Origin of the sequence: Arthrobacter sp. RT-1 (assembly GCF_003367205.1) — a bacterium.
GTDB lineage: Bacteria > Actinomycetota > Actinomycetes > Actinomycetales > Micrococcaceae > Arthrobacter.
Genome location: NZ_QRGQ01000010.1, coordinates 1 through 56,460, shown reverse-complemented (window position 1 = coordinate 56,460; position 56,460 = coordinate 1). Strand labels below are relative to the sequence as shown.

The window sequence follows — 56,460 nt, the reverse complement described above, 5'->3', positions numbered from 1 at the left end:
GAAAAATTTGTCGGCACAGTCGCCGTCACGCACCCGTCCTTTACCCCCGATTTCTCGGGCATCAACGAACACGCGATCCGTCACGACATCCTCCTGCTTAAGGAACGCGGGTACAAGGGTTCCCTGCTGATCGCCGAAGCCAACATCACCCCGGAGGAGAACGCCCGGATCACGGAGGTGGCCCGTGAGGCAGCCGGGGATGACTTCGGGCTGTTTTTCCACGCCATTTTCGGCACCCTGGAAGAAAACATCCATGCCGCGAACCTGGCCACGAAGGCCGGTGCGGACCGCGCCCTGCTGGCCTACCCTTCATCGTTCTGGCCAACCTCGTACGACGAGGTGTTCGACTACACCAAGCGCTTCACCGACGAAACCGACCTGGCGACCATGCTGTTCCCGCTGCCGGCCTGGGGGTTCGAACGCATTCACCCCGCGGGCATGAGCGTTGACTTCGTGCGCCGCGTCCTTGACGCGATGCCGAGCATCGTCGCCATTAAGGCCGAACAGGGCTACCCGGGCATCCCCGGCGTCATGGAGATGTATCACCACTTCCGGGATGAAGTAGTGATCTCCTGCCCTATCGAGGCTGAGATTATTCCCTTGATGTCGGTGCTGGATGTCCAGTTTTCCGGTACCGCGAACACGAACTGGCTGGGTGACTACTACCCGAAGGCCTTCGAGCTCGCGCGCAACGGTAAGTGGGAGGAGGCCATGGAGCGCTACTGGGAGGTCCAGCCGGCACGCGCTGCCAACATTGCCGTGTCCTCAACCTCCACCCCAGGCACAAGCTCCATCAACCGCACCCAGTGGAAGTACCAGGAGTGGCTCTCCGGCTTCAATGGGGGCGCGCTGCGCCCGCCGGCAGTCAGGCTTCCGGACCGCTTCATGAAGCAGCTGCGCGGAAGCCTGGAAGCCTCGGGCCTGCCGGTCACCGACACGCCGGACTCCGAGTTCCTGCGCGGACGCGTCAGCGCCTAAAGCGTAGCCGGCCGTTCAGCTGGCGTGGAAAAGCCCCTTGGAACACTGAAGCCTCATACCGGGCCCGGTGGTCCAAGGGGTTTCCCTTATGTATGACCAGGGGCAGAACTGAGCCCGGACGAAGCGGGGAACACCAGTCCGGCTGAGCGCCTGGCAAACAGCGGTCGAACAGCAACGCTCCCCCGGGAGGTCCCTGCAGTGGACCCCGCCCCGCAACGTGAAGCCCCTTCCCCTGGTTGGATGCTGATTTCAGATCCAACCAAAGGAAGGGGCCCGCGGAGCCCAGCCATGATCCAAGGACGAGGGCTCTTCCGCCGCTATGCGCCGGGGGTTGAGAAGAACAGGTTGAGTCGGTCGGTGGGGAGGTAGTCTTTCGGGTCGCCGGCCAGGTCGGACAGGTCGTTATGGTCCCATGAAGGGTCCGCCACCTCGGCGAGGTTTTCCCGGGACACGATCACCGATGGTTCCACGATCTGATTGATCTTCGGTCCCTCGCCTTTCAGGATGCGCAAGGCGACATCAACCACCGCCTCACCGGTTCGCACGGATGGTGTCGTGGTACCGAAGTACGGGTAGTCAGGCTTCGACAGCGCCCAGGAGGAGAACCCCTGGCTGGAACCGTCGTCCGCGATGGGCGGAGCCTCCAGACCGGACTCCTCGAAGGCGTTGCGGATGCCCACGCCCATCGTGCCGGCCTGCAGCACCGCATCAACCCCGGCCGGATGGGTCGCCAGGAACTTCTGGACCTCTGCCTGGGCGGTGGCCGGCTGGAAGAAACCGGTGACCGAGCCGGCCACCTTGATCTCGGGGCAGTTTTTCAGGACCGCGTCGATGCCCAGGGCAGCGAAGGTCGAAACCGGGATGCCCGGGATGCCGTCGACGCGCAGAATGTTACCCTTGCCGCCAATAGCCCTCACGGTGCCGGAAGTGACCTGGGCGATAGCCAGGGGGACGTTCCTCGTGACGCTCACGGCGTACGCGGAATCGATGGGCACCTGGGCGGCAACAAGGGGGATGCCCGCGTCATGGGCGGCCTCCGCAAGGGCGATGGACGGCTCAGGAGCGATCGCGGTGTAAATGATTACGTCCGGCTTAAGCGACAGCGCCTCGTTGAACTGCTGAAGCTGCAGGGGCACATTCGACGGGTCGTCCGGGGCGAAGTCGCCGACGATCCTGACTCCCTTGGCCTTCAGGCTGGTGCGGATCGCCTCAGACATGGAGGCGATAAAGGGGCTGGCAGGTGGCATGCCCACGATCGCGGCGGTAAAGCCGTCGTTTTTCGTCGACTTGTAGCCGGCCCATGCCGACTTCCGGATCTCGTAGGGGTGGAGGTTGTAGCCCTCCGCGATCTCCTTGGGAAAAGTCGCCAGCAGCCCGTTCGGGTCGTTCGCAGCATCCGTCGGCAACGCCCCACAAGTCCCGGGGGCCGCTGGCGAGGCGAGGTCCACCGCAGCTCCCTTCGAGGAATCCGTGGTTGCCGGCGCCGGTGCCGAACAACCTGTCAGGACGAGGGCGCCGACCCCCAGGATCGCGGCAGCCCGTGGTGAAAGCCAGGGGAAAGAAGTGGTTTTCATGGTTGATCTCCTTGCGGAATGAACGGTTCGTACCGTATGGCATCAGGGTGCCACATGCGGTACGATTCGTCTAGTTTCGAATATGAGTTGCACCACATTTTTCGGCCATCAAAGGAGATCTGCCGTGAATAATCCTTCCTCCGGCCTGACGCTCACTAAAGTGAGCAAACGGTTCGGCGCCACCTGCGCGCTGAGCGATGCGCATCTAAATCTCCGGCCGGGAGAGATCCATACGCTCCTGGGTGAAAACGGCTCGGGGAAGAGCACCCTGGTAAAAATCCTGGGAGGGGTTCACTCTCCTGACACCGGGTCTGTCACTTTGGATAGCGTCCCCGTGAACAGCCGGTCGCCTCGAGAGGCTACGGACCTGGGTATTGCAGTGGTGTTCCAGGAAGTGCTCACCGCGGGAAGCCAATCAGTCCTCGAGAACGTCTGGCTCGGGTCCCACGGGACGTTCCGCCGCCGGCTGGGCCGCTCCAGGCAGCGATCCATTGCCCAGGATGTACTGTCGCGGATCGCCGGCGGGATACCCCTCGATCTTCCGGCCGGGCAACTCTCGCTCTCCCAACGGCAGTCCGTATGCATCGCCCGGGCGCTCGTCCGCGAGCCCAAAGTGCTCATCCTTGACGAGTCCACAGCTTCCCTGGACGTTGAATCCCGGGATCTGCTCTTCGTCGAACTTCGCCGGCTCAAAACCCAGGGAACTGCCATCCTGTTTATCTCGCACCGGATGGACGAGGTTGAGGAGATTTCGGACCGGGTCACGGTGCTGCGGTCCGGGCGCAGCGTAGCCACCGTTGAACGTGCCGACCTGTCCATCGGCCGGTTGATCTCGGACATGACGGGAAACACCGGCCACGACGAGACCCGGCGCAAACCGCACGATCCCGGGGACGTCGTCCTTCAGGTATCGAACGTCCGTCTGTCATCGGCCTCGGCACCCATCAACTTCGAGCTGCGCGCCGGTGAAGTCGTGGGCCTGGCGGGCCTTGAAGGCCACGGCCAAGACCAGTTCCTCAAACGACTGGCCGGCACGGCTGCCGGACCCGGCAACGTTGTTCACATCCTGCCCGAGGGCGGCCTCAAACTAACCGAGCGGAACGGGGACGCTCTCGGGGTCGCCTACCTGCCCCGCGAACGCCGGGGCGAGTCACTCTTTGAGTCCATGTCGATCCGGGAGAATTTCGCACTTCCAACCCTGGAAAAGGACCGCCGCGGCGGCTTGTTGGACACCGTCAAATCCACCCGGCGGTTTGAGGCCTTCGCGCAGTCCTTGTCAATGCGCCTCGGTGCCCCCCAGGACCCGATTTCGACCCTGTCCGGCGGCAACCAGCAAAAGGTACTGCTGGCCCGCTGGCTGGCCACAGACCCAAAGGTCCTACTGCTCAACGACCCCACACGGGGGGTCGACATCGGAACCAAGCAGGAGATTTACGAAATCCTCAACGGGCTCAGTGCCCAGGGCATGAGCATCGTGGTCCTCTCCAGCGAGGTCGACGAGCTCGTCGGCCTCGCGGACCGGGTCCTTGTCTTCCGCGACCAGGAAGTGTTCGCGCACATCCCCCACTCCCAGCTCTCCACCGACTCCATCGTCGCCGCCTACTTCGGCCAGAAATCAGAGGTCCACACATGAACCGCGTCCTGACCTTGTTCCAGCGCTGGCCCTTCGCCTTTGCCCTATTGCTCGCACTGGTACTGCTGGTGCTGAACCTGATCGTCTCACCGTCCTTCCTCTCCCCCGCGCGCCTGCCCGGAACCCTGGCTACACTTGCGCCGTTCGTGCTGGTGGGATTCGCCTCCACACCCTCGATACTCGCGGGCGGCATCGACATTTCGGTCGGCCCCTTGGCCACCTTCATCAACTGTCTGTTCGTTGCCATCCTTATTCCCGCGGGACTGGGCGACTGGCATCTGGCGGCGCCCATCATCCTCGCTGTTGCCGCCGGGGCTGGAGCGTTAAACGGAATCCTGGTCGCGGTGGTGCGCCTGCACCCGGTGGTCGCAACTACCGGGATGCTGTTCCTGCTCGTGGGCCTGTCGCTGAGCATCGCCCAGAACCCCGTGGCCGCACCGAACAATTGGACGGAAGTCTTCGCCGGGGGCATCGGCATCGTCCCGGGTGCACTTATGACGATCGGCGTCGCCGGGCTGATCTGGTTCGCCCTGCGCCGCACGGCCTTTGTCAGCAATCTCCTTGCCACCGGTGACAGCGATGTATCCGCCTACGGTTCCGGTGCGAACATCACGTCGATCCGGATCCTGGCCTACACCCTGGGCGGACTGTTTGCCGGAATCGCCGGAATTGCGTTAACCGCCCTCGTGCAGTCGTCGCAGTCTTCGCTCGCCTCCACCTATGCCCTGCTGGGGCTCGCCGCAGCAATCCTGGGCGGAACCAGCCTGGCCGGCGGCCGCGGTGGCCTGTTGGGTGCACTCTTCGGAGCGGTCGCCATCTATCTCCTGCAGCAACTGCTCACCGCCTCCGGTGTTGCTCCCAGCCTCATCCAATTCGCCTATGGCGCCGTCCTCGTCGTCGGCGTCGTGCTGGGTGCGACGCTTCTGGCCCCCCGCATGAAGAGGAACCCATCATGACCAGTGACACCCTGTCCCCCGCACAAACAACCCATGCGCCCCCGGCGCGGCAAATGACCTGGACCAGGTTCAGGGCCTGGGTCTTGGAAGTACCGGCCCTGCAGGTCCTCGTCGTCCTGGCACTGGCGGCCTGGCTGCTGACCACCATGCCCGCCATGGCAAACCCCCGGTCAATTACCTCGATCCTTGTCATCACGTCCCTGCTCGCCCTCGCCGCCATGGGTCAAACACTTGTGGTGATCCTGGGGGGACTCGACCTTGCTGCCCCGGGCTACATCCTTTTCGGTGCCTTCATGGCGGCGAACGTTGCGGGCAAGCTCGCGCTCCCGGCCGTCGTCGCGCTGCTGATCACCGCCTTGGTCTGCGGTGGCATCGGCGCCCTGATCGGCTGGATCTGCCACCGCTTCGCGGTCCAGCCACTTATCGTCACGCTGGGAACAGGCGCCGCCATTACCGGCGCGACGCTGTTCTTCGCAGACGGCGACTATTCCTCCGCCCCGCCGGTCGAGCTCCGCTCCCTGGCAAGCTTGCGGGGCGCCACCTTCGGCCTGCCGTTCCCCCCGATCATCCTGATTGTGCTCCTGTGCGGGGCAGGAATGTGGATCTTCCTCAACCGCACCGCGGCGGGGCGCCGCTTCCGAGCGACAGGAATCAACTTCCGGGCCGCAGGACTGACAAGGATCCGGACATCAGCCGTGTGGACCGCGGTCTTTGCCGCCTCCGGTGCCCTGGCCGGTGTCGCCGGCGTCTTTATCGCATCCTTCGGCTCGGGATGGTCCCAGACCATCGGGGAACCCTATCTGTTCTCCGGCCTTGCCGCCGTCCTCGTCGGCGGCACAATCTTCGGCTCGATCCGCGGCAGCTACACCCGGACGCTGCTGGGCGCACTCATCCTCACCCTCCTGTCCACGATCATCGTCAGCAACGGGCTGACCGAAGCCCAGAGCCGCATTGTCTTCGGGATCATCATCCTTGCTGTGGTCTCGCTTTACGGCCGGGAACGCCACGTGCGCGACAGATTCTGAGGCTGGTCCGATCTCCGGCAATTTCCGGGAATCCATGCAGAGCGTCAAACCAATACGGCGATTCCGAGCCCAGATCCAACCACCATCAGTGATTCTGCTTCAACTGACAATCAAGGAGACACATGTCCGCTGAGACCGCCACCGCTGCCGAGGTCCTCTCCACACCTTGGAGAATCGACGGCCTGACCATCAAGAACCGCTACATCCTCAGCCCCATGGCCGTCCTCCAGCCGACGAAGGACGGACACCCCAGCGACCAGACCATCGCGTTTCTCACCACGCGGGCACGCGGCGGTGCAGGACTGATCATCATCGGCGGCGGTGTGGCCACCGAGCGTGGGAACCAAGAGGCTCCGTTCCGGCCCCTCATGCGCCTGGACACCGATGAATTCATTCCCGGTCTGCGCCGCATGGTCGATGCCGTGCACGAATATGGTGTCCCCATTTTCGCGCAGATCTTCCCCAGCTTCGGCGCCATGGGCGTGCCCGGCGAGGGTCGGCCCACAAGGGCTGCGAGCCCAAAGCCGGTTCGCATGGCCGCGCCCCGCCTGCCGCACGGTTTCTACATTCCCGGCGGCAGGACAAACCCGACTCCGGAAGAAATCACCAAGGAAGACATCCTTGAGGTCCAGGAACAAACCGTCGCCGCGGTACTTCGTGCCAGGGCGGCCGGCTTCGACGGGGTCGAACTGGGGGCGCACATGCGCTACCTCTATTCCTCATTCCTGTCGCCGCGCACCAACTGGAGGACCGACGAATACGGCGGCAGCACAGAAAACCGCGCCCGCATCCTGGTGGACACGGTTCGCGCCATCCGCTCAGAAGTCGGCCCCGACTACCCCGTAGGCCTGAGGATGAGCACCAACGACCATCTTCCCGACGGCCAGGGGCCTGAAGGGTTCGCAGAAGTCGCCGCGGTCATTGAGAAGGAAGGTCTGGGCTACATCGCCTTGAGTGATGCCAACTATGAGTCAATGGACGACAACCTCACCTCCCGTTCAGGCGCAATCCTGGACCACGGAGAACCGCAAGCATTCCGCGCCGCCATGCCAACAGTCCCCTTGCTCCTCAGCAGCACCTACGACCCCCAACAGTGTGCAGACGCAATCAGCGCCGGCGTCGCTGACGGGATCATGCTGGCCCGCCAACTGCTGGCCGATCCGGAATTCCCCAACAAGACCCTCCAAGGCCGAGAGGAAGAGATCGTGTGGTGCGACCACGACAATTCCTGCCTGCGCCGCCTGATCTTCAACGTCCCCGTCCGGTGCCACAAAAACCCGGCCATGGGACGCGAAAGCATCCTCGCCGGTGCCAGGGAACCAATCTCGGTAAAACTACAGAACCCGGCCCAGAACCTGCTCATTGCCGCAACCGGATCACCGGTCCTCATGGGCCTGGCTGACAAGCTTGCCACCGCCGGCCAGAAGGCCTCCAAAAGCTGACACGGCACTGCGCCGGGCGTCCTTTCGAAGGCAAGCCCGGCGCAGCAGCGGTGCGGACCCAAAAAAGATGTGCACCCCGACTCCTGCAGGAGACGGGGCGCACACGGATCTAACCTTGACCGCGGAAGGACTCGCCGTCGTTCAGTCCGCCGAACGCAGGGCCCTGCCCGTGCCGCGGTAAATCGCTACCGCCCGTTCCCCCGCCCGCACCACAACATCGACAATCATCCGGCGGCCCTCGTGAAAGGTCACCTCAGCGCAGGCCACCAGATCCTCGGAAATGCGGGCCGGGGAAATATAAGAGATCGAAGCCTCGGCGGTCGCGATTCCGGTGCCGAACGTGTTCGCAGCCATGGCGAACGCGGTGTCCGCCAACGCGAACACAAATCCACCATGAGCAATCCCGTGCCCGTTAGCCATCTGGGGCGTGACAGTCAGGACGGCACGGGCACGCCCCTCGCTGGCGCTCAGCACCTGAATGCCAAGGCCTTCCAAAGCCCGGTCGGCGGCGAGCATCGAGCGGGCCGGGTCAGCAATAAGGGTTGACTGCTTCACGAGAGCCTCTCCACTACCATCGCCATGCCCTGGCCACCGCCCACGCAAAGCGTGGCCAGTCCGAGGGATCCATCAGTCATCTGCAATCCGTTGATGAGCGTTCCCACCAACCGCACACCCGTCGCACCGAAGGGGTGGCCCAGGGCAATTGCCCCACCAAACGGGTTGACCCGCTCGGGATCGGCCCCGAGCTTGCGGACCACGGGCACCACCTGGGCGGCGAAGGCCTCGTTCAGCTCCACGATGTTAATGTCACCGATCGACAGTCCCAACCGATCAAGGAGGCGACGGGACGCGTCCACCGGCCCCAGTCCCATAATCTCCGGCGAAAGGCCACTCGCGGCACTGCCCAAAATGCGAACTAATGGCCGCAACCCGAGTTCACCAGCGCGGCGGGCACTCATCACCACCAAGGCCGACGCACCATCGTTGAGCGGACTGGCGTTACCCGCAGTGACTGTTCCGGAATCGCGAAACACCGGGCTGAGGCCTGAAAGGCCTTCCATCGTGGTTCCCGGGCGCGGGCCGTCATCGGCCCCGATGCTGCCGGCGGCCGTGGCCACCGGCACGATCTCGCGGGCAAAGTACCCGGACTCGACACCCCGTTCCGCCCTGCGCTGGGACTCCAGGGCCCATTCGTCCTGGTCACGCCGGGAGGTCCCGGTGTGACGGGCCACGAACTCGGCGGTCTTGCCCATCGAAAGATACACATCGGGCAGTTCCCCGCGGTCCCGGGGGTCAGACCATGGCTGGCCGGCTTCGAAGACGCCATTGGCACGTCGTGCTGCGTCCGAGAAGGCGGGATGAGGGTTTTCAGTCACTGGAGGCGTCGAACTGGTCGATTCGACGCCCGCAACCAGGAAGGCATCGCCATCGCCCGCCCTCACGGCTTGGGCAGCCATTGCAGTGGCTTGCAACGAGGAGGCGCAGAAGCGGTTCACTGTGACCGCAGGGACAGTGTCCATTCCTGCAAGCACCATGATTCGGCGCCCAACGTTATCTCCCTGGGCGCCCTGCGGGACAGCGCAACCGACGTAGGCATCCTCGAACTCGACAGGCTCGAGCTGTGGAACAGCAGCTAGCGCTCCCCGAATAGCTGCCAGCGCGAGGTCTTCGGGGCGCTCAGCAGCCAATGAACCCTTACGGGCCCGGCCGATCGGCGTCCTGCGGTAGGCAACGACAACAGCGTCGCGCGGCTCCAGAGCAGACTTCACGATCATGCTTTCCCTTCATTGTGGTCCGCCCGCACGCGGCGACTGCCCTGGCACGAGGTGGATTGGAAAGATTGCGAACGCAAAGTCCACGCTCCCAAAGTGAGGGGGCCGTAATCCATGCACTCCATATCTGCAAAGATATACGGTTCGTATCGTATTGCACAAGGGCTGAGGTTCAGGACCACCATCGGGCGCAAGTCAAGATGAAGTAGACACGACATGGCGGCCTTTGCCAATGCTTCTGCCGGGCAGCACGTTGCCTGACGATCCGTTACTTCCCATCAGGTCACGCTGGCCCGGATGTAAGCAAACGCTACCTGGAGCTATTACTTGGCCGTGAGCCCTTCAAGAACCGTCTGCAGGACCGCATCAGTGGCTTTAGCATCAAGGGGGCCGGACTGGAACAACAGGCGGAAGTACAAGGGAGCATAAAGCAGCTCCGTAACCACCTGCACGTCGAGATCCTTGCGTATCGAACCCTCACTTATGGCTCTCTCTACCAGCGACGAAACGGCCTCCGCCCGCGGAAGCCAGAAATGTTTCTTGAATTCCGCCATGGCCAACTCGTCCTGCTGGCACTCGCCGATGAGCTGCGCGACAAGCCGACCCTCGATGCCCGCATAGACCTCCGCCAAGGAGGCCATGTGCTCACGAAGTGCATCGATCGCAGGGACATCCTGGCGCACCGGAGTGCGGGCAACATGGTTGTCCAAGAAAGTATCGATCACCACCGCCACCTTGCTCGACCACCACCTATAGATGGTGGTCTTGCTGACGCCGGCCTCGCGGGCAATCCGCTCGATCGAGAGCTTTTGCACCGTAAACCCGGTAGACCCCGAATCTTCGAGCAACTTCATCGTTGCTTCCAAAATGGAGCGACGACTTTCTTCACTTCTGACTGCCATGAACCAACCCTACGACGATAGTCATTCAATACGAAACGTACACGACCGGGGTTAGTGAAACGGGTTGGATGCAGGCCGCCCATGCCAGCTCAAAATGCTGCCCAAGGGCCAGAGGCGCTCGGAAGCCGTAATCCCGCCCGACTAATTATTGGGGTTTCTATGCGGTCCCACTCCCCCACCGCTTACGGTGTGTTCGCCAGTTAGGGCACACCCAAAGCTGACACACCGTTCCTTGCCTGGCCCTCCAAGCAAACCGGAATTGATCCAGGTTGAACGAGGAGGCCGGTCCGTCCGCCCACGGCCGGGGACAATTGTTATAGGTTATCCACCGCTACTGCTGCCAGGGAGGTACCCCAACGGCTCCCACTTCCAGCCGTGGATAACCTGAATTGATCCCAGCCATGGACGGATCGGAGCGCCATTACGTCGGGCTGCGTGATCGGCAAGCACGGTTTGCCCTGCCGAAGCAGGTCAACGGAATATCCGTCCTCGGCGTTTTGACAGGGATGCGAGAGTGCCTGCGAAGGGAGCTGTTCCATCCTCGTTTCGAGGCATCTTCTTCCCACTTTCCGGTGCCCGCGCTGCACCTCTGTGCAGCAAAAGGCCCAGGAGGTGCAGTCTGAAGTGTCGTCCGTTCGGGTTAGATGGTTTGTCCTGCGTCGGCGAGAAGTGTGCTTCCGGTCATGATGGTGGACAGGTCGCTTGCACAGAATAGGACGACGCGGGCGATGTCGTCCGGGGTTCCGATGCGGCCGATGAGGCTGTTTGTCATGACGGCCATTGCTTCGTCTGTCCCGCTGGGTGGATGCGCGGCGGCTGCGGCCATGTTGCCCTCGGTGGGTACGAACGTGGGTGCGACTCCGAGGACGCGGATTCCGAGGGGCGCGAATTCCAGTGCCATTTGCTTGGTCATGCCGCGGACTGCGTGTTTGGATCCGACGTAGGCGGAGAGCCCCGGGGCTGTTCCGGTGAATCCGGCGGTGGAGACGATGTTGATGATGACTCCCCCGCCGTTGCCGCTGCTCATGTGGCGTGCGGCTTCACGGGAGCCGTTGAAGACCCCGCGGGTGTTCACAGCGAATACCTGCTCCCAGGTGTCATCGGGTGTCTGGAGGACCGGGACGCTGGGGAAAATGCCCGCGTTGTTCACCCAGATGTCGATGCCGCCGAGTTCTTCGACCGCTGATGACGCGCCTGCGCGCACTGATGCGGAGTCGGCGACATCCATGGCGACACCGAGTGATCGCACGGAAAAGCGTTTGGTGATTTCGTCGGCCACTGCCTGCGCCTTTTCCGCATTGATATCGCCGATGAGGACGTTGGCGCCTGCTTCTGCAAGCCGGAAGGCGATGGCTTTGCCTAGGCCTTGCGCCCCGCCGGTGACGACAGCCTGTCGCCCGGTCAGGGACAGTAGGTCTGCGAGAGGTGCCGCGGAGACGTCGGCGAAAGCGGTTGTCATGACAGAACTCCTGTGTCGAGTTCGTTATGCTGGGCGACGCGGCCGAGCCAGGCGAGGCTTGGCTTGGGAGCACGGGCGAAGGTTTCCCGGTCGATGGCGATCAGACCAAAGGTCGGTTCCCAGTGTCCCCACTCGAAGTTGTCCAGGAGCGACCAGTGGAGGTAACCGAGCACGTCAATGCCCTCCGTCATTGTCTCGTGAAGGCCGTGCAGCGCTTCGGTGGTGTAACGGATCCGTTGGTTGTCATCGGCAGTTGCGATCCCGTTTTCCGTGATGAGCACGGGCACGCCTCCGGTGATGTCCCAGGCATGACGGACGGCCATGCTGAGGGCGTCCGGACGGTATGCAGTGCCCACGAGGGTGTTGTCGGGATGTGGCGGGTGCGGGACGAGGCCATTGGCGTCGACTTCCTGGCTGGAATATGCCTGCACGCCGACGAAGTCGTCCCCGCGGCTGCCTTCCCAGTAGACGTCTTCTTTGCCGTAACGGATCTCCAGCAGTTTCTCCTCACCTCCAGGAGCGGCTGTGAGCGCGCCGGCCGCGATGGTCCATCCGATCTTGGCGTTGGTGCGTGAGCGCAGGATGTCACGGGCTGCATGGTGGATGGCGGTGAAGGTGCGCCCGATTTCCGGATCGGCGTAGGTGAGGAAGTCGCTGTGTGTCTGCTTCTTCTCCCCCTCGGTTTCAACGGTGGGGCTCTGCCATTGGGCGCCCTGGGTCTGCTGCATCCGGCGCATGGCGGTCATGATGGCCGCCTGCATGTTAGGTTCGTTCATGGTGACGACCCATTCGACGCCGTCCAGGATGTCGGTGGTGGCGGTGACGTAGCGCTGGAACTTTTCGGATGCATCCGGAGCCAGCCAGCCGCCGTCGTTCGCGAACCACTGCGGGGTGGTGAAGTGCTGCAGGGTGACGACGGGAGTGACGTTCCGCTCGAAGCAGTACTCGATCATGCGGCGGTAGTGTGCGAGCTCGGCCTTGGAGAAGTGCCCTTGGACGGGTTCGATCCGGGACCACTCGAGGCTGAACCGGTAGGAAGTCAGGCCTGCGTCAGCGAGGAGTGCGATGTCTTCCCGGTAGCGGTGGTAGCTGTCGCAGGCGTCGCCGGAGAGTTCCATGCCGGGCATGGTCAGTTCGCGGGCCCACCAGTCGCTGTTGACGTTGTTGCCTTCAATCTGGTGGCCGGCAGTCGCGGCACCCCATAGGAAGCCGTTGGGGAAAATTGTCATGTCATCCTCTTCTGTGAGTCTTGGTGTCTTGGTGCCTTGGGCCCGGCAAGGTTTTCTAAACTGTTACCGTTGACCGGAATGGGCCTGCGGTGGTCGTGTGCGCGAAGGCGCTGGCCACACGGAACCGGCCCGGGCCGGCGGTGTGCTCGGTACCATCGGGGAAGATGATGCGGGCGGTGGTGTCGACTGGGATGTCGGCGTCTATACGCAGTTCTTCACCGTCGAGCTGCCAGTGCACCTTGATCGTCCCGTTGGGGGTTTCGTGTGAGCCGCGCGCCCAGGTAAGTCCCGGGCCGGGGGTTGGAGCGATGACAACGGAGCGCCAGGCTACCGTGTCCTGGTCCTGTCGCAGGCCGAGGGTGTATTCGTGGAGGAACCGGAGCACGGTTCCTTTGCTGTAGTGGTTCAGGGATTCGTGGGCGTTGCCTTCCTCGTCGATCCCTTCCCAGGCTTCCCAGATCGTTGTGGCGCCCTTATCCACCATGTACAGCCATGACGGCGCGGTGCGCTGCAGGAGCAGCTCGTACGCGACATCCTCCCGGCCGGCCTCGACGAGGACGGGCAGGAGGTCTCCGGTGGAGAGGAACCCTGTGCCCACATGTGTATCCGCGGAGCGGATGAGCTCAACGAGCCGGTCGACCGCCAGCCCGCGGGTGTGTTCGGGCAGGAGCCCGAATGCCAGGGCGCGGACGTAGCTTGCCTGGCTGTCGGTGGCTGTAGTGCCATCCGTACGAAGGTAGGCTGCCTGCCACGCTTCACGGACGGAGTCGGAGATTGCCGCGTACTGTGCCGCCTCTCCGGCCCGGTTAAGAACGTGTGCGATACGGGCGAGCGTGGTGGTGGACCGGTAAAGGTACGCGGTTCCGACTTCGCCTTTGTCTTCCATGAACCAGGCCATGGGGTTGTCCTGGACGGGGTCGATCAGTTTCCCGTCGGCGTCGCGTTTCTTCGGTTCTGTCCATTCGCCCCAGTGGAACGTGCCGTCCCACAGATACTGCTCAAAGGGCTCCGGGTCGGGTGAGAGCTGGGCGCGGCTGTGGTGGCGGGTGGTCTGTGCCTTCTCGAGAGCCCACTGCACCCAACGGGTCATGGCGTCCCAGTTCTCGGCGAGTACTGCGTCGTCGCCGTAGGCCTTGTACAGCTCCCAGGGCACGGCCACGATGGCGTCTCCCCAGCCTGCGGAACCGGTCATCATCGCGAACTGGTCCGTCAGGTTGTTCTTAATGCGGCGGCCGTCGGGCGAGAAGTTGGCGATGCGGCCGTCTTCGAGTTGGTCGTCGCGCACTGACCGTAGCCATTTACGGCTGAACCCGAGCACGTCCCGCAGCCTTGTGGCCGTGGAGATAAACACCTGGTAGTCCCCCGTCCAGGCCAGACGCTCCCGGGTGGGGCAGTCCGTGGGGACATCGACGGCGTTTCCAAGGAAGCTCCACGCGCCGATGCTGTGCAGGTGGTTGAGGTCTTCGTTGCTGCAGGAGAATTCACCGGTTCGGCGGAGGTCGGTGTGAACGACCTCCATGGCCAGCGTCGACGGATCCAGAGTCGCACCGTCGCGGCTGATACGGGCGTACTGGAATCCATGGACCGTGTGGCGCGGCTCGAACACCGCGGGGACCGCTCCTGCAATCACTTCATCACGCTGAGAGAAGATCCTTGCGGGCTCTCCCGGCCGGTGCGAATCCAGATGGGAGGTCGACAGGTCCCCGTCCGGACCAAGATGCTCGCCGTACTCAATCAGCGTGCGCGTGCCCTCAGGGCCGAGGTCCTCCAGCCGGATCCAGCCTGAGGCGTTCTGGCCGAAGTCAGCCACCCACACTCCCGGCCGGACCTCGAGGAGGCGCTCAGGTTTACGCGATTCGGTGACCCGCACCGGCGGTGCCGGCGACCAGTCAATGGGCGGTGCTTCGACTGCTCCTGCGAGGGCTTTCACGGGCACTACTGCGGGCAAGGTTAAGTCGAGTGTTTGCCCGTCCATAAGGTCTGCCCGCGTGGTGTGCGACGGCGTGCTGGTCCAGGTGTCGTCTGTGACGACAACGTGGTGGGATCCGTCGGCCAGTTCGATGTGCAGTTCGGCGAGTACTCCGAGGGTGGTGCCCCAGCCGGCGGGGAGGCGGAATGCCCCGACTTGTCCGCGGTACCAGCCGTCAGAGACTTCGACGTCAATGCGGTTCCGCCCCGGCTTGAGCGCGGATGTCACGTCTGATGCTTGGGCGTAGAGCGTGCGGTCGTACGACGTCGATCCGGGGGCAAGTTCGGTAGTCCCCGCCCGTTCACCATTAATGGCGGCGGTGTAGATACCGAGGGCGGTCGAGTACAGCCGGGCAGACTTCACACCGGCCGAAAGTTCGAACTCGGCAGACAGGACGTTTGCGGGCCGTTGGCCGTAGCCAGGGTCCTCGTTTTCGACCGGCGAGATCCATGAGGCGGTCCAGTCCGGGTTGAGGAGTCCGACTTCGAATGGGGACCAGTCAGACCACTCGGCATTGATACCGGCGGCCCGCACACGCCACTGCACCCGTTGGCGGCTGCGCAGTGGCGCCCAAGGCCAGGCAACATACAGGTGCCCGGTAGCTGTTGCCGCTTGCTCCGGTCCACCGTCGATGAGCGCTTCGAGCTCAAAGTCCTGGCCGGCGGCATCAAGAGCGGGTTTCCAGGACAGCCGTGGCGCAGATCCCGTCACCGGGAACTCATCGCCACCGCTGTCAACGGTCAGGTCGTAGGGCGCTCCGCCCATTCGTGGTCCTTCTTCCTTGAGTACGGGAACAGCGTCTAGCGGACGGTCTTGACCTTGACCGCGATCACCAAACCGCCCAGCAGGGCAAGGACAGCGCCGGCAAGATACAGGAGTGTGTAGTTCTTCTCCGCGCCCACGGCACCTAAGGTGATGACAAGGGAGGCGATGAGCGGGGCGACGGCGCTGGGTATTTTCTGCGCGAAGGCCACGACGGCCATGTAGCGTCCGGTTTCGGTGCGGTTGGGCAGGATGGCAAAGATGATGGCCTGGTCGACGGTAGCGAACACGGCGATCGCCATCTGCATCAGGACTGCCCCGACGATCAGCTGCGGCAAGGACCAGGCAAAGGCCTCAGCCACCGCACCGGCGACGAAGAGAACCGCAGCGATCAGGACGAACAGGCGCCGGCGCTTGAGCTTGTCTGACAGGAACCCGCCCAGCAGTGCGCCCCCCGCAGCAGCGACGACGCCCAGCATGCCGATGGTGGCGACGACACCAGCCACCTCGCGGACCGGGAGCTCGAGGCGCTGCGCGTAGAAGAAGGTGCCGAAAGTGGTGTTGAAGTACAGGCCCATGAAGAACACGAACCGTCCGAGCCAGTTCCACGCAAAGTCGGGGTACTTGCGCACGTTGAAGCCGTAGCTGGCAACCAGCGACTTCGCGGTGACCTCCGAGTGGACGGCGATATTCTTGGAACTTCCCTCGGGCTTGATCAGCGGAAACAACGCCAGGAGCACTGCCCCGACAACCCCCGGAACGACGAAGACCAGCAGAGTGTTGGACGAGACCGCGTAGGCGATTCCAATGCCGAGCACGGGGGCGATCTGTGTCATCAGCCCGGTCAGTGCGGACACCTTGCCGCGTTGCTGCTCGGGGAGCTTGTCGGCCATCAGGTTCTGGATCGCACCCCCGGAAATAGACCACCCCGACATGCCCAACACCCAGCCTGCACCCACGATCAGCAGGTTCGGCGCCGACCCCATCACGATCAGGCCGGCAAGACCGATCGCCGTGCCGAGGAAGATGAACGGTGTCCGGCGCCCGAACCGGGACCGAGTGCGGTCGCTCCAGATCCCGACCATTGGACTGATGAGAAGGTAGATCAGCTGAGCCGTGCCGGTGATGTAGCCGAGGACTTCCTCCTGGCCAGGAGCGAGTTCAGTAATCCGCACCGCGATACCGTACGAGAGCGGAACCATCATGGCCATTGATGCCCCGAAGCTGGCCAGCATTAGCCAGAAGATATAGCCCCGGCTCACTGGCGACTGGGGCTCTTCAGCGACGGTCTCCACACCGCCGGAAGGTTCGCCGGGATTCTGGTTTCCAGGCACTGGCTGGGCAGCCGCAATGCCGCCAACGAAACCAGAAGCCTCGTGTTCGTTCGTAGTCACCTATGACTCCTTAATCGGATGGCTCCCCGCCCGCGGCACCGCAAACAACGGACGACAACTGTGTCGAAAGCCAAGTAAATAGTAACCATCGTGGTTACTCTTCGAAGAATAGTAGCCATAGTGGTTACAATTGGCAACAGTCCCGGAAAGAAAACCAGCCGGAGAAAAGAGACGAACTCGTGACCACAACTGCCGAGCAAGAGACCGGGAAGAAGGCCGGCCCGCGACGCCGCGGCCCCTACGCATCAACTCCCGCCCGCCGAGCGGAAATCGTCCGGGCAGCTTCCGCCAGCTTTGCCGAGCACGGCTACGAAAGGGCATCCCTGAGGGATATTGCCGCGCGAGCAAACGTGACGCACGCGGCCTTGCTCCGCCACTTCGCCACAAAGGATGATCTCCTCCTGGCCGCCCTCGCGCAGCGTGATGCCGACGATGCCGAACTAGCCCGCCGCATCATCGAATCGAGGGTGCCCAGAGAGCAGGTGCTGACCAGCGTTCTGCGGGATGAGTTTGCCCATCCCGACCAACAGCGAAACTGGCTCGCGATCACCATCGCGGCGACGAATCCGAGCCATCCCGCCCACGACTTTTTTATTGCCCGTCGGGAAAAAATGCGCGATCACTTCACCAGCACTCGACTCGCCACCACACAGGACAGCGAGGAACTCACCGCCGACGACAAAGTAACCATGGTGATGGCGATGATCGACGGGCTCCGGATCCAGTCGCTCCTCGATCCCGAACGGCCCCTGCTCCATCTCATGGAAACACTCATGCGGTTCATCGCTTCCCCCAAAAATGGAGGAACCTCGCCCAGCTAGAGCACACCCCGACCTGACGTCAGGAAACCCCCAAAAACCCGTCAGAATAGGGCCGGAACCACCATTTCCCGACACCCCCGATGGAAGGTCCTAGCCCCAACCTGACAGAGCCAGGGAGCAACAACCCCTAGTCGAACCGCACAGCGTCCCACTCCAGCACCCGCGGCTGGGCCAGGCCCTCCACCACAAACGGATCCCCGCCAATAAACCGCTCCGCTTCCGCCCGCGAAGAAAAGATCCCCATCGAGGCGCCGGCCGGATCGTCCGCCTGGAACGGGCCCAGTGCGATCAGCCCGCCGCCGTCGGCATGGAACGCTTCGAAGTAGGCCTGATGGCGCGGGTACGTCTCGAAAACGCGCGAGCGGTCAATGCCCTCGGCCAGGCTGTACAGGACAACGCACTCCATCCGCCGGTCCTAGGAGCCTGTCTTCCGGCCGGTGAGCTTGTCCAGCAGCCGGTCCACCATGCCCACACCCGCTCCCACCGTCTTGTGGAAAAGCTCCGAATGCGGCGCGCTGGGGTGCGGCCGGGTGGGCGCCAGCTTTTTCGCCTTCTCCACCTTCTCGCCCATCTCCACGAGCTTCTCCCGGGGAATGTGCTGGCGCAGCTTCGGGAACTGTTCGGACTCCTCGTCACCCGCGTGATGCGTCAGCTGTCCCTCGAGCTCACGCACCAGGTCCATAAAAGAGGAATCCGAAGGCTCGGCTTTCTCCAGCTGCTTCATCAGCTTGACGATGTCGTCGTGCTCTTTCTTGTCGTGCTCCACTTCCTCTTTACCGTTGGGCACGTGGTCCTCGATGGCGGGGTACACGAACATCTCCTCCGCCACGGCATGGCGCATCACTTCCGCGATCAGGGTGTCCGCCAGGTCCCGGCGCTGGGTTCCATCCGGGGCAGCATGGATCTGCGCGATCAGTCCGATCATCTCCCGGTGATCAGCGGTCAGGATGTCCACGACGTCCACGTTCGCACCGGCAGAATGGGTATCACTCATGACTTGGCCTCCTCCTTGGATCGCTTCCTTATAAGCGGGGTGAGACGGTCAAATTACCACGCGGAAACAGCCGGATAAAGAGGCCAACAGCGCCCTGCATCTGGACATCTCCCCGGCCAGGTAGCACGATCTGAGGTGTGACCCCCACAGACCCCTACCTGCGCGAACTGATCCAGCTCCGCCGCGTCAAGGACAGGATGGACCGGGAGTACGCGCAGCCCCTGGACGTCGAATCCCTCGCCAAGGACATCCCCATGTCCGCCGGCCACTTCAGCCGCCGCTTCAAGCTCGCCTACGGCGAATCGCCCTACAGCTACCTCATGACCCGGCGGATCGAGCGGGCCATGGCACTGCTCCGCAAAGGCGACCTTTCCGTCACGGAGGTGTGCTTCGCCGTCGGCTGTTCCTCGCTGGGAACCTTCAGCACCCGCTTCAGCGAACTGGTCGGCATGCCGCCCAGCGCCTATAAACAGGAGGCGGAACGCGCGACGGCGGGAATCCCCGCGTGCGTCGAAAAGCAGGTGTCAAGACCGGTCAGGAATCGAGAAGCGCCCGCCCCGGAGCCGCACCTAGCATGACTGCCATGGACATCACCATCAGCTCAAGTTTCCTTCCGCACACCGATCCGGACGCCTCCATGGCGTTCTACCGCGACGCCCTCGGCTTCGAAGTCCGCAATGACGTGGGGCGCGGCACCATGCGCTGGATCACCGTGGGCCCGGCCGGCCAGAAGGACGTCTCCATCGTCCTGTACCCGCCGGCCGCGGACCCCGGCGTCACCGATGACGAACGCCGCACCATCGCCGAAATGATGGCCAAAGGCACCTACGCAACGGTGGTCCTCTCCTCCCCCGACGTCGACGCCGCCTTCACCCAGGTTGAGGCGAGCGGGGCCGACGTCGTCCAGGAACCCATCGACCAGCCCTACGGAATCCGGGACTGCGCCTTCCGGGACCCCGCCGGCAACACCGTCCGCATCAACCAGCAGCCGTAGGCTGATAACCAGCGACGCCGAAGGAGGCTGCGAGCGCAGCCTCCCCTTCGCGCCGCACGACAGATGGAGACCCGATGAGCACGGACACGGATACGGCCACCAGCGCCAGCAGGCCCTCGGACGGCACGCATGCCGCCGACAGCCACGACCTGATCCGCGTGCAGGGCGCGCGGGAAAACAACCTCAAGGACATCAGCGTCGAACTGCCCAAACGCCGGCTGACCGTGTTTACGGGCGTCTCCGGGTCCGGGAAGAGTTCCCTGGTGTTCGCCACCATCGCCGCCGAATCGCAGCGGATGATCAACGAAACCTACAGCGCGTTCGTGCAGGGCTTCATGCCGAGCCTCGCCCGGCCGGAGGTGGACTTCCTTGAAGGCCTGACGACGGCCATCATCGTTGACCAGGAACGGATGGGCGCGAACCCGCGCTCCACCGTGGGCACCGCCACCGACGCCAACGCCATGCTGCGCATCCTCTTCAGCCGCCTCGGCACCCCCTACGTCGGCCCGCCCACGGCCTACTCCTTCAACGTCCCCACCCGCAAAGCCAGCGGCGTGATGTCCACGGACAAGGGCGGCCGGGTGGAAAAGGCCGTGGTCAGCCAGGCGGTCTACCTCGGCGGCATGTGCCCGCGGTGCGAGGGCATGGGCAACGTCAGCGACATCGACCGCACGGCACTGTACGACGACGGCAAGTCACTGAGCGAGGGCGCGCTGACAGTTCCGGGCTACTCCATGGACGGCTGGTACGGCCGGCTGTTCGAGGGGATGGGCCTGCCGATGGACAAGCCGATCGCCAAATTCACCGCGAAGCAGCTGGACACGATGCTCTACGCGGAGCCCACCAAGATCAAGGTGGAGGGCGTCAACCTCACCTTCGAGGGCATCATCCCGAAGATCCAGAAGTCCATGCTGTCCAAGGACGTGGAGGCGATGCAGCCGCACGTCCGCCGCTTCGTGGAGCGGGCCGTGACGTTCCAGCTTTGCCCGGAATGCGAGGGGACGCGGCTGACCAAGGAAGCACTGTCCTCGAAAATCAACGGCAAGAACATCGCCGAGCTGTGCCAGATGCAGATCAGCGACCTCGCCGAGTGGGTCCGCGGGCTGAAGGACGCCTCGGTGGCTCCCCTGCTCAAAGGACTCCAGCACCTGCTCGACTCGTTCTCCGACATCGGCCTGGGCTACCTCAGCCTGGACCGGCCGGCCGGCACCCTCTCCGGCGGCGAGGCCCAGCGCACCAAGATGATCCGGCACCTCGGATCCTCGCTCACGGACGTCACGTACGTCTTCGACGAACCCACCATCGGGCTCCACCCGCACGACATCGAGCGGATGAACCAGCTGCTGCTGCAGCTGCGGGACAAGGGCAACACCGTCCTGGTAGTGGAGCACAAGCCGGAGACCATCGCCATCGCCGACCACGTCGTCGACCTTGGGCCGGGGGCCGGCAGCGCCGGCGGCACGGTCTGCTTCGAGGGCACCGTGGAGGACCTCCGGGCCAGCGACACCATCACCGGCCGGCACCTCGGGGACCGCGCCTCCCTCAAAGAAACCGTCCGGAAGGCGACCGGGGCACTCGAGGTGCGCGGGGCCTCCATGCACAACCTCCAGGGCGTCGACGTCGACATCCCCCTGGGCGTCCTTTGCGTGGTGACGGGCGTGGCCGGCTCGGGAAAGAGCTCGCTGATCCACGGCTCAGTGGCCAAGCGCGAGGGCGTGGTGGTGATCGACCAGGGCGCCATCAAGGGGTCCCGGCGCAGCAACCCTGCGACTTACACCGGCCTGCTTGAGCCTATCCGCAAGGCGTTTGCCAAGGCCAACGGCGTGAAGCCGGCCCTGTTCAGCTCCAACTCCGAGGGCGCCTGCCCCACCTGCAACGGCGCCGGCGTCATCTTCACCGAGTTGGGCGTAATGGCGACAGTGGAGTCGCCGTGCGAGGACTGCGAGGGCCGCCGCTTCCAGGCCGCCGTGTTGGAATACACGCTCGGCGGACGCAACATCGCCGAGGTGCTGGACATGTCCGTGACGGAGGCCGCCGGTTTCTTCGCCGAGGGCGAGGCCAAGACCCCTCCGGCGCGGACCATCCTCAAGCGGCTGGACGACGTCGGCCTGGGCTACCTGAGCCTGGGCCAACCGCTGACCACTCTGTCCGGCGGCGAGCGCCAGCGGCTCAAGCTCGCCACCCAGATGGCCGAAAAGGGCGACGTCTACGTCCTGGATGAGCCCACCACCGGCCTGCACCTGGCCGACGTGGAGAACCTGCTCGGCCTGCTGGACCGGCTGGTGGAGTCCGGGAAGTCGGTGATCGTCATCGAGCACCACCAGGCGGTCATGGCCCATGCCGACTGGCTGATCGATCTGGGGCCGGGAGCAGGGCACGACGGCGGCCGGATCGTTTTCGAGGGAACGCCGGCTGAGCTTGTGGCGGCACGGCCCACACTGACCGGCGAGCATCTGGCGGCCTACGTCGGTGGTTGAGCCAGGGCAAACCTACCGGTACGGCGTCGAGATCCTGCACCTGCTGGTGTCCCCCTCGCACGCCTACTTCGGCCGGGCGAAGGACGGGCCTGCGGATGTTCCCACCATTGACGCCGCCGAGGCTGAGGTGGTGGCGGGCAAGGGGATCGTGGGCGACCGCTTCTTCGGCAAGGCCGCCCACATGGACGCGGCGGTGACCCTGTTCGCCGTCGAATCCCTCGAGGCCATCGCCGCTGAACTCGGGGCCGGGCCGTTTGACCCGCTGGCCACCCGGCGGAACGTCATACTCCGTGGCGCGCAGCTGGCCCCGCTGGTGGGTGCGGACTTTGCGCTGGAGTCCGGCGGGTCGGTGGTCCATTTCCACGGCGGCCGGCCCGCGCACCCGTGCGCCTGGATGAATGAGGTGCTGGCCCCGGGCGCCCATGCATCGATGCGGGGACGGGGCGGCATCCGCTGCCGGGCACTGTCCGGCGGCCTGCTGCACCGGGGACCGGCCGTGCTGGTCAGCCCCGTTCCTCTGGACCCCGGGCAGGCCGGCGTTCCGAGCCTCCTGCGGCCTACCCGGCTGCCGTAGCGGCGCCGTTCAGGGGACAGGTTCAGGCAATCATCACATCAGGGCTGTGGCATTGGCGGGCGATCCGGTCCCGCCGGTGATGTTCAGCGGTTTGATGGTGATGAACGCGTCCCACTGGCCGGCGCCGCGCATGTGCCGGGCCAGCGGTCCGAGCCGCCACAGCTCCCCCAGCGGCATGCCCAGCTTCGCGAGCAGCTGCTGGTGCATCATGCCATGGTCATTCGGGGCCGAGTCCCGGTACGGGCTGGAAGGAACTGCGGGCAGGCATTCGAAGGCGAAGTTGTCGGCCGCGAGGAGCGCCAGCCGGTGGTCCCAGGCCCACGCGACAAACTCCTCCGACTGGGCAACGCCGGTGGCCCGCCGGCCCTCCCGCATCCGCTGCTTGTCTTCCTGCGGCAGGCCCAGGAACCACTCGCACCAGCCGATGTGGAGCATCAGGATGTCGCCCTGCTGGAGAGTCACGGACTGCGCATCCAGCACCGCCTCAATCAGGTCAAGGCCCAGTGGTTCGCCCGCGGCATGGTCAATGGGAGCACCCTGCCCGGCCCGGTACCCGGCAAGGTCCAGCAGCACTCCCCTGCCCGCGATGGGGGTGTCCGCCCATTCCTGGATGCCAAGGTCCGGCGTGCCCTCGCTGATGCGGTGGTCCGGCGTGCCGTTGTAGAAGCCCACGTCGTCGGCCCGGCGGTGCCGCAGCCCGTCGATTTGCGTGGACCCCTGAAGGTAGTACCCGTCCAGGAAGTCGTCGCGGTGGGCAGGGTGCGAGGAGTAGATGGTGTGCCGGGGAGCGCCGCGCTTGAGGGACATTCCGGGATCGAAGGCATCGGCCGGATAGTCCAGGCCAAAGGCGCGGCCGGTGCGGATGCAGTTCCGCGCTTCCAGCACCGCCTGCGGAGTAATGAACGACGGCGTCCCGCGCGTTGCGTCCGGAAAAAGCCCCCAGGAGGTGCCCGCCAGGGCCCCCTCCCGCTCCAGCAGCCCGGCGAACGTTGGGTAGTGTCCGTCTTCGGCGGCAGGACTCACCGCGCCCCTGCTTCCTGTGGCTGTTCCTGGTTCTGGTGGCGCTTGTAGCTGAGCAGGAACCCTGCGATGGCGCAAATGGACGCCGCGATGCACATGGGCGCCTTGATGGTGTCGTTGAGCAGTGTGAGCCAGTGCCCCTGGCCGGCCACCAGCGCGATGGCCTGCCCGGCCACGAGCACAATGCCGCCAAGCAGCAGCGCTGCGAGGGTGAGGACGAAGAGGACTTCGATGGCCCTTCGGATGGTGTGCATGGTGGTAGTCCTTAGATGGGCAGGATGCCGAGGATGATCAGGACGCCGATACCGAGCAGCGGCAGGGCGTAGTGGGTGAGCAGCCGAAGGAACGTTTTGATGGGGTCCACATCCGCGATTCCGCACGCCACGTACAGCGGGGCGCCTCCGGGCGGGACCGCCGCTTCGCAGGATGAGAAGACCAAGACGGCCACCGCGGCTGTGGTTGCCGGGACGCCTGCTGCCACCAGCGCGGCAACGCCGACTGTTCCAACGGCGGCCATGGTGGCCGTTGCGGACAGCGGTGCGGCCACGGCGATGACGATCAGCCCGATCAGGATGGCCAGGAGCCACAGCGGCAGGTTCATCCCGTTCAGCAGTTCCGTCATCTGCTGCGGCAGCCCGGTGGCTGCCAGCGCGTTGGCGCCGGCGAAGGCGAACACCACGGTCACTCCCACAATCCCGAAGCGCGGCGCCGAGTCCTGCAGCAGCGCCCACCACGCCCGCCCATCCCCGGGCAGCTTCTTCCGGCCCAGCAGGAGGCCTGTGATGATGAGGACCACGGGAATCCACACAATGACGCTGACAGCCTTGGTGACATCTCCCCCGGTCCAGTCCGAGAGACCCTTGGCGATGGCGCCGGAGGTGATCACCAGCGGGATTGCCACCACAACGAACAGCAGCAGCGTGGCCCAGCCGCGGCCGAACGCCGCCGGGACGGACAGCCGGTGCGCTGCATCAAGCGGTGCCATCCCGCTTTTGCGGATCAGGAGCCAGGTGACGATCAGCCGGTGCAGGAAGCACCACAGGCCGCCGAACAGCAGCGGCAGGACCAGCGCGTTGATGTCCAGGAGGGGCCCGACGGTGGCGGACCCGACCAGGACGAACATGGAGGCGCTGAACGGAAACGTGATGCCCATCCCCGCGTTGCCGGCCACCAGGGTTGCTGCCGCGGGCTTGTCCAGCCTGGATTTCTCCATCCATGGGATTGTGACCGAGCCAACCGTGGCGGCGATGGCGGCCTGGTTGTGCACCACGCTGCCCAATCCGGCCGACGCCACCGTGGACACCCAGGCCGGCCCGCCTTTGACTCCGCCGATCAGTGAGTTCAGCAGGTCGATCAGCCGGTCCAGCACTCCCGTCCTGTCCAGCAGGTACCCCATGAAAACGAATGCCATGGTGGCGTAGACAATCTCGTCGGTGATGGCGGAGTACAGCGCATCCCAGCCGATCCGGGCCGCTGCCGTTCCGGTGAACGGCAGCACCGCGAGGAAGCCGAGGATCATGGCCTCGCCCACGCTGCGCTTCAGCACGGTGGTCCACAGCAGGATCACGGCAAGGTAGGCGCCGAGTGCCCAGATGCCGATCATGCTGCTGCTCCTGACGGCGGGACGCCGGTTAGGTGGTGGTTCACGTAATACCCGTTCCTGATTCTGCCCGACTCTGCGGTCAGCGCAAGGCTGGTGCCGTTTCCTGGGCTATCCGTGCCAGCGCAGCGGCGGAGGCCGCGGTCATCTCTGCCGGCACTCCCAGGTCCGCCAGGTAGCTGGCGGTGTCCTGCATTTCCTTGGACCGGCGCACCGCGTGCTTGGCAGTGCCGGTGAGGAACCTGTCGATGACGGCCTGGCCGTCGCCAGCCAGCTGGCTGGCGATCTGGGCACGGATCCACTCTTCCAGTCCTGCGGCGCGGCCGGCGGTCACGGCCTCCACCACAACCGACGCAAGGCCCTTCATCAGGACGCTGCGCAGGAGCTTGTGCGCCATGGCCGCGCCCGGCTCACCCTCGGCAATTTCGACGGCGACACCCAGCGGGGAGAGGAGGTCCGCCACGGCCTGGGCTCCGGGCCCGCTGACCATGAGGGGCGTCTTCTCCCCCAGCGCGGAGACGGGACCCAGGATGGCCACGTCGGCAAAGTCGGCTTTGCCGGGCAGCTGTCCGAGCTCCTGCATGACGCCGGGCGAGGACGAGGTGAAGTCCGCGTAGCAGCTGCCTGCATCCAGGACCGGAAGGCACTCCTCGGCCACGCTGCGCGCCGCGGCGGCGCCGGTCATCACCAGGACGATGCCGGCCCCGGTGCAGGCTTCGGCTGCTGTTGCTGCGCGGGCGACGCCGGCAGGGGTGGTGGGCGCAACAGGGTCAAAGCCCGTGACGTCATGGCCTGCGGCGTGGAGTGCCGCGGCGTAGGTGGCACCGGCTTCGCCGAGCCCAATAACGGTTACCGCTGTCATGGTTCTCTCTGTCTTTCTTGCTCTAGGAACGGGCTGCCACGATGGCTTGCCGGCGGTTGGTTTCGTCGGCGAAGACTGCTTCGGCAGCCTCTGCGACGGCGGCGGCCTGGTCCCGGGGAACCACTACGACGCCGTCGGAGTCGCCGACAATCACGTCGCCCGGCAGCACGGGGACACCGCCGAAGGCGAGGGGTGTCCCCAGGCGGAAGGGGCCGTTCTTGTACGGGCCGGCGGGGGAAGTAGCCCGGGCGAAGACGGGCATGCCGATCTCACCCAGCGCCTCGGCGTCGCGCGCTGCTCCGTCCAGGGCGAAGCCGGCGATACCGAGGTTGATGGCACGCTCGCCAATGAGCTCGCCGAGCAGGGCGCGGGACGGGTCGCCGCCGCCGGCGACCACAATAACGTCTCCGGGCCGGGCCAGCTCCAATGCCTTGTGGATGCCCTGGTTGTCCCCGGGCCGGGTCCACACCGTGAAGGCGGGACCGGCGAGGACGGCACCCGGCCAGATGGCCTGGATGCCGGAGTCCGCAACGCCGAGCCGGTCCATGGCGTCACCAATGTTGGCGGCCGGAAGCTTGGCAAGGCGGCCAACCACGTCCCTGTCCGGGCGGGGGAAGTCGGCGTCGATGGTGTCAAGGGCTGGGGTTGTCATGATGGTTTCTTCCGTCCGGTGATTGTGGGAGGGTCAGTCGGTCTTCTGGACCAGCGGCAGGACCTTCTTGAAGTCCTCTTCCTGTCCGGCCCAGAACTGCTTGTAGTCCTCGCCGGAGAGGTAGCTGGTCTGCAGGCCCAGGTCGTTCATCTTCTGCACCACGGCAGGGTCTTCGATGGCCTTCTGGATTGCCGTTTCAAGCTTCTCCGCCACCTCGTCAGGCAGTCCGGCGGGTGCTGAGTAGCCGCGGGCGGTGCCTGCAATGAGGTCGTAGCCGGCTTCCTTGAACGTGGGAACGTCCGGCAGCGAGGGTGCTTTTTCGGCGGACATGACGCCCAGGACGCGGGCCTTGCCCTGCTTGGTCAGGTCAACCACGTCGCTGACGTTGGCCACGAGGATGTCCACGTGCTTGCCCAGGAATGCAGTGGTGGCCTGGGAAGCGCCTTCGGAGAAGTGCACGGGAGCGAACTCAGAGCCGGTAGCTTCCTGGATCTGCGCCATGGCGAAGTGTTCGCCGGTCTGGAGCCCGGTGGTGCTGGCGGTCATGGATTTGGGGTTTGCCTTGGCGGCGTCCAGGAGTTCCTTCAGCGTTGTGTAGGGGCTGTCCGGCTGGACTGCGATGACGGTGGGGTCGATGACCTGGCGGGCGAGGGGCTGGAAGCTGTCGCGGGTGTACTTGGCGCCGCGGGCAGGGTCCAGGGGCGAAACGACCACGGACGGGGAACCGGTGGCACCAATGGTGTAGCCATCGGGTGCGGCGCTGGTGAGCTGGGTGTAGCCGATCTGGCCGCCGGCACCGGGCTTGTTGATGACCTCGACGTTCGTGCCGAGTTCCTTTTCCAGGATCGGCTGGATGAGCCTGGCGGCCGTGTCCACTGCACCGCCGGAGGAGAAGGCCACGACGAGCTCGACCGTCTTGCCCTTCCGGGGGAAGTCGTTGGCGGAAGCGTTGGTGGCTCCGGCATTGGCGCCGCAGCCGGTCAGGGCGATCAGGGATGCAGCCGCGATGGCGGCGGCGATACGCGGACGGGTTTTCATGGTGCTTCTCCTTTGAAGGGGTGTTGGGGGTAAGTGCGGGGTGGTTTAGGTTTCGGGGTCTTCGTTGAGCGCCTTCGGCTTCCGGAGCTTGAGGAGCGGGCTGAAGATGATCAGCAGTCCCAGGCCGATCAGGACCGCGGAGATGGGACGACTGGTGAAGATGCTGAAGTCGCCCTGGGAGATTTCGAGGGATTCGCGCAGCGAGCGTTCCATCAGGGGGCCGAGCACCAGGGTCAGCACCATGGGCGCCAGCGGGATGTCCAGATGCCGGAGGGCCAGGCCCAGGAGTCCGAACCCGATCATGACGAAGACATCGAAGACGCTGAAGTTGATGGTGTACGCGCCGATGACCATAAAGAGCAGGATCAGGGCGGTGAGGATGGTGGTGGGAACCCGGAGGATGGAGGTCCACAGTCCCACCAGGGGAACGTTCAGGACCAGCAGGAGCAGGTTGCCGATGAAGAGGCTGGCGATGATGGCCCACGCAATTTCGGAGTGTTCGGTGAAGAGGGTGGGTCCCGGGGTGAGGCCCTGCTGGAGGAAGGCTCCCATCAGCACCGCGATGGTAGGTGACGCCGGGATGCCCAGGGTGAACAGCGGGATCAGGGCGGCGTTGGCGTGGGAGTTGTTGGCCGTTTCCGGACCGGCGACGCCTTCGATGGCGCCCTTGCCGAGTTCGTTGCGGTAGCGGGAAAACTTCTTCTCGGCACCGTAGGAGAGCAGGGATGACACGGAGCCGGTCATGCCCGGGATGAGTCCCAGGCCAAACCCGATGCCGGTGCCGCGGGCCATGGCCGGGGCACTGCGGCGCCATTCCTTGCCTGTGGGAAGCAGGGAACGCAGGTTGGGGGCGTGCACGTTGGGGGTGGCGCTGCCTTTGCGGTAGGACAGCAGTTCGGACAGGCCGAAGACACCCACGATCACGGCGACGAAGCTGACGCCGTCCAGGAGCCGGTCCATGCCGAAGGTGAACCGGGGTGCGCCCGCTACGGGGTCGATTCCCACCATGGCGATCAGCAGGCCGAGGGCGCCGGAAATGACTGCCTTGACCATGGATTTGCCGGCGAGGGCCACGAGCAGGGAGATGCCCACCACCATCAGCGCGAAGAACTCGGGCGGGCCTACAAGCAAACCCAGTTCGCCCAGCGGTTTGGCGGCCGCCACCAGGCCCAGGGTGGCGATGGTGCCGCCCACGAAGGATCCGACGGCGGCGATGGTCAGTGCGGCGCCGGCCTTGCCGATCCTGGTCATGGCGTAGCCGTCAATGGTGGTGATGGCAGAGGCAGCCTCACCGGGGGTGTTCAGCAGGACGCTGGTGATGGTTCCCCCGTAGGCCGTGCCGTAGAAGATGGCGCAGAGCATGATGATCGCTCCGGTGGCGTCCAGGTTCAGGGTGAGGGGGATGAGCAGCGCGACACCGGCTACCGGACCGATGCCGGGCAGGACGCCGATGATCGTGCCCAGGAGGCAGCCGAGGAAGGCGAAGAGCAGGTTCTGCCAGGTCATGGCGGCGGCAAAGCCGCCCATAAGTTCGTTGAAGATATCCACGTTCAGAGTCCGATCGTGTTCAGCAGGGGGAAGGCTGAGACGGGCAGGGCCACGTTAAGGCCGTAGTTGAAGGCGTAGAACGCGCCTACGCTGCCGGCGAGTGAGGTGATCAGGGAGGAAGGCCAGGCCCTGCCGCCGCGCAGCTTCAGGTGGTACATCAGGAAGAGGAACATGCTCAACTGGAAGCCGAGCAGGTCCATCACGGCCGCGAGGACCACCAGGCTCACGACGACGGCAATGACCAGTCCGCGGTCCACGCCTTCGGCCGTTTCGCTCGGCCGCCGGAGCTCCTGGAGCAGCCAGACGACGGACATCGCGGCAAGGACGGCGCCCATGGCGAAGGGGAACAGGCCCGGGCCGGGGCCCAGCGACGTCCACAGGCCGAGCTCAATCGAACTGACCAGGACGTAGACGCCGACGGCGGCGAACGCGCCGATGCCGGCCAGCACAGACGGTGCCACCCGGGCAGGGCTTTCGGGTTTGGCTGTGACTGACTCCGTTGTCATGGATTCCTTCTCACTGTGCGTGCTTTCACTCCGCGTTGGTGTATTTCACAGAATGAAACTATATTGCGTACAGAGAAATAGTGACAGCAGACACACCTACTGTCAAGCGCAAGGAACTTACATAGAATGAAAGAATGGCGATGACGACATCAACGGAACCCGCGGCTGAGGAGGGCCCCAAGGCCTCCAACATGCGTTCCCTTTCAAGGGCCTTGGAGGTTTTCGCGGAACTCCAGCGGGCCGAGCGCCCGCAGCGCCTCAGTGATCTTGCCAAGACCTGCGGCATGAGCCTCCCGACAACCCTGAGAATCCTGCGCGTGCTTCAGGATTTCGGCATGGTCAGCCAGACGGACAAGTCCTACCGGATTGGGCCGGCCGTCCTGCCGGCCGCGAGGAGTTTCCTGGAAAACGATCCACTCGTGGTCGCGGCCCGTCCCATCCTGCAGCAGGTTGCCTCCCAGACCGGACTGACGGCGTCGCTGTACACGCGGCTGGGCTTCGAGCGCATCCTGGTGGCACGCGTGGATGGCGAAGCGCCCCTGCGTTATGACCTTCCGCTGGGCAAGCGCCTGCCCCTCACACTGGGGGCCGCGGGCAAGATCCTGCTGGCTTCATGGTCCGATGACGAGCTTCAGCAGGTGGTACGGGCGGCTGTTGCGGCAGGCCAGGAGGACCCGGACCTCACGGCAGCCGAGCTTCGCTCAAGGCTGCCGGAGCCCGGGGCCGAGTACGCGTACTCCGCTGATGAGCGCGCCACGGGAGTACTCTCGGTGGCGGTTGCCGTGCCCAACAGGACAGGGCGGCCCCCGAGCGAGTCGATTTCGCTGACCAGTCCCGTCGAGGCAGCCAGCGAAGCAACACTGAAGGCCGGAGTTCCGGAACTGCGGCGTGCCGCAAGCCGGCTTTCCGAGCTGCTCGAGGGCTCGGTGTACTGAGTGGCAAGATCATGGGCACCGAACGCCTGCTCAAAGCGTCTCGACGGTGGTTTCCGCGCAGCCGGGCGTTCAAACTGTCGGAGGCCCAGCCTAGACTTTCTGGCATGAGCGAAAACAAGGAAACCATCGGCAGCTCTACGCCTGAACCGGACGCAGGCCTCAACCGGGACCCGGAAGATTGGGTGACGGGAGATGAACCCATGACCGCGGCGCAGCGGAGCTACCTGGACACGCTGGCGCGGGAGGCAGGGGAAGAGCTCCCGGCGGACCTCAGCAAAGCGGAAGCGTCCAAGCACATCGACAGGCTGCAGCAGCGCAGCGGCCGTGTAACCGGAAACGGGCCCGGCAGCTAGCAGCGCCGGACCCGTCTCAACAGGAAAAGGTGGCTACCAGGCCTGGTGTTCGCGCGTCAGGCCGAAGGGGACCGTCTCGCTCAGGGCCACCGTGAACTTGTCCGCGCCGTGCCGCGTTACAAGGATGCCGTGGCGCTTCTCAGCGAGGGCGTGGGCCTTGGCAGCGGTGACAGCGGCGTCGAGCTCGCTGTCCATGCTTGCGCGGTCTGCGACGGTCAAGGTCAGAGGAAAATTGGCGGTCATGGGTCTAGCCTTAGTGTTTTAGGGGTGGGACAAACGCCGTTCCGCTCCCCCAAGCTACCGACGCGGCAGGGCATCTTACTGCCCAGTTCATAATGCCCTAGCATGGCCCCGCCAGCAACTTGAAAAATCAAGTAATAAAGAAGCGCAGGTCAGCGGCGTGCGCTCCTGTCAGCAGGCACAGCAATTACGGGCCCCGAGGGGTGGTCACTTAGAGTTGATGGGGAGTGGAAGCTGTTTTTAAACGCCTCCAATGCCCCGGAGAAGCCTCCCGGCATGACCCGTGCACCACTGCGCAACGACCTGTCTGTGCAACGACCTGACAAGGATTCCGCCATTTCCACCGACGCTTTCTTCGGCAATCTCACCCGGATCCGCAACGTCATCCTCCCGGCACCGGTCCGCGACCGGCTGAACACCGGCCGCGGCCTCCTGGGCGGGTTCATCGTGGTGCACCTTGTTTTCCTGGTCTTCGCCGCCTCGCACTCCCTCCGCGGTGAGGCGTTCAGCGACACCTTCATCTACCGCGACTGGGCCATGGCCGGCTTCGACGACGCCAACCTCACCGGCGGCCCCAGCCCCTGGGTCTACCCCATCCTCGCGCTCATCCCCATGGCCATCGCCGGCATCGCCGGGCCCGGACCATTCTTCTTCCTCTGGGTCCTGATGACCACCCTCCTCAACGGCTGGGCCTTGCTCAAACTGACCGAACGCGGCCGCACCAAAGAGGCCATCCCCGCCGGCTGGTGGTGGCTTGTCTTCACCTTCATGATGGGCTGGCTGGGCTTCGCCCGGGTGGACGGCCTCACCGCCCCGCTGGTGCTGGTGGCCCTCGCCTACGGCGTGCACCGTCCCTTCATCGCGTCCGTCCTGCTGGCCATCGGCACCTGGGTGAAGGTCTGGCCGGCCGCCGTGATGCTGGCCCTGTTCGCCGTGCTGAAGAACAGGCTCCAGGTGGTGCTGGCAGGAATCGCGACGACGGCGGGCGTCGTTGCGCTTGCCGCCGCGGTTGGCAGTGTCCCCAAGCTGCTGAACTTCCTTACCCAGCAGGGTGACCGCGGCATGCAGCTCGAAGCCACCTTCACCACCCCGTGGCTTTGGCTGTCCGTCCTGAACATCGGTGATTCGCGGATGTACATGAACACGGACATCAACTCCATGCAGGTGGACGGCCCCGGTACCGCCGTGATGTCCGTCCTCATGCAGCCCCTCCTGATCCTCGCCGCACTCCTGGTGGCCGGCCTGACGTTCTGGGCCTTGCATAACGGAAAAGCCAGCGGGGGCGTGGACCGCACCGAACTCCTCCTGGCCGGCGCCCTCACGCTTGCCACGGCATTTGTGGTCTTCAACAAGGTGGGCTCCCCGCAGTTCATGGTGTGGCTCGCCCCCGCCGTCGCGGTCGGACTGGCGCACAGCTGGCGTGAGTGGCGCGTCCCGGCCGCCATGCTGATCGTCATCGCCGTCGCAACGTACTTCATCTACCCGCTGTTCTACGACGCCCTCAGCCACAACAACCCGTTGATGGCCCTGGTGCTGACCATCAGGAACGTCCTCCTGGTGGTCCTGTTCCTCTGGAGCGTCCGCCGGCTGTATTCGCTGGGCAAGAAGACACCGGCGGCAACCCCCGCGCTCAAGGAGTCCTGACATTTCCACGAGGTTCTTTGACCGCCTGGTCAGCATCCGCAGCAGGGTCCTTCCCGCAAAGGTGGTGGACTGGTTCGCCCGCCCCTCCAGCGTGTGGTGGGGCTTCGCCGTCGTCCATCTCTACTTCCTGGGCTGGATGGCGTCCTTCTTCCTGCACGGCGATACCTTCAGCGACACCGAGCAGTACCGCCAGTGGGCCATGGACGGCTACAACCCCGCGGACCTCGACGGCAAAATCAGCCCCTGGGTCTATCCGGTCCTGGCACAGATTCCCATCTTCCTCGCGAACATCGCGGGGCCAGGCCTCTACCTCCTGGTCTGGTTCCTGCTCATCGCAGCCCTCAACGCCGTCGGGCTTTTCTACCTCACCCGCGGACGGCGGAAGGCCAGCGGAATAGCTCCGGCCTGGTGGTGGCTCTTTTTCACCGTCTTCATGGGCTACCTCAGCTTCGCCCGGGTGGAAGGCATCACCGCCCCCATTGTCCTGATCGCGCTGCTCTACGCCGCCGAGCGGCCGGTGGTGGCGGGCATCCTGCTCAGCATCGCCACGTGGATCAAGGTCTGGCCGGCGGCCGTGCTGGCACCCATCGTGATCGCCAGCCACAAGCGCATCCAGGTTGTCCTGTCCGGCGTCGCCGTCACCGCCGTCGTAGCCTTGGGCACCTGGCTTTCCGGCGGCCTGCCGCACATCATGGACTTCCTCACCAACCAGGGCGAGCGCGGCATGCAGCTGGAGGCCACCTTCTCTACGCCGTGGGTCTGGCTGAGCGTCTTCAACATCGCCAGCTCCAAAATGGCGGACAACACAGCCATCAACTCCACCGAGGTCTACGGCCCGGGAGCCGGCACGGCGGCGTTCCTGATGCAGCCGCTGCTCATCCTCGCCGCAGTGGGGGCCGCCATCCTGCTGGTCCGCGCAATGAAGCGCGGCGCCGAGCGCGAGGAACTGTTCCTTGAAGGTTCCCTCATGATGGTCACCGCGTTCATCGTCTTCAACAAGGTGGGCTCGCCGCAGTTCATCATCTGGCTGGCGCCGGTGATCATCGCGGGCCTTACGCACGACTGGGAGCGCTGGAAGGTGCCGGCAGCCCTGCTGATGGGCATCGCCATGACCACCTTCGTGATCTATCCGCTGTTCTACACGCCGCTCATCCATGCGCACCCCGTGATGGCGGCCATCCTCACCACCCGCAACGTGCTCCTGGTGGTGCTGCTCTGGTGGTCCGTGAAGCGGACGGCCGAGCTCGGCCGGAAGACGCCGTCGCCGGTGACCGCGGGTGCGTAGCTAGCGGTTGCCCGCGTTCTGCAGGCCGTGCCGCCGCTCCAGGACCCAGCGCCAGCCGCGCTTCGCCAGGTCCAGCGGCCTGCCCTCGATCAGCAGCTTGCGTGTATGCACATCGAGGAATAGAAGGTAGAACGTGAAGGCAAGGGCCGTCACGAACGCCAGGGACGACGCATCAATGGGCAGCTCCACGAAGGACCACACGGAGAGCTGGTCCTGCGCGCCGAACACCACAAAGAACGTGACGCCCACGTACAGGGACCGGATCTGCCAGTCGTCCCGGATCCCGGTAACGGCCAGGAACGGCAGGAACCACAGGATGTACCAGGGCTGGATGATGGGCGAGAGCATCACGACGGCGGTGAACGCCAGCGCCATCCGGCGCACCGCCCGTGAATAGTCGCCGCGGAACATCAGCAGCAGCACCAGCGCGATGGCGGCCCACTTCATGCCGGTCCGCAGCCAGGTGGCGAGTGTTCCGCCCGGGAGGCCCAGCGCGTTCGCGAGCATTTCCACCTGCTGGCCGAGGAAGCCCGAGGGCGAATAACCGGTGTAGCCGGGGGTGGGGTCCATGATGGCCCAAGTCCAGCCGATCCCCAGGTTGTAGGGGATACCGCTCAGGAGCAGCACGCCGAAGCTGATGCCCGCCGTCGCGCCCCACATCAGGAACTTGCGCGGCCACGACGCGGAGGCACCTGCCCACATCACCCCGATGAACGGCAGCAGCAGCACGGTGATCGGCTTGATGCCGATGGACGCGGTGACCAGGAGGATGCCCAGCAGGTAGCGGCGCGTGGCGGCGAAGTAGGCGCCGGCCACGGCGAGGCCCACCATCAGGGCATCGTTGTGGGCGCTGGCGATGAAGCTGATCAGGAACAACGGATTGGCAACGGCGATCCACAGCGCCCGCGCGCCATTGATGCCGTGCAGCTCCGCAAGCTTGGGCACGTAGATAACGCACAGCAGCACGCCGACGCCGGCCAGCAGGCGGAAGAGCAGGACGGACACGTCCGGCTGGGCTCCGGTCAGCCCCACCACGCCGCGTGCCAGCCACAGGAAGTACGGGCCGTACGGCGTCCGGTTTTCCGCCCAGGCCGGATCGGCACCGAGGGCAAACCAGTTGTTGAGCGTGGAGATGCCCACCTCGTAGGGATTCTGGCCCTCCATCACCAGCCGGCCCTGGCCCGTGTACGCGTACACGTCCCGGGAGAACACCGGCACGCAGAAGAGCAGTGGCAGGGACCAGGCAGAGATGGCGATCACCACGGAACGCAGCGAATTTTTTCCCCAGTCCGCAAGCCGCTGCCCCAGCCGCAGCCAGGACCGCATCAGCACCATGGCGCCAACGGTCAGCAGGATGGTGGAGACGGTGACGCCCCAGCCTTCGGTGCGGAGCGCGATGACCAGCGGCTGGCGGATCATGGGTGAACCGTTGGCTATCCAGCCGGTCCCGATCGAACCGACAAACATCATGAGGGAGCCAACAAAACCTTCAATGGTGGCGAGGTAGGCGTGGCCTTTTGCCGGGCCGGAGGCCTTGACGGGCGCGCCAGGCCTGCTCTCCGAAGTCCCGAGGTGTGACCCGCCTGCCGTCATGATGTCGTCTGGTCCCCTACTTCGAATACGGCGCTGGTTGGACCAGCATGAAGGCCGCCCTGCAACCCGGCCATTTTATCAGCCGCCTTCCGTGCCGCCCCGGTCCATGTCCCCCCTTGCAGGCCACAGTTTGACAACGGGGTCCGGCAGGCTGCGGGAGGGTGGTGGCCGGTTACGTCATCCGGTCGCTGCGGGCAGTCCGGTTCCTGCCCAGTGACTTGGCCCTGTACAGGGCGGCGTCGGCCGAGGCGATGAGCTCCTCCACGTCGGGGGTCCGGGAATCGTAGAGGGAGATCCCGTAACTGGCGGTGGGCATCTCCATTCCGTTCACCGTGGGGGCCGACGCCAGGCGCCGGCTGATTTCCTCGGCGATCAATTCCGCCCGTTCCGCGCTGGCCCCCGGAACAAGGAGGACGAACTCTTCCCCGCCGTACCGCCCCACCAGGTCCGTGGACCGGACGGTGGCGGTGCAGGCGTCCGCGAAGGACTGCAGGGCAAAGTCCCCGGCGGCATGCCCGTAGGTATCGTTGACCACTTTGAAGTGGTCAAGGTCGGCCAGGATCAGCGCCCCGGAGCCCTTGGTGATGTCATGGTCCGTCAGCTGCTCGGCAGCGAGGTCCAGGAAGGCTTTCCGGTTGAGCAGCCCGGTCAGGTCGTCACGGGACGCCACCACCCGGAGGGCACGGGTCTGCTGTTCGCTGCTCAGGGCGGCCATGCTGAAGGAAACCACCACCAGCAGGACCATGGTCACCAGGGTGGTCACCGCGGAACCGAAAACTGTCACGAAGGTGGGCCCGTGCTGGCCTTCCGCCAGGAAAACCAGCCAGCGGAAGAAGTAAAAGACAGCCAACCCACCAGCCGCCACCGCCATGGGAACCCTGACGCGTGAATATCCGGGTTCCAGGCGCCACAGCTCGCGCGACGCGAGCCCGATGGAAAGGCTCATGGCGGCCAGGAACACCGGACCGCCGGACCATGTGTTGGTGGCCGGGTTGTCCAGGACGGAGGCAATCAGCGTGACCAGGGGGATGCCCGTAAACGCCCACTTCGGCGGCGGCACCGTGCGCAGGGAGCGGGCGCCTGCCCAGACCGCCACACCGCCGTGCACCAGCATCACGTTCCCGAGCGGGTTGGCCCAGATCTGGTGGGGAGTGCCGTCGAGCAGGAAAAATCCTGAACCGGCCAGGAAAAACACCAGCGCCAGGCACCACCAGCCGCTGTACGGCGACCGCGTGACCCGGTAGGCGGAAAAGTAGAAAAGGACAACCAGCACCAGCGCCATCAGGCCGAATGCGATCCGGAGGGTCGCCGTGTCCAGAGCCATGTTTCCGAAGTCCCCCAAACGCCCGAAATGCTGCCTGCCCCCAGTATCGCACCGCACTCCCCCAGGCAGCAGCAGAACCCGCACCATGAGAAATACGCGACGGACCACCTAGGGTGGTTCATAAGCATACGTACCATCAGCATACGGACTACCCGAAAGGCCGGCCATGTTCCTCCTCTTTGGCTTCAAGACGGTACAGAAAGCACTTCAGGGCAAGGCGGCGAGCTGCCAGTACTGCCGCTCGTTTGTCCACCACCACCTTGAAGAGCGGGCCACCAAGTTCACCCTGTTCTTCATTCCGGTGTTCACGACGTCCCGGAAGTACCTCATCACCTGCAGCAACTGCGGGTACGTCTCATCCATTTCTGCACGCGAGAAGAGGGCACTGGAGCTGCAGGGCTGACAACCGCGCGCACTGGATCCGGCTTTTCCTGCCGGGGGTCTGGCCCCCGGCGGAGGCCGCGACTAGAGTGGGTCCCGTCCCCTGCCGTGGCTTGGCAGACCAGGGGATCCCCGAGGGAATGGAGGTGGTTTTGATGACTGCGATTGCCGCGCGCCGCGAGCGCCCTGCACCCATCAACCAGACCATTTCCCTCGACTGCACCGGCCCCGCCTGATACTTTTTCCGGCGGCGTTCCTCAGCCTGGCTCCGCCAGAGCTTCCTGGTGCATCGGGGACCTTCCCGAGGTAACCACAGTGAATACTTCTTCAGGCAACGCCCTGGACAGCACCACAACCAACAATCCTTTACGCACTGACGGACCGTCCGGCTACGGGTACACAGCCGCGGTGGCCCACCATTTTGATGCCCACCCCATGCCGGAAGCGAGCGGCCGGGGGCGCGTGGTCCGGGTAGACCGGAACCTGCTGCTGGTGGCCGTGGACGGCGAACTCCTGCACCTGCCCTACCCGCTGACCGGCGAGGCTGCCGTGACCGGCGACTGGGTGTGGATCGGGCCCAACCGCGCCGGGGAGCGCCAGGTCCTGGGCGTCCTGCCCCGCCGGTCTGAGCTCAGCCGCAAGCGGGCGTTTGAGGACTCCTCCGCCGCGCAAGTACTGGCCGCCAACATGGACATGGTGGGCGTGGTGGTGCCGGTGGACCGGCCGCTCACGCACAACCGGCTGGAGCGGACCCTCGTTGCCGCGTGGGACTCCGGCGCCACTCCCCTGGTGATCATCACCAAGGCGGACCTCGCCGAGGTGGCGGACGACGTCGTCGGGAAAGTCATCCTGCAGGCCGCCGGCGTGGAGGTGGTCACCACCTCGGCGGAAAGCGGCGACGGCATCGACGAACTGCTGGGCCGCATCCCGCCCGGCGGGACCATCGTGCTCCTGGGACCTTCGGGGGCGGGCAAGTCGACACTCATCAACGCGATGGTGGGGCACGAGGTCCAGCACACGGGTGCGGTGCGCTCCGGTGACTTCAAGGGCAAGCACACCACCACGTCCCGGGAACTGGTGCCGCTGCCCAACGGCACGGTCCTCATGGACACCCCGGGGGTGCGGGGCTTCGGGCTGTTCGACGCCGAGGACGGCCTGGGCGAGATGTTCGCGGATGTGGAGGACCTGGCCGCGAACTGCCGGTTCGCGGACTGCTCCCACCAGGGCGAACCGGGCTGCGCAGTCCAGGACGCCATCGCGGACGGGACGCTTACCGATCGGCGCTGGCACAGCTACCTGAAGCTGCAACGCGAGCTGGCAGCCCTCGCCCGGCGGAGCGATGTGGCAGCCCAGCGCGCCTACCAGCGGGAGTGGCACCAGAAGGTGGTGGCGGCCGGGAAGTCGCAGCGCTGGGCCGAGCGCGGCATGGCCGAACGGCAGGAACGCTCCGGCGGCAAGGACCGGAAGCGGCGCTGACCGCTCCGCGGCGTCCTGCAGACTGCAGGGCGCCGCAGTCTGCGGTCCCTGCTACGCCTTTTCAACCCACTGGGACCGCCATTCAGGCGCCTCGAAGGCCTCACTCCAGTACGCCGTTTCCCTGGCAATGCGGCCGTCGCGAAATTCAAAGATGAACACCGTCTCGTACTGCGGTCCGCCGTAATCCAGCAGCGCTTCGGCGATCACCAGGTTTCCACCACTGAGCATCCGCCGCGGCGTGATGGTGGGCAACTGCGGGAAGGCGTTATAGATTTCCCTGCGGTTCTCCGCGCCCCGAACAACTTCCCCGGACTGCGGCCAGTGCATCACCGCATCGTCATGGAACAGCTCGTCCATGACCTCAACGCGGCGGTTATTGAGGCATGCAATCAGCCGATTGACCACGTTCTCATTGAAGCTTGTTTCTGCCACGGCCTGGACCTGATTCCTGGAGGATTTTCAACTGATGCGTTGCATTGTCCTCTTCAGGCCTGCCCTGCACCACGGGCCATGTCCGCCAGCGCTGCCTAGAGTTCCCGCGCCGGCTCTTCCGGCAGGGCACCCTCATCCTCCTGGTGCCGCTTCAGGTTGAGCAGCGCCAGCGCGAGCCCACCCCAGACGGTCACGATCGCAATGATCATCATGGTGATGGCGATGGGTGTCACAGCGCTGCCTCCTTTGCGTCTTCCTCCACCAGGGCGTCATACTCGGGATCGTCATGCGCCTTGGACCTGCGGCTCCAGGGGATGAAGGTCAGCACCAGCGCCACCAGCACAAGCGCCCCGGACATACCCCAGCCAAACACGCCCACAAACCACTCCGGATACCCCTCGTAGGTGGTGGAGATCTTGCTGATGAACTCGTTGGCCACCATGTAGATCAGCGCCAGCGGCACAACAGCTGCCACCAGCACCATCCACGTCCCGCGCATCTTGACAGTGGAGATCCGGTTCAGGTGGGCGGACAGCAGCGGGAGCTTGCGCAGGAACCAGGCAAGCACCACTACTGTGACCAAGGCGCCGAGGGTGATCCCGAAGCTGTTGACGAACGCGTCGGAGGTGTCCAGCAGGTACAGGCCGGTCGCGGTCGGAAAGAATGCCAGTGAAACGGCGGCCACCAGGATGCTGACCACCAGGGAGGCCTTGACCCGGCCCCAGCCGAGCTTGTCCTGCACGGCGGCAACGATGACTTCGAGCACGGAAATCAGGGACGTGATTCCCGCGAAGACCAGTGATCCGAAGAACAGCACGCCCATGACCGCTCCAAAGGGCGCCTGCGACACGATAGTGGGGAAGGCGACGAAGGCCAGGCCGATTCCCTGGGTCACCACGTCGTTCACTCCGGTCCCCGCCGCCTGGGCCATAAAACCAAGGGCGGCAAAGACACCGATGCCTGCCAGGATCTCGAATCCGGAATTGGAGAACGCAACCACCATGCCTGAGCCGGTGAGGTCCGTCCTGCGCTTCAGGTAGGACGAATAGGTGACCATGATCCCGTAGCCCACGGAGAGCGAGAAGAAGATGTGCCCGTAGGCTGCAGCCCATACGGACGGGTCGGCGAGCGCGGACCAGTCGGGAGTGAAGAAAGCGTTGAGGCCTTCGGCTGCCCCTGGGAGGAACAGCGCCTGGATCACCAGGAGGACGAACATCACCACCAGCAGCGGCAGCAGGACGGCGTTTGCACGGGAAATGCCCTTGCGGATCCCGGCAACCATGATGAGGATGACCGCCGCCCAGATCAGCAGCAGCGGAAAGAACACTGACGGGACGAACTCGAATCCGAGGCCAGGCGCCTCGGCCACTGCCAGGAAGTTGCCGAAGAAGAAGCCTTCGGCGTCATCACCCCAAGCCTCCGTGAAAGAAAAGATGGTGTACATCAGTGCCCACGCGATGATCACCGCGTAGTAGGCCGCAATCACGAAACAGACGAGCACCTGCCACCAGCCCAGTGGCTCCGCGGCACGATGGAGCCGCCGGTAGGCCAGCGGGGCGGAACCGCGGAATTTGTGCCCAACGGCGTAGTCCAGGAAGAGCAGCGGAATGCCGGCCGACAACAGCGCCACCAGGTAGGGGGATCAGGAACGCGCCGCCGCCGTTGTCGTAGGCAATGTACGGGAAGCGCCAGATGTTGCCGAGGCCCACGGCGGAACCGATAGCGGACAGGATGAAGAGCCGGCGGGAGGAGAAGGTTTCGCGTTTGACCGGTGTGTCCGGGCTGGCCGGGGAGGAAGTGCTCATGTGGTGCTCTCTCAGCTGGCGGTGGAGGTGAGTTTCGCGGACTACTTCCGGACTTTACTGCTGCCCGTGATCTCGCGGAACCCCTGCTTTGCCGCAGTCCGGATTCGATGGACCGTGGGCGGCCTTGGGCCGGCCGGAGTAGGGTTCCGTCATGGACATCATCCTGGTTCCCGGCTTCTGGTTGGACGCTTCCTCCTGGGAGGAGGTGACGCCGGCGCTCGAGGCCGCAGGACACCGCACGCATCCCCTGACTTTGCCGGGGCTTGAAAGCGTGGACGCCAACCGCGCCGGGATCGGCCTCCACCAGCACGTCGTTGCCGTCACGGCTGCCGTGGATGGCATCGAGGGAAAGGTGGTCCTGGTGGGACACTCGGGCGGCGGCGCCATCATCCATGCCGTGGTGGACGCCCGGCCAAACAAGGTGGAACGGGCCATCTACGTGGACAGCGGCCCCCTTGGCGAGGGCGGGGTCATCAATGATGAACTGCCGGCCGACGGGGACGACGTCCCGCTGCCGCCGTGGGAAGGGTTCGAGGACGCCGACCTGGTGGACCTCGATGACCGGCTCCGCGACGCATTCCGTGCGCGTGCCATTCCCCAGCCCAAAGGCGTTGCCTACGACCAGCAGCACCTCCACGACGAACGCCGCTACGAGGTGCCGGCCACCATCATCGCGTGCGAGTTCCCCTCCGCCATGCTTCAGGAATGGATCGCAGCCGGCCACCCGTTTGTTGCCGAACTGGCCCGCGTCCGCGATGTGGAGTACGTGGACCTGCCCACCGGCCACTGGCCCCAGTTCACCAAGCCCGCGGAACTTGCCCGGGCCATCCTGGCGGCGGTGGAGCGGACAACTGCCAGCTAGATTGAACGGACCACCTGCCGAGGAGTCCACATGCCGCGCCCCCGATCCCCGCTCCTTTCCGTCGACGCCATCGTTGGCGCCGCCCTCTCCCTGGTGGACGCCACCGGCGACTTCAGCTTTCCCAAAGTGGCAAGGGAACTCGGGGTCAGCCAGGCGTCCCTGTACAACTACATCGACAACCGCGAACACATCATCGAGCTGATGCGGGGACGCGTTTTTTCCGCCCGGGACCCCCTCGATACCCAGTACCTGCCCTGGGACGAGGCGCTCCGGAGCCTCGCCCACAAATACCGCGACTGCCTGGTGGACCACCCCCGGCTGGTGCCGCTCCTGGTGACCCAAACCGTGCAGGACCTCGGTGTAATGCGCATCTACGAGGACATGGCCATCGTCCTGGGCAAGGCCGGCCTGGCCACCCCTGCAATCGTCCCGGCCATCACCGCACTGGACTACCTGGTCCTTGGTTCGGCGCTGGAACTCACTGCGCCGGACGTCGTCTGGTCTCCCCCGCCGGGGCAATTCCCGGCACTGTCCGCCGCCATTGCCGACCTCGGGTCGCCGGCGGAACGCTCGGACACCGCGTTTTCCTTCGGACTCGAGACACTGCTGGCCGGGATTAGGGCGGTCACAAAAGCAAGTTTCTGAAAGGCTTTCACAAAAACCCTTGTGCTGGCGGCAAGGCATCTTCATAATAAATGAAGGCCATTCATTTTGTGACGGTCTTCACTCCATCCCAGCAAGGAGAAGCCCATGTCCCCGGACGATAACCACACAGGGCGCGTTCCCCTCACCGCCACCAGGGCGGTTTCCGTATTCGGCATCAGTGTTGTTGGCTTCATGACCGCCAACCTGGTGCCCGTCATGATCGTCGCCCTGACCGGAGAACTCGGCTTTTCCGATACAGAGGCGGGCACGCTGATGACGGGCTCGCTGCTCGCCTGCGCCGTCGCCTGCCTGCTCACCTCCAAGTGGGCTGCCGCGAACGGGCGGTATACCGTGGCCCGCGCCGGACTCGTCCTGACGGCGGCAGGCTTCGGCGCCGCCGCGTTCATTCCTTCCGCACCCGTCGTCGTCGCCGGCGTCCTGATTGGCGGCCTCGGAGCGGGCGGCGCTGTTTCGACAGGCGGTGCCGCGCTCGGCGCCCTCCGCAACCCTGACCGCGCTTCCGGCATCAGCGGCTTTGCCAACCGCGCCATCGTTTCGGTGGTCCTGTTCATCATTCCCGCGCTGGGCGCAGGCATGGGCAGCGCCTTCGGCCTGCTCGCGGGCCTCGCCCTGGCCGCCCTCTTCACCACCGCCTGGCTCCCGGACCGTCCCGCCAGTTCCGACGCCGCGCCGCTGGCAGTCTCCGCACCGGCCAAAAATTCAAAGCCCACCACCCTGGCGGGCATCGGCCTGCTGGCCTGCTTCGCCCTCTGGGCACTCAGCGAGGACTCCCTGTGGGCCGTCGCGGCCACCATGGGAGCCGACCAGGCGCAGCTCGACGAGACCGGCATGGGCCTGGTCCTGAGCCTCTCCACCCTGGGCGGACTGCTCGCCTCCGGGCTGGTGGGACTCGCCGGGCGCAGGCTCGGACGGACCGCACCGCTGGCCGTGGCACTCATTGCCGGAGCCGCACTAAAGATGCTTTCCGGAACCGTAACGGATCCCAACCTGTACATCGCGGTCATCATCGCCTGGAACACCATCTACATCCTGGCCTTCATCTATATCGTGGCAACCGCCGCCGCCCTGGACGCCTCCGGGCGCTGGTCCGCGCCGGTGCTCGGCGTCTACCTGATCGGATCCTCCTTCGCGCCGTTCTTCGGAACCTTCGTTTCCACTGCCGCAGGGTACGACGTCCTCGGCTATGTCCTGGCCGGGATGACCCTCGTCCTGATGGTTCCGCTGCTCCTCATCTCCCGGATCTCCGTCCGGACCGAAGAAGCCGCCGCCGCGCCGCCGTCGGACATCAACAAAGCAGCCATCGCCTGATGACCCGCCCCTTTATGAAAGAAAGCACTCCCTTGCCTGCACGCACGCTCTATACCAACGCCACCGTCTTCACCGCCGACGGCTCCCTTGCGGAGGCCTTCGTGGTGGAAGGCGCGCGGTTCCTTTACGTCGGCCATGAAGCCGACGCCCGGAAAACCGCCGGCGAAGAAGCCGTTGAAGTGGACCTTGCCGGCGGCTTTGTCCTGCCAGGCTTCATCGATGCCCACACGCACCTGCTGATGATGGGCCAGGCCCTGAAGAAGGTCCCCCTCCGCGAGGCCGCGGATCCGAAAGATCTGCAGCGCCGCCTCCGCGAAGCCGCTGCCGCCGGCGATGCCCCCCGGATCCTGGGCGCAGGATGGCTCTACAGTTCCCTGGACGGCCAGCGCCCCACCCGGGAGCTGCTGGACGAAGCCGTGCCGGACCGTCCCGTCTACCTCGATGCCAACGACCTGCACTCGGTCTGGGTCAACAGCGCAGCCCTGGCCGAACTGGGGATCGATGACAATACTCCCGACCCCATCGGCGGCCGGATCGGCCGCGACCCGGCCACCGGGAAGGCCGACGGCATGCTGTACGAGACCGCAGTCCAGCAGATCGTCTGGCCCGCCCTGGCCGGCTACCTCACGGACGAGGACCGCGACGCCCAGCTGGAAGAGGCCTTCGCGAACTACCTTGCCGCGGGTGTCACCGGGGCCGTGGACATGGCCGTGCAGGACGATGACCTTGCCGCCTTCCGCCGGGCCATGGAACGCCGGAACGGTACACTCCCCATCAGAGTCAAGGGACACCTCCTGGTGGAGCGCCACGAGTCCGAGGCCGACAACCTGGCGCAGGTGGCGAAGGCAGCATGGCTCGCCGCCGAGCTCGACGGCGGGTGGCTGCAGATCTGCGGCATCAAGCTGATGGTGGACGGCGTCATAGACAGCTGCACCGCCGCGATGAAGGAACCGTACGCCGACGGCAGCACCTGCGAACCCATCTGGGACCGGGAAGCCCTGACCCCCGTGGTGGCAGCAGCGGACGCCGCGGGCCTACAGATAGCCCTGCACGCCATCGGTGACGAGGCCTCCGACATCGCGCTGGACGCCCTCGAGGAGGCCTACCTCCGGAACGGTCCGCGGGACCGGCGGCACCGCATCGAGCACCTGGAAACGGTCACCGAGGCCAACGTGAAGCGGCTGGCCGCCCTCGGGGTGGTGGCCTCCATGCAGCCGGTCCACGCGGACCCGGCCATCCAGGACAACTGGCGGAACGTTCTTGGCGACCACCGCATCGAGCGGGCATTTCCCTGGACGGAGTTCACGGATGCCGGCGCAACCCTTGCCTTCAGCACCGATGCACCCACCGCCCCGCACCAGCCGCTGCCCAACATGTATGTCGCCTCCACCCGGCGTTCGGCACTGGATCCCACCCTTGAAGCGAACCTGCCGGACTACGCCGTGGAGCTCGCTGAGGCGTTGTGCCATGCCACCCGCGACGCCGCCTTCTCCTGCAGGGCCGAGGAGCAGCAGGGCCGGATCGCGGCCGGCTACCTTGCCGACTTCACCGTCCTGGACACCAACCCGCTCCAGGCAGACCCCTCACAACTGCTCACCAACCACGCCCGGCTCACCGTAGTGGGCGGCACAACAGCGTACGACGCCGGCACGGCCGCAGCGTCCCGCCGCACCGCAGCCGCATAAAGCGCAGCCGGAAACAACCAGAAAGAACATAGGAAGACAGATGAAACCAGCCCCCGCCCCCGCAGAGGCCGCAACGGCTTTCGATCCGGCTGCCACCGGCTCCATGCCTGCCGAATGGGAAGCCCATGACGGCACCTGGATGGCTTTTCCGCCGCCTAACGAAACCTTCGGCGAAGTGGGCAGCCCCACGCTCGACCGCGCCCGGGCCGCCTGGACTAACGTAGCCCGCACCATCGCCCGCTACGAGCCGGTCACCGTCCTGGCCGATCCGCGCGATGCCACCGCCGCACGGGAGTGGCTGGGTGACGGGATCACCGTGATGGAAGTCCCGCTGGACGACGCCTGGCTGCGTGACAGTGGACCCACGTTCGTCCACCGGCCGGACGGCTCTCTGGCCGCCGTCGACTGGATCTTCAACGGCTGGGGTGCGCAGGAGTGGGCCGCCTGGGGCAATGACCAGGAGGTGGCCCGGGCAGTATCGGCGGAGGCCGGGGTTCCGGTGCGGCCCAGTTCACTGGTCAATGAAGGCGGCGGCTTCCATGTGGACGGCGAGGGCACCATCCTGCTCACCGAGACGGTCCAGCTGGATCCGGGACGCAACCCCGGAGCCACGAAGGAATCGGTGGAAGCCGAAATCCACGCAGCCCTGGGCACCACCAAGGCCATCTGGCTGCCGCGGGGCCTGACACGGGACTATGACGAGTTCGGCACGCGCGGGCACGTTGACATCGTGGCCGCCTTCGCCGGCCCGGGCACCGTCCTGCTGCACCGCCAGGATGACCCGGCCCACCCGGACTATGAGGTCTACCTGGAACTCCGCTCCGTCCTTGCCGGTGAGGTGGATGCCAAGGGCCGTCCCCTTCGGATCATCGACGTCCCCGCACCCACCGTCCTGCAGGACGAGGAAGGCTTCGTGGACTGGTCCTACATCAACCACTACGTGGCGAACAACGCGGTGGTGCTGTGCGCTTTCGACGACCCCAACGACGCCATCGCCGCCGGCATCCTGGAACGCGCCTATCCGGGACGGACCGTGGAGCTGGTGGACGCCCGCGACATCTTCGCCTTCGGCGGCGGCATCCACTGCATCACCCAGCAGCAGCCCGCGCCCGCACCGAAGGGAGCTCCGGAGTGATCCCGTTCAATATCGTGGAAGCAGGCATCACCCGGCTTCGTGCAGCCCTCGAGGCAGGTGAGGTGACCAGCGAGGAGCTGGTGCGCCTCTACCTGCAACGGATCGAGAAGTATGACTCATCAGGCATATGCCTGAACGCGCTGGTGGTGATGAACCCGGAAGCGCTGGCCGAAGCCAGGGCATCGGATGAGCGCCGGGCCAGGGGCGGCATCCTGGGACCGCTGGACGGCATCCCGTACACCGCCAAGGACAGCTACCAGGTAAAGGGCCTGACCGTCGCCGCCGGGTCCCCCGCCTTCAAGGACCTCGTGGCGCAGAAGGACGCCTTCACCGTCGAACGGCTGCGGGCCGGGGGTGCCGTCCTCATCGGGCTGACCAACATGCCGCCCATGGCCAACGGCGGCATGCAGCGCGGGGTATACGGCCGGGCGGAAAGCCCGTACAACGCGGACTACCTTACGGCCGCCTTCGCCTCAGGGTCCTCGAACGGGTCCGGAACAGCCACCGCGGCCAGCTTCGCAGCCTTCGGCCTCGCGGAGGAAACCTGGTCATCCGGCCGTGCGCCGGCGTCGAACAATGACCTCTGCGCCTACACCCCGTCACGGGGCGTGATCTCCGTCCGCGGCAACTGGCCGCTGGTCCCCACCATGGACGTGGTGGTTCCGCACACCCGGACGATGGACGACATGCTGGAAGTCCTGGACGTGGTGGTGGCGGACGACGCCGAAACCCGCGGCGATTTCTGGCGCGTCCAGCCCTGGGTCCCGCTCCCCAAGGCATCCGAAATCCGCCCTGACTCCTACGTGGAACTGGCGGTTCCGGACCGGGCCGCAGCTGTCCGCGTGCTGGCCGGTAAGCGCGTGGGCGTTCCGAGGATGTACATCAACGCGGACCCGGACGCCGGTACGGCAAGCAGTCCCGGCATCGGCGGACCCACCGGGCAGCGCATCCGGACACGCGCCTCCATCATCGGGCTGTGGAACGCGGCAAGGCAGGACCTTGAAGCCGCCGGGGCAGAGGTCATCGAGGTGGACTTCCCCGTGGTCTCGAACTACGAAGGCGACCGTCCCGGCGCGCCCACCATCGCCACCCGCGGCCTGGTCCCGCCCGAGTACCTGCGCCGCGAAATCGTGGACCTGTCCGCCTGGGCATGGAACGACTTCCTCGACGCCAACGGCGATCCGCACCTGAGTCGCCTGGCCGACGTCGACGGCGCCGCGATCTTCCCCGCGCCGGACGGATCGCTGCCGGACCGCTATCACGGGTTCGACGACGACATCAGCGACTATCCCGCCTGGATCCAGAGGGAGGGGGTCCCGTCCCTGACGGACATCCCGCATCTCAATGACGGGCTCAACGGACTTGAAGAAACCCGCCGCGTGGACCTCGAAGAGTGGATGGACGGCCTGGGCCTGGACGCTGTTGTGTTCCCGGCGGTTGCCGACGTGGCGCCCGCCGACGCGGACCGCAACGAGGCATCCGCCGACCTCGCGTGGCGCAACGGGGTATGGGTGGCGAACGGGAACCTGGTTCCCCGTCACCTGGGCATCCCCACCGTCACCGTTCCCCTGGGAATGGCAGCGGACATCGCCATGCCCGTGGGCCTCACCCTGGCCGGCAGGGCCTACAGCGACACCGACCTGCTGCAGCTGGCCGCGGCCTTTGAGGCCACCGGCACGCGCCGTGTCCCGCCGCCCCGCACCACGTCCCCGGAAGAGGCTGAAGAGGCCTGACGGCCGGCTGCGCAAGAGGCTACGCTGGTGGCAGTGACTTTCCCATCCTGCCTGTGACCCACAGCCTTCCGCAGTTCCCGTCGCTCCCCACCGGAGCGGTGATTCCGCGTGCCCGGGAGGGGAACCCGACCACGGGTTCCCCTCCTCCCCGCACCAGCATCGGAACCACTTTCGGGAGACCCCATGAACGCCCACCCAACCCCCGGCACAGCTGCACCCATCCTCGAACAGGATGCGCTGCGCCCTGACTGCTCCAGCTGCTTCGCGCTCTGCTGCACCGCCTTCGGATTTACCCGCTCGGCCGACTTCGCCATCGACAAGCCGCCCGCCGCACCGTGCCCCAACCTGGCCACGGACTTTTCCTGCACCATCCATGACCGGCTCCTGCCCAGGGGCTTCCGCGGCTGTACCGTCTTTGACTGCTTCGGTGCCGGCCAGGCGGTCAGCCAGCGCCTGTTCAACGGCATCAGCTGGCTGGAGGCGCCGGAGTCCCAGCAGGCCATGTTCGCTTCCTTCAAAACCATGAAGCAGCTGCACGAAATGCTCTGGCACCTTGCCGAGGCTGAGGCACGGACATTCAGCCCGGACTTCGCGGACGAGGTCCACCGGCTGCGCTCTATCCTCCAGGCCGCGGCCGACGGCCCCGTGGAGGACCTGCTGGACCTTGACCTCGAGTCCCTCCATCAGCGCACGGGCGGGATGTTGCGCGAGGTCAGCGAGGAGGTCCGGGCCGGCTATTTCGGCGGGGAAAACAGCACTGGCACAGGTCTGCGGCCCGGTGCAGACCTGGCAGGTGCCAACTTCCGCGGCGGGCAGTTGTGCGGGGCAGACCTCCGCGGGGCCTGCCTCATCGCCGCCGACCTGCGGGGCGCGGACCTCACGGACGTGGACCTGCTGGGTGCCGACCTCCGCGATGCCAGGCTCGACGACGCCGACCTCTCCGGCGCGCTCTTCCTCACCCAGGCGCAGGTCACCTCAGCCCGGGGCACCTGGGCCACGCGGCTGCCGCGCATGCTTTCCCGCCCCGGGCACTGGGCCAGGAAGGACGCGCCGGGCCCGGAGCAAAAGCACTAGCAGGAGCGGCCAGTACCCTGCCGGGTACTGGCCGCTCCCTCACAAAACCCGACGAGAAACTACTGGTCAGAGGTGCGTGATCCCGTTCCAGTCCCGGGCTCGCCTTGACAGCGCATTTGTTAGCGCTGACAGTAAGGGGAGCCAATTCGACCCCAAGCGGAAAGCCGACCGAATGAAGAACTGGGCAGGAAACCTTGAATACGCCTCAGCCGACGTCCGGCGGCCGGAGTCCGTGGCTGAGCTCGCCGAGGTGGTGGCCCGCTCATCGCGCGTGAAGGCGCTGGGTTCCCGGCACTCCTTCAACCGGGTGGGGGATACCGACGGCGTGCACATCCTGCTGGATGCCCTGCCGCAGCAGATCGACCTCGATTCAGCCAAGGGGACGGTCCGGGTCAGTGGCGGCGTGAGCTACGGTGCCCTGTGCCGCACCCTGGAGCAGTCCGGCGCCGCAATTCACAACCTTGCCTCGCTGCCGCACATCTCGGTGGCCGGGGCAGTGCAGACCGGAACCCACGGCTCCGGCGTGGACAACCAGTCCCTGGCGGGCGCCGTTGAAGCCATCGAACTGGTGAGGCCCTCGGGCGAACAGGTGCGGTTGTCCCGCGCGGACGGGGACGAGTTCCTGGCAAGCGTGGTGGGCGTGGGTGCCCTGGGCATCGTCACCGGCCTGGAACTCGCAGTCCGCCCCAGCTTCCGGATGCGCCAGCGGGTTCTGGTGGACCTGCCATGGGGCCGTGCCCTGGAAAGCTTCAATGACCTCGTGTCCGGCGCCTACAGCGTGAGCCTCTTTACCAACTACTCCGGGCAATCCATTAGCCAGGCCTGGTTCAAGGCATTGGATGAAGAGCCCGCGCTGGCGGACCTGTTCGGCGCAACCGCCGCCCTCACGCCCCGGCACCCCCTGCCGGACATGTCAGCCGAGAACTGCACGCTCCAGATGGATGAGCCCGGCCTGTGGCTTGACCGGCTGCCGCACTTCCGCCACGAGTTCACCCCGAGCAAGGGCGAGGAGCTGCAAAGCGAGTTCATCCTGCCGCTGGAGCATGCACCGGCCGCAATAGAGGCTGTGCGCAGCATCGCGGACAGGCTGGCGCCCTTGCTCTTCGTTTCGGAGATCCGCACGGGCGCCGCGGACGAGTTCTGGCTCAGCCCCTTCTACCGGCAGCAGAGCGTGGCGCTGCACTTCACGTGGAAGCCGCTGCAGCCGGAGGTCGAGGCCGTCCTGCCGGAGCTCGAGGACCTGCTGCGGCCCTTCGGTGCCAGGCCGCACTGGGGGAAGCTGTTCTCGCCGGAGGGCCACGACTGGGAGCAGCTCTATCCCCGCTTCGCAGCCTTCCGTTCCCTCGCGTCGGCCCACGATCCTGAGGGCAAGTTCCGCAACGCGCTGCTGGACAGCATCCTGGGCGTACCCGCCTCCAGCGCCCGCTGAGCCGTTCACCCGCGCCGGTCCCCCGGCGCACCAAGGGTTAGGCTGGACAGATGAAACGCCGCCTTGCCGCCCTGTCCGCCGTCCCCCTGATGCTGCTGCTTGCCGGCTGTGGTGCCGTGGAGGAAGCGGCAAGCAACGCAGCAAGTGATGCTGCGTCCAAAGTCGCCACCGCTGCCGCCGACGAAGTGAAGCGGCAAATCTGTACCGTCATCGATGATGGCTTGGTCAGCGTGGAGGACAAGCAGGTGCTGGCAGGGTTGGTTTCCGCTGCCCGGACAGCGGGTGTGCCCACGGAAATTACGACGCCGTTGGGCGAGATTGCGGCGGCCGGGGACCAGGTGCCGGAAGGCTCGGTCAAGGCCTTGAGGGACGCCTGCTCGGCATAGGAACTGCCCCCGAAATTCCCTCTTTAGCCCCCTGCATCTTGGTGCTACGGTGAAATGACGAACTAGTAAGCCTGTGATACTAATCACGCGCGAAGGAGATCGTCATGGCTGAACGAGGCAACACCAAGCACAACTCCGAGCTGGATGACCAGATGCAGCACGAAACCCAAGGGGTGGTCCGCGGCAACCAGCCGGCACACGCGGAGGAATGGCGGGAGACCGAGCCGTTCCCGGACGACACGGATCCCAATGAGGTCCGCGAAGCCCTGAATCCCGTGGCATCACCGGACCCCCTCGACGATGAGGAGGGGGAACAGTGACCGGCAGCCTGAAGGAATACGCGGATCTGTACAAGCTGCCCGGCCCCTGGTGCACGGCCTACGTGGATGCCGGCACCGGGACAGTGGATACCCTCGAAGCGGCCGACGTCCGCCCAGGCAACGCACGCGCCCAGCTGGAGGCCCAGGGAGCGTCCGCTGCCGACCTTGACGCGGTGGAACAGTCGCTCCAGCCCGAAGCCGGGATTCCTGCCCCGGTCTCAAGGTTCGTCCTGGTCCATCAGGGCAAGGCGGAGATCAATGAAGTCCTCGCGGGAGACCGCGTACTGCCGGAGCGGATTTCGGTGGACCCCATCCCTGACCTGCTGCCGCTGGTGAAACACCGGCCCGAAGACCTTCCCTATGTTGTTGCCGAGGTCAGCCGGGAGCACGGCGAAATCAGGCTGTACCACGCAGGTGCCGGCGCTCCTGACAGCACCCGGGAAGTCCAGGGCGAAACCGAGCATGTGAGCAAGTTCCAGGGCGGGGGCTGGGCGCACCTGCGGTTCCAGCACCACACCGAGGACGTCTGGCGACGGAACGCGGATGAGGTTGCCGGTGAAATTGACCGGGTGGTGGCCGAGAGTGGCGCCCGGCTGATTGTCCTGGCCGGGGATATCCGGGCGCGCGGCCTGGTCCAGGAGCAGCTCTCGAAGGCCAGCCAGGACCTGGTATCGGTGGTTGACTCGCACACCCACACACAGGGTGCCGATGACGCCCTCCTTGATGACCAGGTCAACCAGCGGGTCGCCGAACTCTGGGCAGCAGAGCAGCAGGAGGTCATGGACCGGCTGGCCATGCAGGAGGGGCAGGCCAACCCCGAGTCCGCCACCGGGATCGGTGCCGTTGTGCATGCGCTTCAGCAGGCACAGGTGGACGTGCTGATCCTGAACGATGCAGCCCTGACCGAGCGGACCCTGCTGGCCCTCGACGCAGAACCGTGGATCGCCACCGCCGAGGAGGAATCCCTGGCGGCCAACGTCCTGGGGAAGGTTCCGGCACCTGCAGCACTTTTGCGGGCGGCCGCCCTGACAGATGCACGCGTCCTGCTGGTTCCCGGCCCTGTCCTGCCGGAGGGCGTGGACGTTGCCGCCCTGCTTCGCTGGCCGACGGGACCAGCCGCGCCTGCGTCGTCGTGAGCAAATTCGCTTTGCCACCCGCGAAAGTTAGTGATCGGAAGGTGAAATCGTGACTACAGCAAATGAAAACCCTGACGCCGTACCAGGACTGATCATCCCGGAGGAGGACGCACTCCCCCAGCCCACCCGGACGGGCCATGGAAAAATGCCTGAAAATATCGACGACGACGCTTATGAGGCGGCAGCCGAGCAGGAGCGGGTAGCAGCGGGCCTTGCCGACTACGCGCCTGGCGACGTTCCGCCGGCCACCGACCCACTGCCCCCGGAGGCATCAGAAGAGGCCGATCTCGCCCAGCGCGGCCTGCTCGGGGAAGATCAGGAAGGCCAGGGATAGACACTCTAAACCGTGGTTGAGCCTATCGAAACCGAGCCGGGTTTCGACAGGCTCAACCATCGGCGTTTAACCACTGCGTTCTATTCAGGACTGGGAATCCTGGTCCCAGTCCTGATGCTGATCCGGTCCGCGCCGGCCGCCGCGACCCGTGTGCTGACGGCGCACAGAACGGTGTTCGGGCGCCACAAACGGTACAACTTCAGGATCGTGGCCCGCCGGCAGCGCCTTGACGAATTTCGACAGTTCCTCCCGCAGCACCTTCCAGGCAATGCCGGGATCATCCGGATAGGCATTGATTTCGGCCGCCCGGGCGGCCTCCAGGGCTGCGTGCCCATGGTCTGTCAGCTCCACTTTCAATTGCCGGCGGTCTGCGGCGTGCCGGGTCCGGGTGATATGCCCCGAAGCTTCCAGCCGCGTGAGTACCCGGCCCAGCGTCTGGCTCTGGACGCGGACTGCTTCCGCCAACTGCTCCTGGTTCAGCGGTCCGGCAGCCAATCCTTCCAGGGCGATCACGGCAGCCCTCGTCAGGCCCAGGTGGGCCAACGCGTCATCCTGGCGCCGTTGAACCAGGCGCGCCGCCAGAGTGATGAGGCGGTAGCTGTTCCGGGCATCCGGATCGGGATTGCTGGTCATCGGCCGCGGCCTTCCTGTAGGTGGAAAAGTGCGGGGGTTGCCTCCGTTGCTACCTACCTACAATAAGCATGCTTAGCATCATATTCGCAAGTAGGCTTACTATCCATCGCCGCAACGGCGCCTGAACAGGACGGACATCTTCACTTGCCCCTTGCGCATCAAAAGGAAAGTGTGCTTAGTATCTAATTAGTAACCTTGCTTACTAACCGCCAGCACTGCTGGTTCTTGATCGCCAGCTAACCCTTCATGGAAAGAGAGCCCGATGACAGAGAACCAATGGCCCCAGACCCCCAACACCGCTGCGACCGATCCGTTCGGCGCATCAGAGGTAGGACCTGACCAGAGCTTCACCACCTCCGCCGCCCCGGCTGGAACCGTTCCGGCTGGATCCGGAACGTCAAAGACCCAGGCGGCCAAGGAAGAAGCTTCGAACGTGGCCGGCCAGGCGGCATCGGCAGCCCAGGGTGTAGCCCAGACGGCAAAGGAAGAAGCGGCCAACGTTGCGTACGAGGCGAAGTCCAGCGCCCAGGACCTGCTGAACCAGGCGAAGTCCGGGCTGAGCAGCCAGGCAGGCACCCAGCAGCAGAAGGCGGCCGAGGGTATTCGCACCATTTCCAGCCAGCTGCAGAGCATGGCTAACGCTCCTGAGCAGCAGGGCGTGGCCAGCGACCTCATCCGGCAGGCCGCCAGCAGCACCGAGACCGTTGCCTCCTGGCTTGAAAACAAGCAGCCGGGCGACCTGCTCGGCGAGGTCCAGCGCTTCGCCCGCAACCGCCCGGGCACCTTCCTGCTCCTTGCAGCAGGAGCCGGCGTGCTGGCCGGCCGCCTGACCCGCGGCCTTGCCGCAGGCGCCACCGAGTCCCAATCCTCGGTCCAGGGCTCGCCCTCGCAGCGGTCCGTGCAGCCCGGGGTTGCTCCGCTGCGGCAGGAGACCGTCTATGCCGCCGGCACTGACGACCTCTTCACGGAGCCGGTAGTGGGCTCCCGGGCGCCGGTCTCCACCTCGACGCTGCCCTCCGGCACTACGGAAGATACCCCCCTCCGCTTCGAGGATGACCCCTACCGCGATGAGGACGGCAGCTACCACGCTGCAGACGGCACGTACCGGTCAACGGAAGGACGCCAGCTGTGAGTAGTCAGATACCGGAGATGCCCCCGAGTGAGGCGCATCAGAAGGCGGATATCGCGTCGCTGGGTGAGCTGCTGGGTGATGTGACCCGGGACCTGTCCACCCTGATGCGCCAGGAAGTGGAACTCGCCAAGGCCGAAGCCAAGCAGTCCGCAACCAAGGCAGGAAAGGGCGCCGGGATGCTCGGCGGCGCCGGCGTGGCCGGACACTTCGTCCTGGTCTTCCTGTCCCTGGCGCTGATGTTCGCCCTGGGCGCCCTGATGCCGCTGGGCTGGGCCGCCGTGATCGTCGCCGTGATCTGGGGCATCATCGCCGCGGTCCTGGCCTCGATCGGACGCAAGGAACTCAAGCAGATCAAGGGCATGCCCCAGACCGGCGAAACACTGTCCGAAATCCCCCCAACCCTAAAACCAGGTGAGGTAAACCGATGAGCGATAACCCGGACGCAATCCGTTCAGACATAGAAGCCACCCGCGCACGCCTGGGCACCAACGTGGACGCCGTCGCGGACAAGGTCACCCCGTCCAACATCGTCCACCGCCAGACCGACAAGGTCAAAGGCGCTGTCACAGGGGTCAAGGAGAAAATCATGGGAGCAGCAGACACCGCCACCACCCGGGTCCAGGACAGGGTCCACACCGGCACCGAACACACCGGCAACGCCCTGCACAGCACCGGCGACACCCTCCACGGGGCCAAGGACACCGCCGCGGCCAAACTCAGCGACGCCGGCACCGCGATCTCCCACGCACCGGACCAGGTCAAAGCCAAAACCCAGGGCAACCCCCTGGCCGCGGGCCTGATCGCGTTCGGCGCCGGGATGCTCGTCTCGTCCCTGATCCCGGCCAGCCAAAAGGAACGCGAAGCGGCCGACCAGCTCAAGACCGCCGCGCAGCCCCTGGCCACCCAGGTCACCGACGCCGCCAAGGACATGGTCCAGGACCTCAAGGAACCGGCCCAGGAAGCCATGGAAAACGTCAA

At 65.5% G+C, this 56,460-nt stretch carries 55 protein-coding genes and 1 pseudogene (1 of these 56 only partly in view); 31 read left to right on the top strand and 25 right to left on the bottom strand.

Annotated features, from left to right (window positions below; all coding sequences use genetic code 11):
• Positions 1-978 carry the 3' portion of a dihydrodipicolinate synthase family protein gene (locus DXK94_RS10460; RefSeq protein WP_115524923.1) on the top strand. The gene continues 42 nt to the left of window position 1, outside the view, so 978 of the gene's 1,020 nt are visible here — the last part of the coding sequence; the start codon falls outside the window, past its left edge; it ends in the stop codon at positions 976-978.
• A 317-nt stretch (positions 979-1,295) separates the two neighbouring features.
• Here DXK94_RS10460 and DXK94_RS10455 read toward each other — a convergent pair whose 3' ends face one another.
• Positions 1,296-2,552 carry a substrate-binding domain-containing protein gene (locus DXK94_RS10455; RefSeq protein WP_115524922.1) on the bottom strand — a complete coding sequence of 419 codons (1,257 nt, stop codon included), beginning with the start codon at positions 2,550-2,552 and terminating at the stop codon, positions 1,296-1,298.
• 124 nt (positions 2,553-2,676) lie between these two features.
• On the opposite strand from DXK94_RS10455, the gene DXK94_RS10450 reads away from it, so the two are divergent.
• The 4 genes from DXK94_RS10450 (at position 2,677) to DXK94_RS10435 (ending at position 7,608) form a co-directional block, all read left to right on the top strand.
• Positions 2,677-4,185 (top strand): sugar ABC transporter ATP-binding protein, encoded by a 1,509-nt coding sequence (locus DXK94_RS10450; RefSeq protein WP_181884798.1) that lies wholly within the window; start codon positions 2,677-2,679, stop codon positions 4,183-4,185.
• Positions 4,182-5,141 carry an ABC transporter permease gene (locus DXK94_RS10445; RefSeq protein ID WP_115524920.1) on the top strand — a complete coding sequence of 320 codons (960 nt, stop codon included), beginning with the start codon at positions 4,182-4,184 and terminating at the stop codon, positions 5,139-5,141. The genes DXK94_RS10450 and DXK94_RS10445 overlap by 4 nt, the downstream gene beginning before the upstream one ends.
• Positions 5,138-6,166 carry an ABC transporter permease gene (locus tag DXK94_RS10440; protein WP_115524919.1) on the top strand — a complete coding sequence of 343 codons (1,029 nt, stop codon included), beginning with the start codon at positions 5,138-5,140 and terminating at the stop codon, positions 6,164-6,166. The genes DXK94_RS10445 and DXK94_RS10440 overlap by 4 nt, the downstream gene beginning before the upstream one ends.
• Positions 6,167-6,288: 122 nt before the next feature.
• Positions 6,289-7,608, top strand: a complete 1,320-nt coding sequence (locus DXK94_RS10435; protein WP_115524918.1) for an NADH:flavin oxidoreductase — start codon at positions 6,289-6,291, stop codon at positions 7,606-7,608.
• Positions 7,609-7,749: 141 nt separating this feature from the next.
• On the opposite strand, the gene DXK94_RS10430 is transcribed toward DXK94_RS10435, so the two are convergent.
• The 7 genes from DXK94_RS10430 to DXK94_RS10400 form a co-directional block, all read right to left on the bottom strand.
• Positions 7,750-8,163: a hotdog fold thioesterase gene (locus DXK94_RS10430; RefSeq protein ID WP_220272970.1), complete on the bottom strand. Its 414-nt coding sequence runs from the start codon at positions 8,161-8,163 to the stop codon at positions 7,750-7,752.
• Positions 8,160-9,383: an acetyl-CoA C-acyltransferase gene (locus DXK94_RS10425; protein WP_115524917.1), complete on the bottom strand. Its 1,224-nt coding sequence runs from the start codon at positions 9,381-9,383 to the stop codon at positions 8,160-8,162. The genes DXK94_RS10430 and DXK94_RS10425 overlap by 4 nt, the downstream gene beginning before the upstream one ends.
• Before the next feature lie 320 nt (positions 9,384-9,703).
• Positions 9,704-10,282, bottom strand: coding sequence for a TetR/AcrR family transcriptional regulator (locus tag DXK94_RS10420; protein ID WP_115524916.1), 579 nt, complete (start codon positions 10,280-10,282; stop codon positions 9,704-9,706).
• Positions 10,283-10,922: 640 nt separating this feature from the next.
• On the bottom strand, positions 10,923-11,741 hold the full coding sequence (locus DXK94_RS10415; RefSeq protein WP_115524915.1) for an SDR family NAD(P)-dependent oxidoreductase: 819 nt from the start codon (positions 11,739-11,741) through the stop codon (positions 10,923-10,925).
• Positions 11,738-12,970 (bottom strand): glycoside hydrolase family 1 protein, encoded by a 1,233-nt coding sequence (locus DXK94_RS10410; protein WP_115524914.1) that lies wholly within the window; start codon positions 12,968-12,970, stop codon positions 11,738-11,740. The genes DXK94_RS10415 and DXK94_RS10410 overlap by 4 nt, the downstream gene beginning before the upstream one ends.
• A gap of 55 nt (positions 12,971-13,025) precedes the next feature.
• Positions 13,026-15,704, bottom strand: coding sequence for an alpha-L-rhamnosidase (locus DXK94_RS10405; RefSeq protein ID WP_115524913.1), 2,679 nt, complete (start codon positions 15,702-15,704; stop codon positions 13,026-13,028).
• 35 nt (positions 15,705-15,739) lie between these two features.
• On the bottom strand, positions 15,740-17,095 hold the full coding sequence (locus tag DXK94_RS10400; RefSeq protein WP_220272969.1) for an MFS transporter: 1,356 nt from the start codon (positions 17,093-17,095) through the stop codon (positions 15,740-15,742).
• 179 nt (positions 17,096-17,274) lie between these two features.
• Between DXK94_RS10400 and DXK94_RS10395 the strand changes: the two genes are divergently transcribed.
• Positions 17,275-17,916 (top strand): TetR/AcrR family transcriptional regulator, encoded by a 642-nt coding sequence (locus tag DXK94_RS10395; protein WP_115524912.1) that lies wholly within the window; start codon positions 17,275-17,277, stop codon positions 17,914-17,916.
• Positions 17,917-18,043: 127 nt separating this feature from the next.
• Here the strand turns inward: DXK94_RS10395 and DXK94_RS10390 are convergent, their stop codons facing one another.
• The gene (locus DXK94_RS10390) at positions 18,044-18,322 is read right to left on the bottom strand and encodes a YciI family protein (protein WP_115524911.1); all 279 of its coding nucleotides are present in this window, start codon (positions 18,320-18,322) and stop codon (positions 18,044-18,046) included.
• A 9-nt stretch (positions 18,323-18,331) separates the two neighbouring features.
• Complete coding sequence (locus DXK94_RS10385) at positions 18,332-18,910, bottom strand: hemerythrin domain-containing protein (RefSeq protein ID WP_079599026.1); 579 nt, start codon at positions 18,908-18,910, stop codon at positions 18,332-18,334.
• 197 nt (positions 18,911-19,107) lie between these two features.
• Here DXK94_RS10385 and DXK94_RS10380 point away from each other — a divergent pair, with 197 nt between their 5' ends.
• From DXK94_RS10380 to DXK94_RS10365, 4 genes are all read left to right on the top strand, one after another.
• Entirely contained in the window at positions 19,108-19,488 is a 381-nt protein-coding gene (locus DXK94_RS10380) for a helix-turn-helix transcriptional regulator (protein WP_309544318.1), read from the top strand.
• On the top strand, positions 19,485-19,904 hold the full coding sequence (locus tag DXK94_RS10375) for a VOC family protein (protein WP_115524909.1): 420 nt from the start codon (positions 19,485-19,487) through the stop codon (positions 19,902-19,904). The genes DXK94_RS10380 and DXK94_RS10375 overlap by 4 nt, the downstream gene beginning before the upstream one ends.
• Before the next feature lie 74 nt (positions 19,905-19,978).
• Positions 19,979-22,381 carry an excinuclease ABC subunit UvrA gene (locus DXK94_RS10370; RefSeq protein ID WP_115524908.1) on the top strand — a complete coding sequence of 801 codons (2,403 nt, stop codon included), beginning with the start codon at positions 19,979-19,981 and terminating at the stop codon, positions 22,379-22,381.
• Complete coding sequence (locus tag DXK94_RS10365) at positions 22,374-22,955, top strand: MOSC domain-containing protein (RefSeq protein WP_115524907.1); 582 nt, start codon at positions 22,374-22,376, stop codon at positions 22,953-22,955. Before DXK94_RS10370 ends, DXK94_RS10365 begins: the two co-directional genes overlap by 8 nt.
• 33 nt (positions 22,956-22,988) lie before the next feature.
• On the opposite strand, the gene DXK94_RS10360 is transcribed toward DXK94_RS10365, so the two are convergent.
• The 8 genes from DXK94_RS10360 to DXK94_RS10325 all read right to left on the bottom strand — a co-directional run bounded on the left by DXK94_RS10360 (position 22,989) and on the right by DXK94_RS10325 (position 30,181).
• Entirely contained in the window at positions 22,989-23,978 is a 990-nt protein-coding gene (locus tag DXK94_RS10360) for a cyclase family protein (RefSeq protein WP_115524906.1), read from the bottom strand.
• Positions 23,975-24,229: a hypothetical protein gene (locus tag DXK94_RS10355; RefSeq protein ID WP_079599031.1), complete on the bottom strand. Its 255-nt coding sequence runs from the start codon at positions 24,227-24,229 to the stop codon at positions 23,975-23,977. The genes DXK94_RS10360 and DXK94_RS10355 overlap by 4 nt, the downstream gene beginning before the upstream one ends.
• Positions 24,230-24,240: 11 nt before the next feature.
• Entirely contained in the window at positions 24,241-25,578 is a 1,338-nt protein-coding gene (locus DXK94_RS10350; protein WP_115524905.1) for a TRAP transporter large permease subunit, read from the bottom strand.
• A 79-nt stretch (positions 25,579-25,657) separates the two neighbouring features.
• Positions 25,658-26,437 carry an NAD(P)-dependent oxidoreductase gene (locus DXK94_RS10345; RefSeq protein WP_115524904.1) on the bottom strand — a complete coding sequence of 260 codons (780 nt, stop codon included), beginning with the start codon at positions 26,435-26,437 and terminating at the stop codon, positions 25,658-25,660.
• Positions 26,438-26,459: 22 nt separating this feature from the next.
• Entirely contained in the window at positions 26,460-27,089 is a 630-nt protein-coding gene (locus DXK94_RS10340) for a methyltransferase (protein WP_115524903.1), read from the bottom strand.
• Between the two features lie 33 nt (positions 27,090-27,122).
• Positions 27,123-28,127, bottom strand: a complete 1,005-nt coding sequence (locus tag DXK94_RS10335; protein WP_115524902.1) for a tripartite tricarboxylate transporter substrate binding protein — start codon at positions 28,125-28,127, stop codon at positions 27,123-27,125.
• A 45-nt stretch (positions 28,128-28,172) separates the two neighbouring features.
• Positions 28,173-29,675: a tripartite tricarboxylate transporter permease gene (locus DXK94_RS10330; RefSeq protein ID WP_115524901.1), complete on the bottom strand. Its 1,503-nt coding sequence runs from the start codon at positions 29,673-29,675 to the stop codon at positions 28,173-28,175.
• A gap of 2 nt (positions 29,676-29,677) precedes the next feature.
• Positions 29,678-30,181 carry a tripartite tricarboxylate transporter TctB family protein gene (locus DXK94_RS10325; RefSeq protein ID WP_115524900.1) on the bottom strand — a complete coding sequence of 168 codons (504 nt, stop codon included), beginning with the start codon at positions 30,179-30,181 and terminating at the stop codon, positions 29,678-29,680.
• A gap of 140 nt (positions 30,182-30,321) precedes the next feature.
• On the opposite strand from DXK94_RS10325, the gene DXK94_RS10320 reads away from it, so the two are divergent.
• Entirely contained in the window at positions 30,322-31,116 is a 795-nt protein-coding gene (locus DXK94_RS10320) for an IclR family transcriptional regulator (RefSeq protein WP_181884806.1), read from the top strand.
• A gap of 104 nt (positions 31,117-31,220) precedes the next feature.
• Complete coding sequence (locus DXK94_RS10315; RefSeq protein ID WP_079599039.1) at positions 31,221-31,469, top strand: DUF3072 domain-containing protein; 249 nt, start codon at positions 31,221-31,223, stop codon at positions 31,467-31,469.
• Between the two features lie 33 nt (positions 31,470-31,502).
• On the opposite strand, the gene DXK94_RS10310 is transcribed toward DXK94_RS10315, so the two are convergent.
• Positions 31,503-31,712: a hypothetical protein gene (locus DXK94_RS10310; RefSeq protein WP_079599040.1), complete on the bottom strand. Its 210-nt coding sequence runs from the start codon at positions 31,710-31,712 to the stop codon at positions 31,503-31,505.
• Positions 31,713-31,985: 273 nt separating this feature from the next.
• Here DXK94_RS10310 and DXK94_RS10305 point away from each other — a divergent pair, with 273 nt between their 5' ends.
• Positions 31,986-33,353: a glycosyltransferase family 87 protein gene (locus DXK94_RS10305; RefSeq protein ID WP_258868516.1), complete on the top strand. Its 1,368-nt coding sequence runs from the start codon at positions 31,986-31,988 to the stop codon at positions 33,351-33,353.
• Positions 33,354-33,414: 61 nt separating this feature from the next.
• Positions 33,415-34,638: a glycosyltransferase 87 family protein gene (locus tag DXK94_RS10300; RefSeq protein WP_181884797.1), complete on the top strand. Its 1,224-nt coding sequence runs from the start codon at positions 33,415-33,417 to the stop codon at positions 34,636-34,638.
• On the opposite strand, the gene mptB is transcribed toward DXK94_RS10300, so the two are convergent.
• Complete coding sequence (gene mptB / locus DXK94_RS10295) at positions 34,639-36,231, bottom strand: polyprenol phosphomannose-dependent alpha 1,6 mannosyltransferase MptB (RefSeq protein ID WP_115524897.1); 1,593 nt, start codon at positions 36,229-36,231, stop codon at positions 34,639-34,641. It lies immediately after the preceding gene.
• 172 nt (positions 36,232-36,403) lie between these two features.
• Entirely contained in the window at positions 36,404-37,555 is a 1,152-nt protein-coding gene (locus tag DXK94_RS10290) for a GGDEF domain-containing protein (protein ID WP_115524984.1), read from the bottom strand.
• Between the two features lie 166 nt (positions 37,556-37,721).
• On the opposite strand from DXK94_RS10290, the gene DXK94_RS10285 reads away from it, so the two are divergent.
• Together DXK94_RS10285 and rsgA are read left to right on the top strand one after the other, a co-directional pair.
• On the top strand, positions 37,722-37,958 hold the full coding sequence (locus DXK94_RS10285) for a zinc-ribbon domain-containing protein (protein WP_115524896.1): 237 nt from the start codon (positions 37,722-37,724) through the stop codon (positions 37,956-37,958).
• 293 nt (positions 37,959-38,251) lie between these two features.
• Entirely contained in the window at positions 38,252-39,412 is a 1,161-nt protein-coding gene (gene rsgA / locus DXK94_RS10280; protein WP_181884796.1) for a ribosome small subunit-dependent GTPase A, read from the top strand.
• A gap of 51 nt (positions 39,413-39,463) precedes the next feature.
• Here the strand turns inward: rsgA and DXK94_RS10275 are convergent, their stop codons facing one another.
• From DXK94_RS10275 to DXK94_RS10265, 3 genes and pseudogenes are all read right to left on the bottom strand, one after another.
• Positions 39,464-39,844: a nuclear transport factor 2 family protein gene (locus DXK94_RS10275; RefSeq protein ID WP_258868515.1), complete on the bottom strand. Its 381-nt coding sequence runs from the start codon at positions 39,842-39,844 to the stop codon at positions 39,464-39,466.
• 95 nt (positions 39,845-39,939) lie between these two features.
• Complete coding sequence (locus DXK94_RS10270) at positions 39,940-40,077, bottom strand: methionine/alanine import family NSS transporter small subunit (protein WP_115524895.1); 138 nt, start codon at positions 40,075-40,077, stop codon at positions 39,940-39,942.
• Positions 40,074-41,649: pseudogene (locus DXK94_RS10265) on the bottom strand (sodium-dependent transporter). The gene DXK94_RS10270 and the pseudogene DXK94_RS10265 overlap by 4 nt, the downstream one beginning before the upstream one ends.
• A gap of 151 nt (positions 41,650-41,800) precedes the next feature.
• Between DXK94_RS10265 and DXK94_RS10260 the strand changes: the two are divergent.
• The 12 genes from DXK94_RS10260 (at position 41,801) to DXK94_RS10205 (ending at position 53,717) form a co-directional block, all read left to right on the top strand.
• Positions 41,801-42,511 (top strand): alpha/beta fold hydrolase, encoded by a 711-nt coding sequence (locus tag DXK94_RS10260; RefSeq protein WP_115524894.1) that lies wholly within the window; start codon positions 41,801-41,803, stop codon positions 42,509-42,511.
• Between the two features lie 30 nt (positions 42,512-42,541).
• Positions 42,542-43,156, top strand: coding sequence for a TetR/AcrR family transcriptional regulator (locus DXK94_RS10255; protein WP_115524893.1), 615 nt, complete (start codon positions 42,542-42,544; stop codon positions 43,154-43,156).
• A 105-nt stretch (positions 43,157-43,261) separates the two neighbouring features.
• The gene (locus tag DXK94_RS10250; protein ID WP_115524892.1) at positions 43,262-44,485 is read left to right on the top strand and encodes an MFS transporter; all 1,224 of its coding nucleotides are present in this window, start codon (positions 43,262-43,264) and stop codon (positions 44,483-44,485) included.
• 32 nt (positions 44,486-44,517) lie between these two features.
• The gene (locus DXK94_RS10245) at positions 44,518-46,170 is read left to right on the top strand and encodes an amidohydrolase (RefSeq protein ID WP_309544316.1); all 1,653 of its coding nucleotides are present in this window, start codon (positions 44,518-44,520) and stop codon (positions 46,168-46,170) included.
• Positions 46,171-46,210: 40 nt separating this feature from the next.
• Positions 46,211-47,305: an agmatine/peptidylarginine deiminase gene (locus DXK94_RS10240; RefSeq protein ID WP_181884795.1), complete on the top strand. Its 1,095-nt coding sequence runs from the start codon at positions 46,211-46,213 to the stop codon at positions 47,303-47,305.
• Positions 47,302-49,038, top strand: coding sequence for an amidase (locus DXK94_RS10235; protein ID WP_181884794.1), 1,737 nt, complete (start codon positions 47,302-47,304; stop codon positions 49,036-49,038). Before DXK94_RS10240 ends, DXK94_RS10235 begins: the two co-directional genes overlap by 4 nt.
• A 183-nt stretch (positions 49,039-49,221) precedes the next feature.
• Positions 49,222-50,112, top strand: coding sequence for a pentapeptide repeat-containing protein (locus DXK94_RS10230; RefSeq protein WP_115524891.1), 891 nt, complete (start codon positions 49,222-49,224; stop codon positions 50,110-50,112).
• A gap of 172 nt (positions 50,113-50,284) precedes the next feature.
• Positions 50,285-51,541 carry a D-arabinono-1,4-lactone oxidase gene (locus DXK94_RS10225; RefSeq protein ID WP_115524890.1) on the top strand — a complete coding sequence of 419 codons (1,257 nt, stop codon included), beginning with the start codon at positions 50,285-50,287 and terminating at the stop codon, positions 51,539-51,541.
• A 50-nt stretch (positions 51,542-51,591) separates the two neighbouring features.
• Positions 51,592-51,927 carry a hypothetical protein gene (locus tag DXK94_RS10220; RefSeq protein ID WP_079599056.1) on the top strand — a complete coding sequence of 112 codons (336 nt, stop codon included), beginning with the start codon at positions 51,592-51,594 and terminating at the stop codon, positions 51,925-51,927.
• Between the two features lie 104 nt (positions 51,928-52,031).
• A complete protein-coding gene (locus tag DXK94_RS10215) occupies positions 52,032-52,247 on the top strand; it encodes a hypothetical protein (protein WP_079599057.1) in 216 nt (71 codons plus the stop codon).
• Complete coding sequence (locus DXK94_RS10210; RefSeq protein ID WP_115524889.1) at positions 52,244-53,383, top strand: Vms1/Ankzf1 family peptidyl-tRNA hydrolase; 1,140 nt, start codon at positions 52,244-52,246, stop codon at positions 53,381-53,383. The genes DXK94_RS10215 and DXK94_RS10210 overlap by 4 nt, the downstream gene beginning before the upstream one ends.
• Before the next feature lie 49 nt (positions 53,384-53,432).
• Entirely contained in the window at positions 53,433-53,717 is a 285-nt protein-coding gene (locus DXK94_RS10205; RefSeq protein ID WP_115524888.1) for a hypothetical protein, read from the top strand.
• A gap of 84 nt (positions 53,718-53,801) precedes the next feature.
• Here DXK94_RS10205 and DXK94_RS10200 read toward each other — a convergent pair whose 3' ends face one another.
• On the bottom strand, positions 53,802-54,350 hold the full coding sequence (locus tag DXK94_RS10200; RefSeq protein WP_115524887.1) for a MarR family winged helix-turn-helix transcriptional regulator: 549 nt from the start codon (positions 54,348-54,350) through the stop codon (positions 53,802-53,804).
• Positions 54,351-54,612: 262 nt separating this feature from the next.
• On the opposite strand from DXK94_RS10200, the gene DXK94_RS10195 reads away from it, so the two are divergent.
• The 3 genes from DXK94_RS10195 to DXK94_RS10185 all read left to right on the top strand — a co-directional run.
• Positions 54,613-55,482: a hypothetical protein gene (locus DXK94_RS10195; RefSeq protein WP_115524886.1), complete on the top strand. Its 870-nt coding sequence runs from the start codon at positions 54,613-54,615 to the stop codon at positions 55,480-55,482.
• Between the two features lie 17 nt (positions 55,483-55,499).
• Positions 55,500-55,910: a phage holin family protein gene (locus DXK94_RS10190; protein ID WP_115524885.1), complete on the top strand. Its 411-nt coding sequence runs from the start codon at positions 55,500-55,502 to the stop codon at positions 55,908-55,910.
• A partial coding sequence (locus DXK94_RS10185) for a DUF3618 domain-containing protein (RefSeq protein ID WP_147294370.1) occupies positions 55,907-56,460 on the top strand: 554 nt, incomplete at its 3' end. The genes DXK94_RS10190 and DXK94_RS10185, both read left to right, overlap by 4 nt.

What these genes read in the sequence shown, in the direction of transcription:
- DXK94_RS10215 (WP_079599057.1), top strand. Translation starts at nt 52,032, where the DNA reads ATGGCTGAACGAGGCAACACCAAGCACAACTCCGAGCTGGATGACCAG.
- DXK94_RS10380 (WP_309544318.1), top strand. Translation starts at nt 19,108, where the DNA reads ATGGACCGGGAGTACGCGCAGCCCCTGGACGTCGAATCCCTCGCCAAG.
- mptB (WP_115524897.1), bottom strand. Translation starts at nt 36,231, where the DNA reads ATGACGGCAGGCGGGTCACACCTCGGGACTTCGGAGAGCAGGCCTGGC.
- DXK94_RS10225 (WP_115524890.1), top strand. Translation starts at nt 50,285, where the DNA reads ATGAAGAACTGGGCAGGAAACCTTGAATACGCCTCAGCCGACGTCCGG.
- DXK94_RS10250 (WP_115524892.1), top strand. Translation starts at nt 43,262, where the DNA reads ATGTCCCCGGACGATAACCACACAGGGCGCGTTCCCCTCACCGCCACC.
- DXK94_RS10355 (WP_079599031.1), bottom strand. Translation starts at nt 24,229, where the DNA reads ATGCACACCATCCGAAGGGCCATCGAAGTCCTCTTCGTCCTCACCCTC.
- DXK94_RS10370 (WP_115524908.1), top strand. Translation starts at nt 19,979, where the DNA reads ATGAGCACGGACACGGATACGGCCACCAGCGCCAGCAGGCCCTCGGAC.
- DXK94_RS10385 (WP_079599026.1), bottom strand. Translation starts at nt 18,910, where the DNA reads ATGAGTGATACCCATTCTGCCGGTGCGAACGTGGACGTCGTGGACATC.
- DXK94_RS10350 (WP_115524905.1), bottom strand. Translation starts at nt 25,578, where the DNA reads ATGATCGGCATCTGGGCACTCGGCGCCTACCTTGCCGTGATCCTGCTG.
- DXK94_RS10420 (WP_115524916.1), bottom strand. Translation starts at nt 10,282, where the DNA reads ATGGCAGTCAGAAGTGAAGAAAGTCGTCGCTCCATTTTGGAAGCAACG.
- DXK94_RS10425 (WP_115524917.1), bottom strand. Translation starts at nt 9,383, where the DNA reads ATGATCGTGAAGTCTGCTCTGGAGCCGCGCGACGCTGTTGTCGTTGCC.
- DXK94_RS10335 (WP_115524902.1), bottom strand. Translation starts at nt 28,127, where the DNA reads ATGAAAACCCGTCCGCGTATCGCCGCCGCCATCGCGGCTGCATCCCTG.
- DXK94_RS10195 (WP_115524886.1), top strand. Translation starts at nt 54,613, where the DNA reads ATGACAGAGAACCAATGGCCCCAGACCCCCAACACCGCTGCGACCGAT.
- DXK94_RS10390 (WP_115524911.1), bottom strand. Translation starts at nt 18,322, where the DNA reads ATGGAGTGCGTTGTCCTGTACAGCCTGGCCGAGGGCATTGACCGCTCG.
- DXK94_RS10345 (WP_115524904.1), bottom strand. Translation starts at nt 26,437, where the DNA reads ATGACAGCGGTAACCGTTATTGGGCTCGGCGAAGCCGGTGCCACCTAC.
- DXK94_RS10305 (WP_258868516.1), top strand. Translation starts at nt 31,986, where the DNA reads ATGACCCGTGCACCACTGCGCAACGACCTGTCTGTGCAACGACCTGAC.
- DXK94_RS10340 (WP_115524903.1), bottom strand. Translation starts at nt 27,089, where the DNA reads ATGACAACCCCAGCCCTTGACACCATCGACGCCGACTTCCCCCGCCCG.
- DXK94_RS10190 (WP_115524885.1), top strand. Translation starts at nt 55,500, where the DNA reads ATGCCCCCGAGTGAGGCGCATCAGAAGGCGGATATCGCGTCGCTGGGT.
- DXK94_RS10255 (WP_115524893.1), top strand. Translation starts at nt 42,542, where the DNA reads ATGCCGCGCCCCCGATCCCCGCTCCTTTCCGTCGACGCCATCGTTGGC.
- DXK94_RS10220 (WP_079599056.1), top strand. Translation starts at nt 51,592, where the DNA reads ATGAAACGCCGCCTTGCCGCCCTGTCCGCCGTCCCCCTGATGCTGCTG.
- DXK94_RS10320 (WP_181884806.1), top strand. Translation starts at nt 30,322, where the DNA reads ATGACGACATCAACGGAACCCGCGGCTGAGGAGGGCCCCAAGGCCTCC.
- DXK94_RS10405 (WP_115524913.1), bottom strand. Translation starts at nt 15,704, where the DNA reads ATGGGCGGAGCGCCCTACGACCTGACCGTTGACAGCGGTGGCGATGAG.
- DXK94_RS10445 (WP_115524920.1), top strand. Translation starts at nt 4,182, where the DNA reads ATGAACCGCGTCCTGACCTTGTTCCAGCGCTGGCCCTTCGCCTTTGCC.
- DXK94_RS10415 (WP_115524915.1), bottom strand. Translation starts at nt 11,741, where the DNA reads ATGACAACCGCTTTCGCCGACGTCTCCGCGGCACCTCTCGCAGACCTA.
- DXK94_RS10435 (WP_115524918.1), top strand. Translation starts at nt 6,289, where the DNA reads ATGTCCGCTGAGACCGCCACCGCTGCCGAGGTCCTCTCCACACCTTGG.
- DXK94_RS10410 (WP_115524914.1), bottom strand. Translation starts at nt 12,970, where the DNA reads ATGACAATTTTCCCCAACGGCTTCCTATGGGGTGCCGCGACTGCCGGC.
- DXK94_RS10325 (WP_115524900.1), bottom strand. Translation starts at nt 30,181, where the DNA reads ATGACAACGGAGTCAGTCACAGCCAAACCCGAAAGCCCTGCCCGGGTG.
- DXK94_RS10285 (WP_115524896.1), top strand. Translation starts at nt 37,722, where the DNA reads ATGTTCCTCCTCTTTGGCTTCAAGACGGTACAGAAAGCACTTCAGGGC.
- DXK94_RS10200 (WP_115524887.1), bottom strand. Translation starts at nt 54,350, where the DNA reads ATGACCAGCAATCCCGATCCGGATGCCCGGAACAGCTACCGCCTCATC.
- DXK94_RS10315 (WP_079599039.1), top strand. Translation starts at nt 31,221, where the DNA reads ATGAGCGAAAACAAGGAAACCATCGGCAGCTCTACGCCTGAACCGGAC.
- DXK94_RS10455 (WP_115524922.1), bottom strand. Translation starts at nt 2,552, where the DNA reads ATGAAAACCACTTCTTTCCCCTGGCTTTCACCACGGGCTGCCGCGATC.
- DXK94_RS10290 (WP_115524984.1), bottom strand. Translation starts at nt 37,555, where the DNA reads ATGGCTCTGGACACGGCGACCCTCCGGATCGCATTCGGCCTGATGGCG.
- DXK94_RS10310 (WP_079599040.1), bottom strand. Translation starts at nt 31,712, where the DNA reads ATGACCGCCAATTTTCCTCTGACCTTGACCGTCGCAGACCGCGCAAGC.
- DXK94_RS10440 (WP_115524919.1), top strand. Translation starts at nt 5,138, where the DNA reads ATGACCAGTGACACCCTGTCCCCCGCACAAACAACCCATGCGCCCCCG.
- DXK94_RS10375 (WP_115524909.1), top strand. Translation starts at nt 19,485, where the DNA reads ATGACTGCCATGGACATCACCATCAGCTCAAGTTTCCTTCCGCACACC.
- DXK94_RS10260 (WP_115524894.1), top strand. Translation starts at nt 41,801, where the DNA reads ATGGACATCATCCTGGTTCCCGGCTTCTGGTTGGACGCTTCCTCCTGG.
- DXK94_RS10240 (WP_181884795.1), top strand. Translation starts at nt 46,211, where the DNA reads ATGAAACCAGCCCCCGCCCCCGCAGAGGCCGCAACGGCTTTCGATCCG.
- DXK94_RS10230 (WP_115524891.1), top strand. Translation starts at nt 49,222, where the DNA reads ATGAACGCCCACCCAACCCCCGGCACAGCTGCACCCATCCTCGAACAG.